At 38.2% G+C, this 57671-nt stretch carries 44 protein-coding genes (1 of these 44 running past the window's edge); 18 read left to right on the top strand and 26 right to left on the bottom strand.

The features are described 5' to 3' along the window. The 4 genes from ORQ98_RS20010 to polA all read right to left on the bottom strand — a co-directional run. Positions 1–78 carry the start of a hypothetical protein gene (locus ORQ98_RS20010; RefSeq protein ID WP_274690595.1) on the bottom strand. Its footprint begins 684 nt before the window's first position, so 78 of the gene's 762 nt are visible here — the first part of the coding sequence; it begins with the start codon at positions 76–78; the stop codon falls past the left edge of the window. 19 nt (positions 79–97) lie between these two features. Beyond that, on the bottom strand, positions 98–1801 hold the full coding sequence (locus ORQ98_RS20005; protein ID WP_274690594.1) for a hybrid sensor histidine kinase/response regulator: 1704 nt from the start codon (positions 1799–1801) through the stop codon (positions 98–100). 187 nt (positions 1802–1988) lie between these two features. Next, positions 1989–2900, bottom strand: a complete 912-nt coding sequence (locus ORQ98_RS20000) for a LysR substrate-binding domain-containing protein (RefSeq protein ID WP_274690593.1) — start codon at positions 2898–2900, stop codon at positions 1989–1991. An 863-nt stretch (positions 2901–3763) separates the two neighbouring features. Further along, the gene (gene polA, locus ORQ98_RS19995) at positions 3764–6496 is read right to left on the bottom strand and encodes a DNA polymerase I (protein ID WP_274690592.1); all 2733 of its coding nucleotides are present in this window, start codon (positions 6494–6496) and stop codon (positions 3764–3766) included. 310 nt (positions 6497–6806) lie between these two features. On the opposite strand from polA, the gene ORQ98_RS19990 reads away from it, so the two are divergent. The 3 genes from ORQ98_RS19990 (at position 6807) to ORQ98_RS19980 (ending at position 9028) form a co-directional block, all read left to right on the top strand. Continuing rightward, complete coding sequence (locus ORQ98_RS19990) at positions 6807–7106, top strand: DUF2782 domain-containing protein (RefSeq protein WP_274690591.1); 300 nt, start codon at positions 6807–6809, stop codon at positions 7104–7106. Between the two features lie 16 nt (positions 7107–7122). Beyond that, positions 7123–8103 (top strand): homoserine kinase, encoded by a 981-nt coding sequence (locus tag ORQ98_RS19985; protein ID WP_274690590.1) that lies wholly within the window; start codon positions 7123–7125, stop codon positions 8101–8103. A 148-nt stretch (positions 8104–8251) separates the two neighbouring features. Continuing rightward, entirely contained in the window at positions 8252–9028 is a 777-nt protein-coding gene (locus tag ORQ98_RS19980) for a cyclase family protein (RefSeq protein WP_274690589.1), read from the top strand. A gap of 4 nt (positions 9029–9032) precedes the next feature. On the opposite strand, the gene ORQ98_RS19975 is transcribed toward ORQ98_RS19980, so the two are convergent. Next, positions 9033–9344, bottom strand: coding sequence for a hypothetical protein (locus ORQ98_RS19975; RefSeq protein ID WP_274690588.1), 312 nt, complete (start codon positions 9342–9344; stop codon positions 9033–9035). Between the two features lie 266 nt (positions 9345–9610). After that, the gene (gene opgC, locus ORQ98_RS19970; protein WP_274690587.1) at positions 9611–10744 is read right to left on the bottom strand and encodes an OpgC domain-containing protein; all 1134 of its coding nucleotides are present in this window, start codon (positions 10742–10744) and stop codon (positions 9611–9613) included. Positions 10745–11005: 261 nt separating this feature from the next. On the opposite strand from opgC, the gene ORQ98_RS19965 reads away from it, so the two are divergent. Next, positions 11006–11761 carry a substrate-binding periplasmic protein gene (locus tag ORQ98_RS19965; RefSeq protein ID WP_274690586.1) on the top strand — a complete coding sequence of 252 codons (756 nt, stop codon included), beginning with the start codon at positions 11006–11008 and terminating at the stop codon, positions 11759–11761. 45 nt (positions 11762–11806) lie between these two features. Here ORQ98_RS19965 and ORQ98_RS19960 read toward each other — a convergent pair whose 3' ends face one another. The 5 genes from ORQ98_RS19960 to ORQ98_RS19940 form a co-directional block, all read right to left on the bottom strand. Next, positions 11807–12991, bottom strand: a complete 1185-nt coding sequence (locus tag ORQ98_RS19960; protein WP_274690585.1) for a retropepsin-like aspartic protease — start codon at positions 12989–12991, stop codon at positions 11807–11809. Positions 12992–13478: 487 nt separating this feature from the next. Next, positions 13479–14468: an isopenicillin N synthase family dioxygenase gene (locus ORQ98_RS19955; RefSeq protein WP_274690584.1), complete on the bottom strand. Its 990-nt coding sequence runs from the start codon at positions 14466–14468 to the stop codon at positions 13479–13481. A gap of 215 nt (positions 14469–14683) precedes the next feature. Beyond that, entirely contained in the window at positions 14684–16030 is a 1347-nt protein-coding gene (locus ORQ98_RS19950; RefSeq protein ID WP_274690583.1) for an NAD(P)/FAD-dependent oxidoreductase, read from the bottom strand. A 30-nt stretch (positions 16031–16060) separates the two neighbouring features. Further along, positions 16061–17578, bottom strand: coding sequence for an aldehyde dehydrogenase (locus tag ORQ98_RS19945; protein WP_274690582.1), 1518 nt, complete (start codon positions 17576–17578; stop codon positions 16061–16063). Continuing rightward, positions 17571–18566, bottom strand: a complete 996-nt coding sequence (locus ORQ98_RS19940; protein WP_274690581.1) for a dihydrodipicolinate synthase family protein — start codon at positions 18564–18566, stop codon at positions 17571–17573. Before ORQ98_RS19940 ends, ORQ98_RS19945 begins: the two co-directional genes overlap by 8 nt. 596 nt (positions 18567–19162) lie before the next feature. Between ORQ98_RS19940 and ORQ98_RS19935 the strand changes: the two genes are divergently transcribed. Next, positions 19163–19519, top strand: a complete 357-nt coding sequence (locus ORQ98_RS19935) for a hypothetical protein (protein WP_274690580.1) — start codon at positions 19163–19165, stop codon at positions 19517–19519. 87 nt (positions 19520–19606) lie between these two features. Here the strand turns inward: ORQ98_RS19935 and ORQ98_RS19930 are convergent, their stop codons facing one another. Then, entirely contained in the window at positions 19607–20560 is a 954-nt protein-coding gene (locus ORQ98_RS19930) for a LysR family transcriptional regulator (protein WP_274690579.1), read from the bottom strand. A 151-nt stretch (positions 20561–20711) separates the two neighbouring features. On the opposite strand from ORQ98_RS19930, the gene ORQ98_RS19925 reads away from it, so the two are divergent. The 5 genes from ORQ98_RS19925 (at position 20712) to ORQ98_RS19905 (ending at position 27284) form a co-directional block, all read left to right on the top strand. Next, the gene (locus ORQ98_RS19925; protein WP_274690578.1) at positions 20712–21923 is read left to right on the top strand and encodes an aromatic ring-hydroxylating oxygenase subunit alpha; all 1212 of its coding nucleotides are present in this window, start codon (positions 20712–20714) and stop codon (positions 21921–21923) included. Positions 21924–22116: 193 nt separating this feature from the next. Beyond that, positions 22117–23298 carry a glycine betaine/L-proline ABC transporter ATP-binding protein ProV gene (gene proV / locus ORQ98_RS19920; protein WP_274690577.1) on the top strand — a complete coding sequence of 394 codons (1182 nt, stop codon included), beginning with the start codon at positions 22117–22119 and terminating at the stop codon, positions 23296–23298. 99 nt (positions 23299–23397) lie between these two features. After that, on the top strand, positions 23398–24369 hold the full coding sequence (gene proW / locus ORQ98_RS19915) for a glycine betaine/L-proline ABC transporter permease ProW (RefSeq protein WP_274690576.1): 972 nt from the start codon (positions 23398–23400) through the stop codon (positions 24367–24369). 335 nt (positions 24370–24704) lie between these two features. Next, a complete protein-coding gene (proX, locus tag ORQ98_RS19910; RefSeq protein ID WP_274690575.1) occupies positions 24705–25760 on the top strand; it encodes a glycine betaine/L-proline ABC transporter substrate-binding protein ProX in 1056 nt (351 codons plus the stop codon). A 189-nt stretch (positions 25761–25949) separates the two neighbouring features. Beyond that, on the top strand, positions 25950–27284 hold the full coding sequence (locus tag ORQ98_RS19905) for an MmgE/PrpD family protein (RefSeq protein ID WP_274690574.1): 1335 nt from the start codon (positions 25950–25952) through the stop codon (positions 27282–27284). A 36-nt stretch (positions 27285–27320) separates the two neighbouring features. On the opposite strand, the gene ORQ98_RS19900 is transcribed toward ORQ98_RS19905, so the two are convergent. Further along, complete coding sequence (locus ORQ98_RS19900; protein WP_274690573.1) at positions 27321–28145, bottom strand: hypothetical protein; 825 nt, start codon at positions 28143–28145, stop codon at positions 27321–27323. 283 nt (positions 28146–28428) lie between these two features. On the opposite strand from ORQ98_RS19900, the gene ORQ98_RS19895 reads away from it, so the two are divergent. After that, entirely contained in the window at positions 28429–28590 is a 162-nt protein-coding gene (locus tag ORQ98_RS19895; protein ID WP_274690572.1) for a hypothetical protein, read from the top strand. Between the two features lie 56 nt (positions 28591–28646). Here the strand turns inward: ORQ98_RS19895 and ORQ98_RS19890 are convergent, their stop codons facing one another. The 4 genes from ORQ98_RS19890 to ORQ98_RS19875 are packed head-to-tail and all read right to left on the bottom strand — an operon-like array spanning position 28647 to position 35639. Next, the gene (locus ORQ98_RS19890; RefSeq protein ID WP_274690571.1) at positions 28647–32945 is read right to left on the bottom strand and encodes an AAA domain-containing protein; all 4299 of its coding nucleotides are present in this window, start codon (positions 32943–32945) and stop codon (positions 28647–28649) included. A gap of 15 nt (positions 32946–32960) precedes the next feature. Continuing rightward, entirely contained in the window at positions 32961–33623 is a 663-nt protein-coding gene (locus ORQ98_RS19885; protein ID WP_274690570.1) for an OmpA/MotB family protein, read from the bottom strand. Between the two features lie 2 nt (positions 33624–33625). Next, entirely contained in the window at positions 33626–34477 is an 852-nt protein-coding gene (locus tag ORQ98_RS19880) for a MotA/TolQ/ExbB proton channel family protein (RefSeq protein ID WP_274690569.1), read from the bottom strand. 31 nt (positions 34478–34508) lie between these two features. Continuing rightward, entirely contained in the window at positions 34509–35639 is a 1131-nt protein-coding gene (locus ORQ98_RS19875; protein WP_274690568.1) for a hypothetical protein, read from the bottom strand. A 274-nt stretch (positions 35640–35913) separates the two neighbouring features. Between ORQ98_RS19875 and ORQ98_RS19870 the strand changes: the two genes are divergently transcribed. Next, a complete protein-coding gene (locus ORQ98_RS19870; RefSeq protein WP_274690567.1) occupies positions 35914–36861 on the top strand; it encodes an OmpA family protein in 948 nt (315 codons plus the stop codon). A gap of 41 nt (positions 36862–36902) precedes the next feature. Here ORQ98_RS19870 and ORQ98_RS19865 read toward each other — a convergent pair whose 3' ends face one another. Further along, on the bottom strand, positions 36903–37589 hold the full coding sequence (locus tag ORQ98_RS19865; RefSeq protein WP_274690566.1) for a hypothetical protein: 687 nt from the start codon (positions 37587–37589) through the stop codon (positions 36903–36905). Between the two features lie 183 nt (positions 37590–37772). Here ORQ98_RS19865 and ORQ98_RS19860 point away from each other — a divergent pair, with 183 nt between their 5' ends. Further along, positions 37773–38255, top strand: a complete 483-nt coding sequence (locus ORQ98_RS19860) for a prolyl-tRNA synthetase associated domain-containing protein (RefSeq protein ID WP_274690565.1) — start codon at positions 37773–37775, stop codon at positions 38253–38255. A 5-nt stretch (positions 38256–38260) separates the two neighbouring features. Here ORQ98_RS19860 and ORQ98_RS19855 read toward each other — a convergent pair whose 3' ends face one another. Then, complete coding sequence (locus ORQ98_RS19855; RefSeq protein WP_274690564.1) at positions 38261–40726, bottom strand: cation:proton antiporter; 2466 nt, start codon at positions 40724–40726, stop codon at positions 38261–38263. Positions 40727–40906: 180 nt separating this feature from the next. Here ORQ98_RS19855 and ORQ98_RS19850 point away from each other — a divergent pair, with 180 nt between their 5' ends. Both ORQ98_RS19850 and murI read left to right on the top strand, forming a co-directional pair. Continuing rightward, positions 40907–41878 (top strand): hypothetical protein, encoded by a 972-nt coding sequence (locus ORQ98_RS19850; RefSeq protein WP_274690563.1) that lies wholly within the window; start codon positions 40907–40909, stop codon positions 41876–41878. A gap of 56 nt (positions 41879–41934) precedes the next feature. Continuing rightward, entirely contained in the window at positions 41935–42789 is an 855-nt protein-coding gene (gene murI / locus ORQ98_RS19845) for a glutamate racemase (RefSeq protein WP_274690562.1), read from the top strand. A gap of 26 nt (positions 42790–42815) precedes the next feature. On the opposite strand, the gene ORQ98_RS19840 is transcribed toward murI, so the two are convergent. Next, positions 42816–44699, bottom strand: coding sequence for a methyl-accepting chemotaxis protein (locus ORQ98_RS19840; protein ID WP_274690561.1), 1884 nt, complete (start codon positions 44697–44699; stop codon positions 42816–42818). 232 nt (positions 44700–44931) lie between these two features. Between ORQ98_RS19840 and ORQ98_RS19835 the strand changes: the two genes are divergently transcribed. Beyond that, a complete protein-coding gene (locus ORQ98_RS19835; RefSeq protein WP_274690560.1) occupies positions 44932–46425 on the top strand; it encodes an aldehyde dehydrogenase in 1494 nt (497 codons plus the stop codon). 141 nt (positions 46426–46566) lie between these two features. Here the strand turns inward: ORQ98_RS19835 and ORQ98_RS19830 are convergent, their stop codons facing one another. Both ORQ98_RS19830 and ORQ98_RS19825 read right to left on the bottom strand, forming a co-directional pair. Beyond that, on the bottom strand, positions 46567–49368 hold the full coding sequence (locus ORQ98_RS19830; RefSeq protein ID WP_274690559.1) for a methyl-accepting chemotaxis protein: 2802 nt from the start codon (positions 49366–49368) through the stop codon (positions 46567–46569). 266 nt (positions 49369–49634) lie between these two features. Then, positions 49635–50228: a hypothetical protein gene (locus ORQ98_RS19825; protein ID WP_274690558.1), complete on the bottom strand. Its 594-nt coding sequence runs from the start codon at positions 50226–50228 to the stop codon at positions 49635–49637. A 644-nt stretch (positions 50229–50872) separates the two neighbouring features. Between ORQ98_RS19825 and ORQ98_RS19820 the strand changes: the two genes are divergently transcribed. Continuing rightward, entirely contained in the window at positions 50873–52144 is a 1272-nt protein-coding gene (locus tag ORQ98_RS19820; protein ID WP_274690557.1) for a V-type ATP synthase subunit I domain-containing protein, read from the top strand. 81 nt (positions 52145–52225) lie between these two features. On the opposite strand, the gene ORQ98_RS19815 is transcribed toward ORQ98_RS19820, so the two are convergent. The 4 genes from ORQ98_RS19815 to ORQ98_RS19800 all read right to left on the bottom strand — a co-directional run bounded on the left by ORQ98_RS19815 (position 52226) and on the right by ORQ98_RS19800 (position 57066). Then, positions 52226–52777: an HNH endonuclease gene (locus ORQ98_RS19815; protein ID WP_274690556.1), complete on the bottom strand. Its 552-nt coding sequence runs from the start codon at positions 52775–52777 to the stop codon at positions 52226–52228. A 467-nt stretch (positions 52778–53244) separates the two neighbouring features. Beyond that, positions 53245–53928 (bottom strand): response regulator transcription factor, encoded by a 684-nt coding sequence (locus ORQ98_RS19810; RefSeq protein WP_274690555.1) that lies wholly within the window; start codon positions 53926–53928, stop codon positions 53245–53247. Positions 53929–53947: 19 nt separating this feature from the next. Then, positions 53948–55609 (bottom strand): sensor histidine kinase, encoded by a 1662-nt coding sequence (locus tag ORQ98_RS19805; RefSeq protein WP_274690554.1) that lies wholly within the window; start codon positions 55607–55609, stop codon positions 53948–53950. A gap of 116 nt (positions 55610–55725) precedes the next feature. Then, on the bottom strand, positions 55726–57066 hold the full coding sequence (locus tag ORQ98_RS19800; protein ID WP_274690553.1) for a vWA domain-containing protein: 1341 nt from the start codon (positions 57064–57066) through the stop codon (positions 55726–55728). Positions 57067–57343: 277 nt separating this feature from the next. Between ORQ98_RS19800 and ORQ98_RS19795 the strand changes: the two genes are divergently transcribed. Continuing rightward, on the top strand, positions 57344–57671 hold a 328-nt coding region (locus ORQ98_RS19795), incomplete at its 3' end, for a MerC domain-containing protein (protein WP_274690552.1).

Raw genomic sequence — 57671 nt, 5'->3', positions numbered from 1 at the left:
TAAATAAATTAACTCTTTATCAGCAAAAATTACTGATGAGTAAATAATAAATACACTTAATAGATACTTTATCATCATATACCTCATTTGACATTTATTATGTCAGCAATGAATGAAGCATTGAATAAAGCTTATTTTTATTAATTGGCTTGGTTAAATAGCCCGTACAACCTGCATCGGTACATTTTTTATCATCACCATCTAATGCATAAGCAGTCATTGCTATTATAGGCGTTTCTACTAAACTCTCGTTACATTCCCATGCTCGTATTCTACGGACAGCTTCATAACCATTTAGCAAAGGCATTTGCATATCCATAAAAACGATATTCCATTTATCCTCCTTAAATTTCTCCAATGCTTCTTCACCATTTACTGCAGTCTCTACACTATCAAATTTTTTTGATAAAATTGATTTAGCTATCATTCTGCTAGCAGGGTCATCTTCAACTAGCAGCACAGATTTCCATTTTCTCTCATTTTTAAAGTCAATTTTCTCGACTGTTTTATTAGGGTTTAATATCACACCGCTTCGATCACCTAAGAAATCTTTAATATTATTAGAATCCTCTTTAACAAGCTCACATGAAATAGTAAAATAAAATTGGCTACCTTTGTTTACCTCACTTTCAAGCCATATCTCTCCAGATAGCATTTCAACTAACTTTTTGGTAATTGTTAAACCTAAACCAGACCCTTGATAGTTTCGTGTGGTTGAGTCTTCTACCTGGGTAAAGCTATCAAATACCATACTTTGTTTGTTTTTTTCTATACCTATACCCGTATCACAAATATTAAATAGCAATAGTGCCTTGCCTCTTTCCGATTTTTCTGTTGTTACATGTAGATCAACACCACCTTCTTTTGTAAACTTAATTGCATTACCCATAAGGTTAATCAATATTTGGTTTAACTTATTAGAGTCACTTTTAATAATATCGGGTACTTGTCTGCCTATAGAATAGTTTAAGCAAATACCTTTTTCTTTAGCTTGTGATACTAATAGCTTGTAGGTTGAATCAATCAGTTGGTGTAAACTAAAAACACTGCTATTAACTTCAAGTTTATTTGCTTCTATTTTTGATAAATCTAAAACATTATTAATTAAATTCAGTAACCTCTCTCCACCACCTTTAAGAACATCTATCAATTCCTTTTGTTCCTGATTTATATTAGTTTCTTCAAGTATTTGAACCGTACCCAAAATAGCATTCATGGGTGTTCTAAGCTCATGACTCATATTGGCAAGAAACTCAGATTTAGCTTTATTGGCACTATCAGCCTGCACTTTGGCACTAATGAGGTCTTTTTCGTATGTTCTTCTTACTTTTATTTCATTAACTAGATGTTCGTTTAAAATTTCTAAGTCTCGTGTTCTTTCTAGTACACTACACTCTAGAGAATCTCTTGCTTGTTTGGCTGCAAGTGCATTATTTAAGCGTGCCTCTAGTATAAGTTTATTAACAGGCTTACTAATGTAGTTGACAACTCCCAACTTATAGCACTTTGCTATTACTTCATCATTATTGTCTTCTGCCGTCAACACAATTATAACTATTTTATTAAATTCTTCTTTCTTGCTTAGTTGCAGCAGCAAATCAACTCCATTTAATCCTGGCATGTTCAGATCTAACAAAATCAAGTCAAATTTTTCTTCTTCAAGCCTGGGGAATAAGTTTTTGGGGTTAATTATAAAGCCACACTGATAGCCAAACTCTTTTATGAGATGCTTTAGTTGTTGGCATGTTTTTATATCATCATCAACAACAAGAATATTAGGAGCAGTTATATCGAACACCATTTAGTTAGCTACTTGGTTATCCATGACCACTTTATGTGTATTAAAAAGTGTAGCAAGCTTGATGCTAGTTTACTTTGTTTTTTATAGCAGCTACTAACAAGGCACTCTATTTAACTTTTGTTTCTTCTAACTAATATCAAACCATAAATTTTTTGTAAAAAAATTATAGAAATTTATAATAAAAATATTACTTGAACTTAGAACCTGGCTTACCATTATCAGACTTTATTTCCTGTTTTAACCAGTTCGTAAACTTTTGTACACGCCTGTATCGAGGCGAACTCTCATCGTATAACAACCAGACTCCTGCATACTCTACAGTATCATTAAATAACTGAACAAGCGCTTGTTGTTTAATTAATTGCTTGGCTACTAAGTTGCTCATTAGTGCTATACCCCTCCCCTCAAGGACCGTATGTATTGCTAAACCTACGCCTTTGACTTGTATAATTTGCAATTTAGAGTAGTCAGCTGTTATATCGACTTTATCAAACCAGCTTTTCCAGCCCTCTGAAAATAAAGGTGTACTTTCAATTAATAAATAGTTAAATAAGTCTTCTGGTTTATTAATATTTTTTGCAACATTTGGAGAGGCAACTACAATTCCTTCACTAGCAGCTAAAAATTCATTGACCAACCCTGAGTAGTTGCCTTTACCATAACGGATAGCAACATCTGCTTCATCATGTTTTAAATCTAACAGATCCAAGGTAGGTATCATATGTATTCTTATTTCTGGATAAGCTTCCGCAAATAACCATAATTTAGGCATTAACCAATGTGAGGCAAATGCGGGGCTAAGGGTAACCTTAAGCTCACCAGCCAATTCTTCTTGCTGAACGCGGTTAATACCTTCCCGAATCAGGCCTAATCCTTGATCAACATATTGAAATAAGTTTTCACCAGCCTCTGTTAGTTGCATTGTGCGACCAACTCGAGTGAATAACCTCACCCCCAATGCTTGCTCAAGCGTTCGAACTTGCTGGCTTACAGCTGATTGGGTAATAGCCAGCTCATCAGCCGCTTTTGAATAGCTTGATAGCTGTGCCGCTTTTGCAAAAGCACGCATAGCACCAAGATGCTGTAGGGGATCGCTCATATCATCACTTTCAGTACATCATCAATTATTAGTTCAACTAATAGTAAATCAAAATTTATCATTCGTAGTTAGTCATTAAAATCGCTAGATTGCTGCTATGTAGAGGTATTTTAGCCTAACTGATGAAAGTAAAGAGTAGTAGCGATGGAGTATCTATTAATAATACTGATAGTTTTTGTCTGGTTTATATACAAGAGATATTGCAGTAAAGCAAAATCACCAAGAACACAAGCACTTCCTACCAGCCTCAATCAGCAGCTTATTTACGACCTGGGCTTAAACGATGTTAAACCGGTAGCCAAAGACAATAACAAGCTTGATAAACGCTAGCTGTTTGTGGAGCAGAGATAAATTTGAGGTCTTAGAAAAAAAATTACCCCAGCTACTTGGGGGGAGATTATGTAGCCGGGGCAGATTATTATCTCCGCTAACTTGGGGGCTTAACGGAGTAAATGCCAACACTAAAACACATAAGGAGTAGTTAAAGTGACCATCGCGGCCACTCGTAATATATGACAACCCCAAATTCAGGAAAGTTCCAGCTGCTCAAAATTTTTTTCAATAAAATCAGAAAAACTTAAGAAGACGATTAGGTACTTTGAGAAGGCTTCATGAAATCCCCCTCAATCCCCCTTTTTCAAAGGGGGAAGTAAGACTGTGTTATAGCTCTACTTACCAAGCCTCCCCATCCCATCTTTCTCTAGAATACCGAAACTATCACAACTATATCTATATATTGCTACCCACAGTGAAGAGCATTTAGGCGAGGCCATCGAGAGATGAAGCCCCAGGAGCTTATTGGAATAAGTGACTGGGGTGAAGAGCGAAGATAACAAAGCCTAAATGTTATTCACGAAGGGTAGTTAGTGGGCTTGGTCCCAGTTATCGCCTATTCCCGCATCCACAATCAGCGGCACCGATAAATCAGCCGCAGCCACCATCCGCAGCTTCAAACCAGCAACCACTTCATCAACCTGAGCTTCTGCTACTTCTAAGATCAATTCGTCATGCACTTGCATAATCATATTGGCATCAAGCTGACTTGCGGTTAACCATTGATCAACACTAATCATTGCCTGTTTAATGATATCGGCAGCTGTCCCTTGCATTGGAGCATTAATCGCGGTTCTCTCTGCTGCCTTTTTACGCATTTGGTTACGGGAACGGATTTCTGGTAGATACAAGCGTCGGCCAAATAGTGTTTCTACATAACCTTTTTCTGCAGCAGAGTGACGAATATCATCCATATAAGTGAGCACCCCTGGATAGCGCTCGAAATATAAGTCGATATACTCCTGAGCAGATTTGCGAGACACGCCAAGCTGCTTAGCTAAACCAAATGCAGACATACCATAGATCAAACCAAAGTTGATTGCTTTAGCACTACGTCGCTGGTTATCCGTTACTTCGTCAATCGGTACTCCAAACACCTCTGCAGCCGTGGCACGGTGAACATCTCTACCTTGGGAGAAGGCATTCAATAGCCCCTCATCATTAGACAGATGCGCCATAATCCGCAGCTCAATTTGTGAGTAGTCTGCGGCAATAAGTTTATAGCCAGGTGAAGCAACGAATGCTTGGCGAATACGCCGACCTTCTGCTGTGCGAATTGGAATATTTTGTAAATTTGGGTCAGAAGAAGACAACCTTCCCGTTGCAGTAACCGCTTGATGATATGATGTGTGTACCCGCCCAGTCTCTGGGTTGATCATTTCAGGTAGTTTATCGGTATAAGTTGACTTAAGTTTACTTAAACTGCGGTATTCCAAAATCAGTTTTGGCAGGGGGTAATCTAAAGCCAGCTCTTGTAGTACAGGTTCTGCAGTAGAAGGCTGACCTTTTGGGGTTTTTTTAATTACAGGCAATTCAAGCTTGTTGAATAATATTTCACCCAGTTGTTTGGCTGAGCCTAAGTTAAATTCTTCACCTGCTAAATCGAAGGCTGCTTTTTCAAGCTCATCAATCCGTTTAGCCAACTCAACACTTTGTTTTTGTAACAAACCAGGATTAATTAACGCGCCATTACGTTCCATTTTAGAAAGCACGCTGATTAAGGGTAATTCAATTTCCTTAAACACCTTCACCAGTGTTGGGTGCTCTGCGAGTTTAGGCTCTAAAGCTTGATGCAGCCGTAGGGTAATATCTGCATCTTCTGCCGCATACTCCGCCGCTTGCTCAATGGCAACCTGGTCAAAAGTAATTTGCTTTGCTCCTTTACCAGCAATATCCTCAAAATGAATCGTTTTATGGCCCAGGTATTTGAGTGCCAAACTATCCATATCATGTCTGGTTGCTGTGGAGTCCAGTACATAAGACTCCAACATGGTATCAAAGGCGATCCCTTTTAATTCAATATCGTAGCGAGCTAACACACTCTGATCATACTTCAGGTTTTGCCCAATTTTTTTCTGATCAGCGCTTTCCAATAAAGGCTTCAACAGAGCTAAGACCTTATCCCTGTCTAGCTGCTCAGGTGCTCCCACATAGTTATGTGCCAGTGGAACATAAGCTGCTTTGCCTGCTTCTATGGCAAAAGACACCCCCACTATTTCAGCTTGCATATAATCCAAACTAGTAGTTTCAGTATCAAAGGCAAACAGCTCTGCCTGCTCTAATTGTTTTATCCAGCTATCAAGTTGCTGCTGGGTTAAGACAGTTTCATAGGTAACGTCTAGCGCTTGCTCCACATCATCAATGGTTTCACCAGCCGACAGTAGCTCCTCAGTCCAACCTTTAAATTCTAACTTCTTAAACCAGTCCAACAACGCCGCTTTATCAGGCTCAACCAGTTTTATATCAGCAGGCCCCATTTTCAGCTCTACATCGGTTTTAATGGTGGCCAGCTGTTTTGAAAGCAGTGCTTGTGACTTATGTTCTTCAAGCTTTTTCGGCATGGTTTTCGCGCCACGAAAGCCAAGAGTCGGTACTTCTTCCAAGCGTTCATAGACAGATTCCAGACTACCTAAACCTTGCAATAAAGCTAATGCCGTCTTTTCACCCACTCCAGGTACACCTGGTATGTTGTCTACTTTGTCACCCATTAATGCAAGAAAGTCGATGATAAGCTCTGGTGGGATTCCAAACTTTGCCTTTACCCCTTCTACGTTCATAAAAGCATCATCATCTTTCATAGTATTAACCAGCGTAATATGCTGATTAACTAACTGGGCCATATCTTTATCACCAGTTGAAATAATTGTATCAATGCCAGCTTCTGTTGCCTGTCTGGCCAAAGTGCCAATTACATCATCTGCTTCAACGCCTTCAATAACAAACATAGGTAAACCCATGGCTTTAATAATGGCGTGTATCGGCTCAATCTGTTCCCTTAATTCATCAGGCATTGGCGGCCGGTGGGCTTTGTATTCACTGTAAATGGTGTTGCGAAACGTTGGGCCTTTAGCATCAAAGATGACCCCAATTGGGCTTTCAGGGAAGTCTTTAATTAAACGCCGCATCATGCTTATCACCCCACGAATAGCACCGGTTGGCTGACCATCCGAGGCGCTTAAGGCTGGCATTGCATGATAGGCTCTAAACAAGTAAGAAGAACCATCCACAAGAATTAACGGGGGCTGCTTTTGTTGTTTCGTCATAGGCCAGTACATTTACAGTTAAAATAAAACAAGGCATTGAAAACCTGTTGATACTTACCAAAAGGCTTACCATCCAAATGGCGCTTATTGTATCAGTTATGGTGTAGCCCTGATCTACCAATTATCAATAGCTAACAAAAAATGACTGAAAACTGCTGTGCTAACAATGAAATTTAAGGTACCGTTTAGCGGCTTTTATTGTCACTATTAATATATACCCAAAGGATCTTACTTTGGCTTGTGACAAATTATAGCGATTGCGGGCAGCATAAAATTTAGGATTGGAGACTAGGCAAACCAGGAGACTTTTATGAAACAGCTCATATGTTCAACGGCTCTAATCACTGTATTGTTTGGTGGCTGGCAGGCAGCTTATGCAGAAGATGTCATCACTGAAGACCCTGCAGTGGTAATTAAAGAGAGCAAAAAAGGTAAAGGTGTCACTGTTGAAACATATCGCCTAAAAAATGGTTTTGTATACGCCTATAAGGTTACTCCAAAAGGTGGCAAACCTTATTTTCTGGTAGCAGCAGATAATGAGGGCAACTTCATTCGAACTGACAAGCATCACCAAATGCTGGTTCCATCCTGGAAGATTTTTGAGTGGTAATTTTTGAGTCGTATTTATGTCGGTTTATACCCATTTAACCTTTGATGAGATAGCACAACTATTAACCAAGTATGATATCGGCACCCTCAAGCACTTTGAGGGTATAGCTGCTGGGGTAGAAAACACCAACTACTTTATTGATGTAGTGGCAGCTGATGGCCAAACCACTCGATACGTACTCACTTTGTTTGAGTTTTTACCCGTTGAGATCATTCCCTTCTTCACCGCCCTTACCGACCACTTGGCAACCCACCAGTTGCCGGTACCCTTGGCGATCAGAGACCTGCAAGGGGAGTCACTACACTGGTTAAAAAGCAAACCTTGTTTAATCCAACGTTGCCTGACAGGTAAACAAGTTGATACACCCACTAGTAGCCATTGCGCTGCTGTGGGTGAAATGCTGGGCAAAATGCATCAAGCAGGATTACAAACAAGTATCAGCCAAACCAATCAGCGCGGATTGAACTGGTTGGTAGAGCAAGCCGATAGACTGCAAAGCTTAGTGTCTGCCGAAAATGCAGCTCTACTAAAGCAGCAAGCAGACTTTTATACGGTTTTTTTTCAGCAACATAGCCACTTGCCTCAAGGGATCATTCACGGTGACCTATTCCATGATAATGTACTATTCACAGGTACTAATATTAGTGGCGTCATCGACTTTTATAATGCCTGCACCGACTATTTACTATACGATTTAGCTGTTACAGCAAACGACTGGTGTCGACTGCCAGGGCAAACTCTTGATCCTCAAAAGGTAAAGGCATTAGTTGATGGGTATAACCAAATAAGACCTTTTAATGAAGATGCTAAAAACGCCTGGCCAATAATGTTACAGTTTGCAGCCTTTCGTTTTTGGGTTTCTCGTATCATTACTTTTGAACATCCAGAGGAGCATTTACCTCAAAACGAAGATGCTGTAGTTAAACCCAAAGACCCGAATGAGTTTAAACAACTAATGCTACATCATAAAAATAATTCCAGTCTGTATTCACTGTAACCTCTACTTTCCCCAGCCCTATACCCTCACCTTATCAAGGAAGTGGCATGATTCGTAACATATCAATGTAAATATTATATATTTATTGGGGCCTTTCATGGCCCTAATTTATTTTAGAAATAATATCGCCTGATAAGAGATACTTAAAATGCCAAAACGATTTATCGATCTTTCAATTTGTATTGAAAATGAGGTGAAGTCGGACCCGATTCCTTTTAACCCAAAAGTGACCTATATGGATCACCAGTCCACTTTTAGCCAAATGGCACCATTTTTTCCAGGTTTAAAACAGCAAGACTTACCTGATGGAGAGGCATGGGCAATTGAAAAAGTAGAACTCATTACCCACAATGGCACTCATCTTGATGCCCCCTATCACTTTCACTCCACTATGAATAAAGGAGAAAGAGCTATTACTATTGATGAAGTACCATTAGAGTGGTGCTTCCAAAAAGGCGTTAAGCTAGATTTTCGATATTTCGATGATGGCTATGTCGTGACTGCCGATGACGTCAAAAAAGAATTAACAAGAATCAATTATACCATCGAGCCACTGGATATTGTTGTAGTCAACACTCGCGCAGGCAGTCGCTATGGTCATGATGATTATATTCACTCAGGTTGTGGCATGGGGCTAGAAGCCACCCTGTTTTTACTTGAACAAGGTGTACGGCTAACTGGCACTGATGCCTGGAGCTGGGACGCACCTTTTTCACATACAGCAAAAAAATATGCAGAAACAAAGGATCCAGCTATTATTTGGGAAGGCCATAAAGCAGGCAAAGATATTGGTTATTGTCACCTAGAAAAGCTACACAGCTTAGAGTCACTACCTAGCCATGGCTTTACTATTTCATGCTTCCCAGTAAAAATTAAAGGGGCTTCTGCTGGATGGACCAGAGCAGTAGCCATATTTGATGAATAAACCCTTATTTTTGCTCTCGTAACTGTTTTTGAGCTATTTCCATTATTAGCAATACCTCACAAGGTGAATACTGGCCCAATAGTGAAATTGAACGGTAGTTAGTCCATTCAGCAATAGGATCAAACTGCCGTTTTCTTTTAAAATTGAGTCTCTTTAGACCAACTAAACATTCTCCTTGCATTTTTGCGGCCTTAACCTTTTTATCAGTTAAGGCTGTATCACTATAGCGTTTAGCAATTTTTTGATAGGAATAATCGCTTGCCAGGGTGTAGTTCGACAAGATAAGTGAGAATAATAAAACTGCTTTTTTCACCATATACCCTTCTTAGAAATATTAGACCTATAATTTCAGCAAAAATACAGAGTTTATACTTTTATTTCAACCCACGGTCTAAGGTTATACCTAGCATGAGTCATTGTTAGGTATAACAAGTAGCACCAGCTTGATAACCCAAAGTGTTTCTTACCCAAACACCTATTATTTATAAGCTCATTTAGGCAATCCTACTGCAGTGACACTTACAATAACGACTTTGACTGATATTGAAAGTGCTACTGTAACCTATCACTCAATAAACATACTTAAATATTTGTATTAGGTATATAGACTACTGCTTTTTTTCTTGCTATCCATCGAGAGTGTACATATGCAGGAGCCCATAAACTGGCTAAACAGCATCCAAATATTATCATTTGTACAACGAAGTTTAACTCACTAATCTGCATTCTAAATAAAGTTAATGTATAAAGAAAGATTATATGATAAGTAAAGACATACAGTGAGTGCTGTCCCAAATATATAAAAGCCTTTTGATTAAAATAGTTTGGAAATTGGGAAGCAGCTCTAAATAAGACATAGCCCAATGCCACTGTATTTAATAACCGCAATGGGCCTAGAGAAGAAACACTTATCCAACTTTCTTGTAATGGTAAAACTAATTGAAAATATGATGAATGTCGATGACAAAGCATAAAGATAGTAAAAACTAGAGAAATCAAGAGCAAGCTTGTAGATTTAGGTATACTCAAAGTACCTTTTACTAAATAATAACCAAGCACAATTCCTAATATAAAAATCAATTGCCAAGCAAAAATCTCAAAATAACCAAAGTTCCAAGGAAGAATTGGAAGCCAGCTTTTTATCCCACTTAATAAAAATTGTTGAGGTCTAAGCTGAGCCAAAATCCAGAAAATGACACTACAGAACAGTATCACCCTGAATTTACCAAGTACTAGTCTGTTCAATATAAATGGTGTTACGATTAAAAACAAAACATACACTGGTATAATATCAAGAAAATTTGGTAACGATGTAAAAAAAGCTCCCATAATCATACTTATTAGAGGATTTTCAACAAACTCTGTCATATATGGATTTTTCGCCCAATCCGATGTTATAGCTGGAAAACAAAAAATAATTAAAGCAGCTGATATAAAGCATAGTAGGTGCCAAAAGTATAACTCCCTTGCTCTATACCATAATTTACGCTGAGCATATTTAAATGACTTGTTTTCAATTACTTTCGTAAATACCACGCCAGAAACTAGTCCAGACAGAAGAAAAAATCCTTCAGCAGCAGTTACATATCCAGCAAAACCATAAGTAATTTCAGACCAACCATCTAAATATGCAAATGGTAAAAATAAAAGATGATCTACTGTCATGATTAGAAGCATCCAGCCTCGAAAACAGTCTATTTGAACAATTCGACTCATATTGGTACGTACCTAAGGTAATTCTAATAACATTGGTTTAAAGGGCAAATATATAGATTAGTAAAGACATGGGCTATAAATAATTACGTTGTAAATACTTACTTTTGATAATGATTTGTTTGATATACTGCATACCTACTAATAAAAGTCTCAACCTATCCTACCATCTGCTAAACTTAACCTATGGGTAGAGTATCTATTATCAGTACTATGAATGTGTTGAACTCGTTTAAGCTTTGTATTCTCTTTAGCTATTGTTCAGTGACCTATGGAGCCAAAACAGCAAATGAGTTAGCCCTTATCAAAGTAGCTACTGGTGAGTATCCGCCATTTACTTCAAAGGAAGTTGTTCATGGTGGCTTTGTTCAGCATATGGTAAGAGAAGCGTTTAAACGCAAAGGGTTTCGAGTTGAATATAATTATTTCCCTTGGGCTAGGACATTAAAAGAAACTCAAAAAGGAAATTACCATGCCACCGCTTTTTGGTATTATTCAAAAGAGCGAGAAAAATCCTTTATTCATAGTGAATCATTACATTCTGCAGACATCGTATTTTTCCACTTAAAAACCACTCCCTTTAAAAGTTGGGATAACCTGAGTGACTTAAAAAAATACAGGATAGGTGCTAGCCGTAGCTACACATATACTCCAGAATTTTGGGAAGCTCATAAGAATAAAATCCTCAATATCAGGGTAAGCAATTCAGACGAAATAAATTTCAAAATGCTTTTTAAAAAACGAATTGATCTTTTCCCTATGGCAACTGTTGCAGGCTATAGTTTACTTTATAAAACATTCTCACGAGAGCTAATAGCTACTATAACCTATAATTACAAACCGCTCTTTTCCAGCACAAACCATTTACTATTTCCAAAAAGCAGGAAAGATGCTAAACAATTAACTAATATATTTAACCAAGGTCTAGCAGAAATAAAACAAGATGGTTTCTATGAAAAATACTATGACTTATTGCTAGAAGGTTATTACGAGCAACAAGAAAACATTACCCTGCCATAAACATCCCTTAGCCTAAATACCTATCTTCTCTCACTCTACACAAGACTACTTTAAGTCCAAAAACAATAGGTTATTTTCCTGGTCCATGTTAAAGCGAAAATTTCGCAAAAAATTCATTCCTAACAAGCCCTGTGAGGCCTCCATTGACGGTAAATCCATCACTGCAAACTCAATATCATTGATGGCTCTACCCGCAATTTCGAACCGTTTAAACCGGTATACAGGTACTATCAACTGACCATTAGCAGTATTCATCATGGTATTATGTAAAAACTCTGCTTCGGTAGCACCTTCCAGTTGCTTAAAAAACCGAGTTGATATCACTGACAGAGTGGCGCCCGTATCAATTAACAACTCCACCTGATGGCTACTCTCAATAACACCAGAAACAATATAATGTCCATTATCTTGCCTAAGCGCAATTCCTTCCTTAGCTCTCATTTTAGTAGCTATTTTATGCTTTAACTGCCGCGCCACATTCCCCCACTCTATATCTGCAAGCAAATAATCAAGCAGTGCCAAAGAACGAGGATAATCATTTAACTGGTAATGTATTTCAGCTTGCTTAAATAGATAGCTATAATTACTTTGATCTAATAGAGCAAGCTCTTCATAAAATTTTAGCAGAAGCGGCCAACGCTCTTCACCATTACTCTCACCAACTACTTTTTTATGGTAAGCCTGTACCAAAACATTGATTTTTGCCTTGATATTATCTATTTGGTCAAAGTCATATACATACTGCTCTAGTTGATAATATGCCTTGATGGCAGCAGGTAAATTACCTAGTGCCCGGTAGCTTTCGGCCAGAATATAAATAATTTGATAGTCACCAGCATTTAATTTCAAGTAATGACTAACTAATTTAATTAATTGGTGGTATTTACCTTGCTCAAATCCTTGCTGTAGCTTTTGAATAAAAGCAGCACGAGCAAACTTTTTATGCTCATCATCCAGTTGGGTAAGTTGTCGATAGTGGTCTACGATTTTTGTTGTGTTCCAATCAACCAGCAGTTCTTTAAATCCTTGCATTGGCGCAGTTAATTCAGAATCAACTAATTGTTGGCTATTGATGGAGGTAACAGGCTCAATTGTTGTAGCAGTCAGTGTCTGTTCCGACATACTGTCATTGAGTAAGACAAGCCTGATGTCAGGCCAGTATTGATGGCCATACCAACCACTTGCCAAGCCAACAGAAAACACACTCAAGACAAAAATCGTTTTTTTCACAACAGTTTGTTACTCAGTCTTCACTTATCGATTCGATCTCACTCCTGGTTAATATAACAAATCTGTCAGGTATACTGTATCAATAGTTTTGTATGTTTAAGAGACTATCGCGAAAGCTGATAAATATGAAGCGATAGGGTGTTCTGAAACTACTGTCAAAAACAAGGATTTAGTACTATGGCACAATCAAACTTCCCCCTTTGAAAAAGGGGGATTGAGGGGGATTTTTACATAAAAGTAAGATGAAGATAGCTCAATAACTCTGGCCCTTTTAAATCCCCCCTAACCCCCCTTTATCAAAGGGGGGTATAGTAGATTTATGACACCCTACAGGAAAGAAAGGACTTGGTTTAAAGAAGAATACGAAAGCCTATAGATATACTCACAGCGAAGGATTATTTAGGCAAGGCCACCGAACGCTGAAGCCCCAGGAGTTTAGGTATACTAAATGACTGGGGTGAAGTGTGAAGGTAACAAAGCATAAAAATCATTCGCGAAGAGTAGTTTGTAAGTGGGTATAACTATCGACAAACCGCTTATACTTATGCTGCCCACATGTATAAGATTGATTTTTCACGGATGTGGCCGTATCCCGACAAGTCGGCACTACCTCTACTTTGGCGTCATAATCAAGGTCAATAAAGAAAGGTAATGAATAGCGCTCTTTGCCACTGATGTTAATTACCCGATGCAACGTTGAAATATAACGGTCATTAGTAAATGTTTGCACTAAATCGCCAATATTTACAATCAGGGTACCATCAACAGGTGGGGCACTTACCCAATCGCCATTTCTATTCTGCACTTGTAGCCCACCATTGGCATCCTGAGATAAAATCGTTAAAAAACCGTAATCGGTATGCGCACCTATGCCAAACTCTTTCATGGTAATTTCCCCTTGTTGGGGAGGATAATGCAACAAGCGTTGGATAGTGATCGGTTTGGTTTGTAGTTTGGCAAAATAATCGGCGGGTAAACCCAGGCTTAATGCAATCGCTCGAATCAATTGTCGAGCCAAATCCAACATAGCATTACGATATTGCTCAAAAACAGCTTTAAAGCGCTCAGGCTGTTGTGGCATTAAATTAGGGCCAAAAAAAGGACTTACTTCAGAAGTTTCTTGTCCAAAATCAAAGCACTCTTTAAAATCTCTAGTATTTTCCGGGTCGACATTTTCTGCATACATAGGAATATAACCCCGTAATGTTTGACCGGAATGGGTAATATTCAGCTTATTTTTTTCTTCGAACGGCAGTGCAAAAAACACCTCAGCCAGCTTATAGGCTTCTTTAATTAATTGCTCATCAACACCATGATTTTTAATATATAGAAACCCAATATGCTCACAAATGTAGCCTATTTCCTGCACCACCTTCATAGGGTTACTTTGATCAAGTAATGGGGCAATATCAACTATTGGAATTTCATTAAAAGAAGTTGTTTTACTTTGTAAACTATCTTCAACTGTGACACTCATAAATTTAGCATCCTTATTTTAGGCTATCATAATGCAGATATATGGAGTAATAGGGTATTCTTTCACTAAGATATGGATATCTTTTTAGCTCTTGATGGGCAAGTTTACTACTGTGAAACTTGCGGTAGCGTCTTTAATTTATACAAAAGCGCTACTGGAACCATGGATGGCACTTCAAGAGCGGTGAAGAATAGTCTATTACTCCATATCAGATACTAAACTTCACATCCAGCCCGCCATTCTTTCCAACGTAAAGCAGCATTTGTCCCTAAAGACATAAAAGGCTCTGGTGGTAAACGACTTGGTGCATCATAAGCCATAAATTCTTTTAAAATGGGGGAATCCATTTTGGTAGCCAACTCCACAGCCATCATTCCCGATAAAGTTCCTTTCACTGTGCCTAAACCATTTTGACATGCCGCCGCATATACTCGCTCTTCCAACTCACCAAATGCTGGTACAGAATTCAACGACAGGCACAACCGACCACCCCAACAATATTCCATTGTTACATCAGTCAACATGGGAAAACGTGCTTTAAACGCCTGATCATGATTTTTTGCTACATTTCTTAGCTCAGTTTCAGAAACTTCCATCGACTGATTTAAAGTAAAGTGATTACGTATCGTCAGTCGTTCGCCGCTACCACCCCAATTAGAGGTACGCCGTACTGTGGTACCCATCGGGTCAGCAGGTAATAATCCCCAATTAGCCTCACCACCAAGCCGTTTAACCTCATCTTGATTTAATGCTCGGGTCATGGAGGCATAGGTAAAAATATGCATTAACTGTTGTTTAAAATAACCAAACGACTGAATATGTCCATTAACCGCTAGAATTACTCGCTTGGTTTTAACCCTACCTTTAGGGGTTTTTAGGGTATGTTCAGGCCCCAACTGCATTTCAGTTACAGGGCTATTTTCGTAAATAGCAACATCCTTACTCAGCCCTTGTGCAGTTAAACGAATAAATGCCGCTGGTTGTATCATTGCGGTACCTGGCGTAAACAAGCCTTTACTGTAATAATCAGAGCCGGTTAACGCCTTCATTTCTGCTTGATCTAACAGCTGATATTGCTCACCCAACGCCTTAATATGTTTCAAATAACTATCAATATGTTTTTCTCCACGAGCAGAAGCAGCGCCTGTCACTTTGCCAGATAAATCAAACACTTCCTGTGGTATTGTAAAGTCGTGAGCCATTTGCCTGGCAAAGTTAATAGCAGCGCGATTTAAACGAATTTGTTTTTTATCTTCATCTCGCCCCCCTGCGTAACTTTTTGAATTCAGCTCGTGGGGCAAATCAATCATAAAACCACTGTTACGTCCCGCTGGGCCTTCAGCAAGATGGCTGGCCTCTAACATGACAACCTTATCATTCGGTACTAATTGACTTAAACGACGTGCCGCAGCCATTCCGGTAAAACCACCTCCAACAATTACCCAGTCTGCTGAAACAGTGCCTGTTAGCGGTGGATAGGATTGCGCTGGACTAAGAATGCGATTCCAAGCAGCAGGTCCTGTGTCCTTTGGCATCCGGTTAACATATACGACATTTGTCATAATCCAGGTCCAGCCATCACTGCGTATCGATTAATCCACACAAGCCTCATCAACAGGATCGCTGAGATCCAGCCAAATGGTTTTTAGCTCGGTATATTGATCATGGGCATGGATGGAATTATCTCGTCCACCAAAACCTGATTGTTTATAACCGCCAAAGGGTGTGGTGATATCCCCTTCGCCAAAACAATTAACCGTTACCGTACCTGCCCGCACAGCTTGTGCTGCACGTAAGGCACGCTTAGCATTAGCAGTAAAAACAGAGGCAGCTAAACCATAATCGGTGTTATTAGCTACTTGAATCGCTTCGTCATAACTGCCTACGGTAATAACCGATAAAACCGGGCCAAATATTTCCTCCTGAGCCAAACGGTCTTGTGAATCCACCCCATCAAAAATAGTGGGCTGAACATAAATACCATCCATCGTTTCACCGCCCAGAATCACTTGTTTGCCAGAGTCTTTTCCGTAATTTAAATAGCTGGCCACTTTTTTAAAATGGTTTTGGTCAACTAATGCACCCAAGTGATTAGCAGGGTCTAATGGATCACCGGTACGCCATTCACGGGCATGAGCTTTAACTCTTTCCAGTAATTCCTCTTTAATTTTTTTATGCACTATCAGTCGTGAACCTGCGGAGCAGTTTTCACCCATATTCCAAAATGCTGCATTTACCACCTGAACTGCGACTCGATCTAAATCTTCAGCATCTTCCAGAACAATACAGGGGTTTTTCCCGCCACATTCCAATACAACTTTTTTCAGGTTAGAGTCAGCGGCATAACGCAAGAAACATCGGCCAGTTGCCGTAGAACCGGTAAAACTCACCATATCCACATCCGGATGCATACCTATTGGTTCACCAACGTCTTTGCCAGTGCCAGTCACTATATTTAACACGCCACGAGGTAATCCTGCTTCCATGGCTAATTCAGCAATGCGTAATGCCGTGAGTGATGTCTGCTCCGCTGGTTTTACTACCATTGAGCAACCTGCCGCTAACGCCGGCCCCATTTTCCAAGCCAGCATTAATAAGGGGAAATTCCATGGCAATACCGCCCCAACCACACCGATGGGTTCCCGAACAATCATCGAAATAGCATCACTGCCAACAGGTGCCGTTTGATCATAAATCTTATCAATGGCTTCCGCATGCCACTTAATGGTGTGAATTAACTCTGGAATATCAATGGTTTCACAATCTTTAATTGGCTTGCCAGAGTCAAGGGCTTCCAGCACGGCTAATTCACGTCGATTACGAGCAATTAATTTACATAAACGAATTAGTACGTCTTTACGCTCACTGGGATGAAGGCAACGCCAGCGCCCATCATCAAACGACTCACGGGCTTTTTCAACGGCAAAATCAACATCTTCCTTGTCACAGGCAGCAATATCTGCCAGTTTTTTTCCAGTAGCGGGATTAATAGTGGCTAAGGTTTTACCGGATTTTGCGGGCCTAAACCGACCGTCAATAAAACTCATCGAAGGTGGGTTTAAATCAGCTGCAATAGCAAGATATTCGTCATGAGTGAGCAAATCAGACATAGCTTATGTTTTCCTTTTCCGTGGTATTCGCTGTTTTTTGGGCTTGTTTATTGGCGGTAACTTCAACCACTCGACCGGGGTCCTGCGGCCCTTCTATGATGCTAGCAATAGTGGTTCTAACCGTGCGAATCACTTGCTCTAAAGCACGTTTTTCCTCTTTATTCAAACCATAAAGTGGTTTTCTAGTAATGCCTGCATTAAGGCCTTCAAGTGTTACTCCATATTTAACACTTTGAATAAACTTGCCACCCTGCTCTAATATTCGCATTAACGGCATCATGGCTGACATAATGCGACGGCCTTTCTTGAAGTCTCCTTCTACGACACAAGCCTGATACAATGCAGAATGCTCACCAGGTAAAAAATTAGAGCCAGCACAAACCCAGCTACTAGCTCCCCAGGCAAAAAATTCTAATGCCTGATCATCCATACCACAGGAAAGTTGAATATGTGAATAATCACGAGCTAATAAATGCAATCGATTTGGGTCACCAGAGCTTTCTTTAATAGCACAAAAATTTGGTGATCGACCTACTCGATCTAAAAATTCCTCCCCCATCATCACCCCCATTCGACTAGGGTAGTTGTACAACATAATGGGTAGATTCGCGGCCCGGTCAACAGCCAACGCATGTCTGGCCAATTCACGTTCAGTGGGCAAAGAATACGGTGGTGTTGCTACCAATAAACCATCAGCTCCCTGTTTAACTGCAGCCTCTGCCAATAAAATGGAATCGTTTGGGTTAAGTGACCCAGTACCAAATACGACAGGTATGCGTCCCTCAACACATTCCATTGCTATTTCTAACAAGCGTACCCGCTCTGCATTACTTTCAACGTAATACTCACCGGTAGTGCCGCCTACAATAATGCCATTAACATTAGCATTGACTAAGTGCTCAACCATCGCCGAAAAGGCTTCATAATCGATTGAATAGTCATCACTAAATGGTGTGATAACTGGCGTATAAATCCCTTCAAATTGCATTTAACCCCCTTATATTTAAATGTAATTCTTCTCCAGGGCATCATTGTAGCTGACAACCTTTATAACTGAGTTACAGACTAGCGAAGAAGCAGAAAAAACCACAGCAACATTTATTTCGGAATAAACATAACGTTGGGTTATCAAAAGTGGTTGCTATCAATTAGGGGAAGCTAATAAGTATGGAGCAATGGGGGGGTTGTGAAGGCTAGCAGATATTGGGTAATTGGGTATTTTGTAACTACTATCGGAAACAGAGGGATTCAAACTATAGCACAATCCAGCTTCCCCCTTTGCAAAAGGGGGATTGAGGGGGATTTTTTTACATACAAATAAGACGGAGATGGCTCAAAAACCACGATCACTTTAAATCCCCCCTAGCCCCCCTTTATTAAAGGGAGGAACAACTTTTTCGACGCTCTCATTAAAGGGGGCAGTAGGAAATAATAAACAGGCTATATGCCGGTTATAAAAATTGGTCTCAATCTGGAGACTAGTGTCGTATTTATGCTTCATATAGTCGTACCCAAGTATTACTCATTAAAATTATTATCTAAAGATAGCGACTCCAGGGATACTTTTTATAGGACAAAAAGTAAATGAAAATATTAGCTAAAGCAGCTGTTTTCGCTGCAGTAATAACCAGCACAAGCGCCTTTTCTTCTACCTATGTTCAGTTAGGCAAGGAAGCAAGTGATGCCATTTACCATTTATCAAAATATTGTGCTGTAGAATTAGGGGAACTAAAGCAAGCGCACCCTAGTTCTTGGATTGGCTCAGGCGGTAAGTGGTATAACCAAAATAACAATTATGGATTTAGTTTTGACGTACTTTATGCCCCTAATTATTTTTCAACTGAACAACTGGCAACGCTATCACTAAGCGCCAAATACATACCAAACCCACCGGCTGATGCACCAAACTATGAATATACTTGTACGGTAAACTACAATTAAGAATTAGTGTTTCTAATCATCAGGGGGAGACAGTTCTGCCCCTGATAACCCAAATCAGTTAATATTAAGAATACCAAAAATGCTCTTTTAACTTAATGATGACAATAGCCAATCCCTAAACCAGCTAAATTCGTCATTATCTTCTTTGTCTTCCGTATAAGTTAAATAATGGAGTTTTTCTTTAAATATTACTTCTTGCTCAACAGGCTTAACTAATAGCCCTTGATCAATTAGTGGGCTAACTAAATGATGCCACCCCAATGACACACCTTGGTGGCTTAATACCATTTGAATCAGCATATTATAATCGTTGGCATTAAATAAATGCTTACCTGAGCGAGGGCGTTTATTTAACTGTATGTCATGAAATGCAAACCATACCGACCAATCCACATGCTCGGCTATCTGGGCTCGACCATAAGGGCTGAGGTTTAACAACACCGTATCACGCAGCCCGGCTAATGTATTAACATCTGGGTTTTGTGCTAAAAATTGTGGTGTACACACTGGGTAAATTATATCGTGGAATAGTGGAATTGATCGATAACCTTCACGGGGATCAGTTACTTTGTTAATAAAAACATCAGGGTAAACTCCCGGTTCCATTTTTAAAAAATTTTCTGTGGTTACCACATTAATATCAATTTCTGGATTAGCGGCAAAAAAATCAGGTAATCGACGGGATAACCATAAAGCAGAAAATGCAGGGGAACAACAAATAGTAAGGACTTTTTTACTTGAATGGGAAGACTTAATTCTATCTGCCGCCTGAGCAATATTTACAAACGACAAATAAGCCGCATCATAAAAAATGGTACCTGCTTCAGTGAGTTCCACTGCACGACCCGCTCGTTTGAATAAGTCTACTCCCAGAGCAGCCTCTAACTCACGAATCTGGCGGCTAATCGCTGCCTGAGTAACACATAAAGCTTCTGCTGCACGGGTAAAGTTTTGGTACTTGGCAGCAGCAACAAAAGATTTTACCGCTCTCAGTGAGGGCATTTTGACCAGGATTTTGTCGGGTTCTACATGTTTAACCATAACTTCTTGTTGTTAATATCTTTAATAAAAAATCGTTTTGCTTCAACTACTAGCATCTCTAGACTGCAAGGATAACTAGATGCAAGCATAAATAATTAGCCAAGGGCGCCCATCAACGCATGCAACACACGCTGCATTAGGAGTATCAAGCATGACTAGTAAATCAACAACGCTGTCTCTGATCAACCAAAGAAAGCCTCGTCATGGGCTTAGCCGTGAGTTGTATCTTAGTTCTGCGGTGTATCAAGATGACTTGGAGCAGATTTGGCATCAAGAGTGGATTTTTGCTGGTCATACCTTTGAAATTGAAAAGCCTGGCGAATATATCACTTTACAGATAGGCAATTACCCAATTGTTATTGTTAGAGACAGCAGTGGTGATATACGTGCCTTTCATAATGCTTGTCGACACAGAGGATCACGGGTTTGCTCAAAGGCTAAAGGAAAAGTGGCTAAGCTCGTCTGCCCCTACCACAGCTGGACCTTCGACCTGGATGGAAAATTATTGTTTGCAGGCAATATGGGGGAGCAATTTAACAAAAGTGACTATGGATTACGGCCTGCACACTGTGAAATAGTTAACACTTATATTTATGTATGTGTTGCTGAGCACGCCCCAGATTTCAGCCAATTTCGAGATGCGGTTTCCCCCTTTCTGTCACCCCATCAGCTGGAAAATTGCAAAGTTGCCTATGAATCTAATCTGGTTGAAAAAGGCAATTGGAAGCTGGTATTTGAAAATAACCGCGAGTGTTACCACTGTGACGCCAACCACCCTGAATTATTAAATTCATTTGTTGAAAATCTCAGTGTTGCCGGTGTTGGTGGCGACGAAGATCCAGAGTTGAAAGCCCATTGGGAGCGCTGTGAAGCGGCTGGATTCCCTAGTCGTATGGTAATGGATCAACAGGGCCAATACCGCATGACTCGTATACCACTGTTTAATAACGCCTCCAGCTACACGATGAATGGTAAGCCTGCTGTTAACAAACGTTTAGATCATTCGAGTGAGCCTAATATTGGTGCACTGCTTTACTTTAACTACCCATCCACCTGGAACCACTTTCTTGGCGACCATGCTTTAAGCTTTCGGATTTTACCCTTAAGTCCAGGTGAAACGCTGGTAACCACCAAATGGTTAGTCCATCAAGATGCACAAGAAGGGATAGATTATGACCTGGATAATTTAACCAAAGTTTGGCTTGCCACCAATGATCAGGACCGCCAATTAGTCGAAGAAACTTTTCGTGGGGTAAATTCACCAGCCTATATTCCTGGGCCTTTTTCAGATATTGCAGAAAATGGTGTGTGCCAATTTGTTGATTGGTACTGCGATACCATGAAAAGCAAGCTGACAGACTAACTATACCCATAACAATATATTATGGTTTTCACCCACCAAATATCATTGGACGCTTTGGGCGTAAATGAATACTTTATTACAAAAGCGACCAGCCTGATTGTAAGGCAGCACATGGAACAAGTCGTTAAGTAATTAAGTGCAATAAGCAAATATAGGGTATAGCTACAGAATAATCATAACAATAGAGGGCAGCATGGCGGATTCCAGCGAAATACTCTCGATTAATAATATCTTCAAGGTATACGGCAATAAGCCTGCTGTTGCCATGGAAATGCTGAAGAATGGCGCAGATAAAGACGACGTTTTTTTATCAACTGGGCAAACTGTCGGTGTTTTTGATGCCAGCTTCACTGTTAATAAAGGCGAAATATTTGTCATTATGGGGTTGTCTGGCTCCGGCAAATCTACGTTAGTACGCTTACTTAACCGACTGATAGAACCTACCTCTGGCACCATTAACCTCAATGGACGAGATATCACCCAACTGTCAGCTAAAGAATTACTGGAGGTGCGCCGCAAAGAAATGAGTATGGTTTTTCAATCATTTGCGCTGATGCCCCACATGACGGTGTTAGAAAATGCGGCTTTTGGTCTTGATATATCCGGTATTCCAACAAAAGAAAAAAATGCCCGTGCGGCGGCAGCACTAGAACAAGTCAGCTTGGCGGAATATCAAACCAGCTATCCCCATCAACTGTCGGGAGGTATGCAGCAACGAGTTGGTCTAGCCCGTGCTTTAGCCAATGACCCCACCATCCTACTGATGGATGAGGCCTTCTCTGCCCTGGACCCACTCATTCGCACCGAAATGCAGGATGAGTTAATTCGCTTGCAGCGGGAACAGGAAAGAACAGTTGTATTTATCTCCCATGATCTCGACGAAGCCATTCGCATTGGTGATCGTATTGCCATTATGGAAGGGGGCCAGGTTGTCCAGACAGGTACACCGGAAGCCATGCTGCGCAACCCGGCTAATGAATATGTTGCCAGCTTTTTTAATGGCGTGGATGTATCCAAAGTATTAAAAGCAGGCGATATCGCTGAAACAGACCCAAGAAGTATTATTAAACTAAACGGTCAAATTCACCCCCATCATGCCTGTGACAGTATTCGCTTTGGCTACCTGATTAATGAGCGGAACAAACTTCAAGGCGTGATTCCTACCAGTGCATTAAAACCAACTCCTACTGATTTTGAAAAGCTATATCAGCATCGAATGGATAACCACTTGACGGTTTATACCGATACTCCGCTAAAAGACATGTTTAATACCGTGGCTGACGCGCCTTATCCTGTTCCAGTCATTGATCAACATGGCACTTTTTACGGGACAATATCAAAACAGCAACTGTTACAGACTTTAAGCAAACAATAAAAAATTAAAATACAACATTCATAGTCAAAGCGAATGGTTTTTAGCGACGACAACAAACCCTAAAAATCATTCGCGAAGAGTATAAAAAAGGGAGACCCCATGTCAGACTGTAATTTATTAGATCCCTTTCAGTGCCTCAGTATTCCCTTGGGAGAATGGGTTGAAGCAGCCCTTAACTATCTGGTCGATAATTTTCGTGGTTTTTTTCGCGGTATTCGTTGGCCTATTGATCAAGTATTAAATGGCATTGAATCAATGCTATTATCCATTCCACCCTTAATTAGCATTATTATTGCCTCGCTGGTTGGCTGGCAGTTAGCAGGCAAAAAAATGGGGGCTTTTTGTGGTATTACCCTGTTTTTATTAGGCCTGATTGGTGTCTGGTCTGAGTCTATGACCACCTTATCCCTGGTATTAACTGCCGTATTTTTCTGTACATTATTTGGCGTACCCTTGGGAATACTCTGTGCCCGTAATGATCGAGTGGAACGTATTATTCGTCCAATACTTGATGCAATGCAAACCTTGCCCGCTTTTGTCTATCTGGTACCTGTTGTAATGCTGTTTGGCATTGGCAACGTACCTGGAGTATTAGTCACTATTATTTTCGCTTTACCACCGCTGGTACGCCTAACCAATTTAGGTATACGCCAAGTGCCGGCAGATAAAGTGGAAGCCGCTCAGGCGTTTGGCTGCACACCTCGTCAAATGCTATTTAAAGTGCAATTACCATTAGCCACGCCCACCATTATGGCTGGCATGAACCAAACCTTAATGCTGTCGTTATCCATGGTCGTGATAGCTTCAATGATATCTGTAGGTGGTTTGGGCCAAATGGTGCTGAGAGGTATCGGTCGGCTGGACATGGGTTTAGCCACTGTAGGAGGAGCTGGCTTAGTGTTACTGGCAATTTTTCTTGATCGGTTAACCCAGGCTATTGGAGAGCGGTCCGAAGCCAATAACACCCTGCACTGGTATGAAACTGGCCCCATTGGCTGCCTGGTTTACTTTTATCGTAACAAACTCAGGAACAGCTATGGCAACAAGTTCAGTAACAGTCCTAACCAATAAAAATAATAAAGCAACCACATATAGCCAAAGCGAATGGTTTTTAGGGGGCTAACCTGCTACTGCAAGGTTAGCGATAGCAACACTAATTGAAGTAAAAGTGCTAGCTGGGCCGTCGAGCGATGAGTTCCTGTAGCACTTTTATATAAATTAAGGCAGCTACCGCAAGTCTTGCCGTATCAGACTTGCACCCATGAGTTTATGTTTTTATAAATGATTGGGGGGAAGACAGTTTATTGCTCCTGCATAAACTGCATTCACACCATCCTTGGTGCTTAGCGACGACAACAAACCCTAAAAATCATTCGAGAAGGGTATAATAAATTAGGAGTTATCTAATGCAGTTTCCAATTACCAAGCTATCTTTTAACACTCTATCATTTTTAAAACAATTCACTAAAGCAACCATAAAAATTACGGCAATCACCGTATTATTTACCCTGCCATTAACTACCTCTCATGCAGCTGAGCAACCAGGTGAAGGTAAATCAGTTACTCCCATCTTTCCCAATATTGCTGAAGAGCGTTTTCGTGGTGAAATTGTTATAGCAGGGTTAGAAGAGCTAGGTTATGAAGTGGAAAAACCCAAAGAAACAGAATATGCAGCACTAATGCTGGCTCTTGCTTACGGTGATGCGGATTTTAGTGTACACCTGTGGGATATTTTACACGACAATTTCTACCAAAAAGCAGGCGGCGACAGAAGGCTGGTAAAAGCCGGTACTACTATCCCTAGCGTATTGCAGGGCTATTTAATTGATAAAAAAACTGCGAATAAATACAATATACACTCATTGGCTGACTTTAAAAAACCTGAAGTAGCCAAACTGTTTGATACCAATGGTGATGGCAAAGCTGACCTGACTGGTTGTAATCCTGGCTGGGGTTGTGAGCAGGTGATTGACCATCATATCAAGGCTTATCAATTAAACAAAACGGTCAGCCATAACCGGGGATCTTATTTCGCCTTAATGGCCGATACTATCGCTCGCTATAAACAGGGTAAACCGGTTTTGTATTACAGCTGGATGCCACAGTGGATTTCAGGGGTATTAGTCCCTGGAAAAGATGTGGAGTGGCTAGATGTACCTTTTACCAGTCTGCCAGGTAAAAATAATGACGTTAATACCCAATTTCAGGGCAAAAACCTAGGCTTTGCTGTGGATAAAGTCATGGCTGTTATGGGCAAAGATTTCGCTGCTGAAAACCCAGCCGCAAAAACGTTTATATCCCTAGTACAAATTTCTGCTAACGATGAAAGTGCTCAAAACTTAAAAATGCAAAATGGCGAAAAATCAGTTGCTGATATTAAACGCCATGCGAAAGAATGGATCACCCTCAACCAAACAACGTTTGATAGTTGGTTAAAGCAAGCACGCTCGGCAGCAAAATAATCACTTATTCACTGTTTCAGCCATACATTATTAACTTATGGTATAAAGTAGTGGGGTATTCTGCAGCTAAGGCATGGATGCCTTTTTAGCTCTTGATGAGCCAGGGATGGCACTTCAAGAGCGGAGGAAGAATATCCTACTACTTGATACAGTTAAAAACTCAAAATAAGATTTTTACCTAAAAAAATAATGTATCTATATCAATTTATACGTCAATTGCAATTTAGCGATATTCCTGATCATACACGGCAAATTGTCAGTCATTCATTGTTGGATATTATTGGCATCGCTGCTGGTGCTAGTCACAACCAAACCGCTCAACAAATAAAAAACTATGCGATAAAACACTATACCCCTACTCACCTTTACTCTCGCTTATTATTTGATGGCCGCCCCGTTCACCCATTAGGGGCTGCCTGGGCAGGTGGTTTTATCGTTGATAGTTTGGATGCCCATGAAGGTCATTTCACCTCGAAAGGCCATGCCGGGGCAACAATAGTACCTGCTCTAATAGCCTTAGCAGATGCCTACTGTAATCAAGGGCAGCAAATCAGCGGAAGTGAATTACTCGCAGCAATTACCATTGGATATGAAACAGCACTACGGGCAGGCATTGCACTAATGAATAGCACAGCGGAATACCATGCTTCCGGTGCTTTTTCAGGTATAGGGGTTGTCTGCGGTGGTGCCCGCTTACTGAATTTAAATGAACAACAGTTTCGGCATGCCCTGGGTATTGCTGAATATTTCGGCCCCCGTTGCCCAATGATGCGACTAGTTGATTTCCCCTCAATGTTACGCGATGCCCACGGTGCCGGTGCTTATGCAGGAATCAATGCATTACTGCTAGCACAAGAAGGTATAACTGGTGCCCCAGCAGAAACGGTAGCCATGAAAAATGTACAACACTACTGGGATGATTTAGGCAAACGCTGGGAAATAGATGCCCAGTATTTTAAACCCTGGCCTGTCTGTCGCTGGGCACAACCTGCTTTAACTGCCATCACTACCTTGATGAATCAGCATCCTGAAATAAATGCCAATAATATTGAAACTATCCGTATCGAAACGTTTCATGAATCTATGCGTTTACAAGGGCATTTTCCAGCCAATGCAGATGAAGCCCAATATAGCCTGGCGTTTCCTGTCGCCGCATTAATCAGTCGAGGTCAGCTGGGCCCAACTGAAGTAACTGGCGATGCTATTTATGCTGAAGATATTTTAGCTATCAGTCGTCGTATTGAAATTATCGAAGCAGATGATCTATCCGCATGTTTTCCAGAAGCAATGCTGTCACGCGTGCATATTTTGCTAAAAAACGGCCATCAATACAGCAGCCCAAATACACCCGCCAAAGGCGATCCAGCCACAGCAATGACCACCGCAGAGTTTCATGACAAATTCCAGTTGCTAGCAGCAAGCCAACTCCCACAATCTCGCATTAATGCCATTAAAGAAACTGTTACCAACCTGGAACAGGCCAAAGATTGCAGAAGTTTATTGCGGCAAATTCTAACTCCTTAGTGTCTCCTCAGAAAGTGTGCAGAGCTAGGTATCTGTCTATAACGGCTCACATGCCTTTATGTATGTAGCTTCTTCTTCACTGAGATGTTCTTTGCTTAACTTTACATTTTTATCAAAAGCAGCATGCTGTTCCTCTATAAAAAACCAAGTAGGGCTTTCTATAAGTTCTGGAAGGATCTTAATAAAAAACTGGTGTACACTCTTTAGATTTGGAGTGATCAACAATCGACGAGAGTATGCTTGCAGTGGCTTTGGTGAAATATATAACTTTTCTTCGAGCTTTAAACTTTTGATATAGAATTGAATTGTTGATCTTGGCAAGGTTATAAAATCAACCCGATTATTCAATAAAACATTTAAAACTATTTCTTCATTACGAAAGTTTTTTCTAAACATTAATTTATTTTCAACAAGGTCATCAATCACAATATAACGATGTCCAATAATAGCCCCTACTAACAACCCAGTAAGTGCATGTTTGTTTGAATAAGTAACTTTATTTGTTGCTAATGAAATAATATCCTGCTGATCATCAATGATTGATTGACTCCATAGATAATGGTCCATATTTTTATCATTAAAAAATAATGGACTAACCCAAGGAACAACACCTGCTTCCCCTTTGGAGAGATAGTAATTTATTCTTCTTTTGGGTATAAAATGTACATTAAATTCCATTTTATCTTTATACTTAATATTAAGATAACAAAAAAACTTGTAAGTTAGCCCATGATTGTTTTCTGAACTAACAACAAACGGAGGGTTTTGGTAGTAAGTCCAAACATCAACTGACTGCAAACTGTTTGCAAGCATCGATAAAGAAAAAACTGTAATAAAAACAATTATTTTTAGATAAATCACTCAACCCTCATGTTTGCATTCTTTTCAAAGCAAAGTATGTTTTCAATATTCACAAAACTTTTAAACAAGGTACCTACATGTATTAAAAGTGAATACTTTACTTGTAAGTTTATCAGACAGATTGAGATAACATACAACTATTTAAATCAATATACCCTTAGTTAAATATAAAGTCATCGCAAGCAATTTGATTAGTATAGCCAAACTCCTAAGCTAGTTTGCTTTTCTAACTAATTATTGATTTTTATAATAATCTGGGTAATCAAGTTATAGAGTTTGTCCTGTGCATAAAGAACAAGTGACCTCATCCCAAACACAGTCAGTGGCTGCTGATCAAAACTATTTGCTTTATATTATTTTTATCAATAAATATCGAGAAGTAGCTATTCATCACTTTAGAAAGCAATTATCTAAAGTGATATTTTTATTACAAAAAACAATATAAAAAATTTAAACATAGCCTTTATAGTTTGCTAGCCTAATACATTATTACCAATCTTTTTAGGGCCATTTTCGGCTAGGCACCTCAGCCAGTATCTTCTTTTCAATTTGTTGGTAAGCGCCAGATCGTTCATCAGCTATTTCATGAATAAAAGTAAATACTGGATCTACGCGTGGAACCGCTCGCTGTAGCTGAAAGTAATAATCAACGACATCATCTACAGAGTTGTCACTCATCTTAAAAGCGCTTAAATCAACTACAGCAATTGATTTATCAGTTGAACTAGATTTTGTATCATTTTTGGGAACTAGCATAAGATCAACTTTTTGTTTTGGATTACCAATAACAATATTAAAATAAGGTTCATAGGCATCAACTGCTGGAATAGAACGACAGCTCCATAAATGTGAAAGAATAGCAATGATTGAATGTCCACTCGTACTATCTGTCCAAATATAGTTATTATTAGAGCGAACTTTAGTGCTCCTTTTATTTTGTGAACGATAAGTGTTCCACAAATAATTGGTTATGGTTGTTGAGCCATGATTTAGTGTTTCAAAGTTCCGATGTAAATAATGATAAGCTCTGACCTTAGGCCTACTCATCAATACATTGAGTTCTCCTTTGCGTTTGTCGGGGTCATCCCCTTGCCGGAAAGAAGCCAGGTTGGAACTGCTAATATCCCAATAATAAAATATATAATCTCTTTCTTTACCCTGCAGCGCTGCACCTGCTCCATCCAGCACATCACGCCCCCTGTCTAGTTTTACCAGTAGCTTGGATTTATTATCTTTAATATATGGTTCATTTTTCAAAAGAAAATAGCAAATTGCTACATCGGTTTCTACATTTATTGTCCGTTTAGTTTCCTTTTCGATTTTCTTTATTGTTTTAACAATATAGCTAAAAAATCGATCAACCATTTCGACTTCGATCCCTTTATATTTCCAGTTAGTTGTCTTTTTATTACTGGTGGCAATTTTCTCACCATAGTCGACAACAACTGAAGGAGTTGAGCTGGGAAGTTGCCACTGCATTATTTTCAAATCATTGTTATAAACATACTCGTTTGAATAAGCAATTATTGCAGGTGGACATCGATAGTGCTCATCTAACAATACCCCCCCTTGTTTAATGGATTTAACTAATTCAAAAAGGTTTGATCCCCCTCCCTTAACACCTCTAGCTTGAATACTTCGCAAGTGCTCTTCTAACTCAGCTTCACGAAATAAATAGTCATCTATAATGGAGTTTTTATTAAATACAGTTTGCTTATCATCGCCAACCACCATTAGTTTTTTAGCACGATATAACAAAGGTAAAGCATCATCAACTCGACATTGCCCTGCTTCATCTACTACCACTAAATCAATCATATTTTCTTTAGATGGAAATAAAAATGGAACAGCTTGTTTTCGACAAATCCAAATTGGGAAACACTCCCAAAGTTCTTCTTGAAGCTCCTTAAGAATTGAAGCGCCACTCCCTGTATCGATTGTATTACATGACTTCAGAGATTCAACCAAATTAATAATTTTAGTTGCTCTATTAGTACTATTTTGCCTATTCGCAATAGCTTTTTTTGATATACTAGTCAGCTTAAGTAGACACATTTCCTTTATCAGCATATCTCTTTTTTGCTGAATTTTTGTCAACTGTTCAAGTTGATAATTTATTGAAACTTCCCTATATCCACTTAAAAAGTACTGACATATATCAAATGCTAAGCAGTGTTCAACCTCTACTTGGTTTGGATCAAGAAAATGATGTATCTGATTAAATTGTCGTAATACCTGATCAGGGTTTTCACAACTTTTAACTATAGTGATGAAATCTTGATGAAACAATAGCTGTTTTAAAAGGCTTTTCCAAACACTGATACAGGGATGCTTCAAAACAGCTTGTATTTTTAAGGTAACTGAGCCGGTTGATATGGCACCAAAACACTTTGTCCAGTAGTCAACTAAAAAAGAGTTAATATATGACTCTACTTCAGTTTGAAATAAATTGAAAAACTCATCTTCGGTTTTAGGTTTTTCTTTAATAAGTAGCTGCAAAATATTGATATGGCCTGAAACTACAGATTCCAGCTCATTAATACTCTCCATCCTAAACTCAAAGTCTGGATAGCATGATGCATAATTGCTGTTCAGCATTTCCCGCCGTAGTTCTATAAACTTACTAGCTAATGCCAAATGTTTTCGATAGCTTACCGACTTATTGGCTTTAGAAAGATCACCTGATCCAATAAATGTTAAAAATGCTGTTAAATCAGATATATCATCATGATTACTTGGATGGAGATTTTTAGGTATAATTTGGCTTTTACGATTTACCAGCTCGAAGCTTTTATTCAATACTCTCCCTATATTTTCCTTTACCTCCTGGTATTCTGCATCCAACTTTCGAATATCTTCTAATATTTTAGGGTTATCATGTGGCCAATCCTGCTCACGGGACAGATCCATTGCCAACATTTTTGAAAGTTTATTTATCCACAGTCCAAGATCATCAGTGCTTGAAGGAACTTCATCAATAACCTTAATTGCACTTTTCCATAAGTTCATCGTTTTTACTGCTGTTACAGATGCAACGTCCTTACCCACCAAATACTCTTGTATTTTTTCATTAAGTGCATGAATTGCTGCTTGCTGATCGCTTACAATTAATAGTTTTTTATTAGAATTTAAGCAGTGTATCAACAGATTTCTAATGGTAAACGTTTTACCTGTTCCAGGTGGACCTTCAAGTAAGACAAAGTTATGGTCATTCAAATTTTGAATTAATGCCTTCGAGGACTTAGTCAAAGTTCCTGGACTAAGAGGAGTAGAGCAAAATTCTTCTACATTTATATTATTAGTTTTCAGTTCAGGATTAAGAAATTTACCTAATAAGGAAGCATAAAACCTATGAGGATATTCATGAGCAGTACGTTGAATCTTCTTCAAATCTAGGTCTAGCGCCCTTGTTAAAGGTGATGGATTACGTTCAGCCCTATATAACACCACTGAGCCTAAATCACACTCAATACCAATAATATTGAGATTTTCAATAATCCCTCCCTTACCATTTTCTCCTCTTTTACCTATTAATATTTCACGAGTTTGTCGAAAGACATCTTCACTATAGGGCAGTTGGCGACGAATAGATATATTATGAAGTTTTTTATCAATCTCTATTTTCTGAGAAAGCAGTGTATTAAAAAATGAATCAAGCGGCTCACTCTTTTTGGAGTCTGAAAAATTTTCAATAAATACTGATAAACTAAGATGGTTAAGATACACATCACCATTTTCAGGAGGGTAGACATGTAAAAATCGTCCAGACTCTTCAACCTTTACATTCATATAATAAAGAGGAAAGCTAAAACTTTTTAGTTTTCCATTTTTCTTAAAAATAGCAGTAAATATTTCAAAACCCAGTAGATGCTCTGCATCTCGATCAGCCAGCACACCTTTTCTTAGGGATGATGCATCCTCTGATGTTAACTCACACTTATAGACTTTCGCTGTATGCGATTTAATATCACCAGCCAATAATGGTAATGGACAGCTTGTCTTGGTTATCTTAACAGAAGGTAGTCTTGCCTTATTTTTTACTGGACGCTTGGCCTTCTTGGCAGAGGATGCCCCAAATAGTGTATCATAATCTACAGTGTGGTTTTCCTCGGTATTACGTTCACCTAGCTTTCTTTTAAATTCTAAGTTTTTAGTATCTGCCGTTTTTTTAATCCCACTATTTTTTTGAGTTAAACCATTTTCAAATGAAGTAGGATCTGTTGTAACAGAAATCACATGATTTTGTGCATCCTTTTCAAGAGGAATATAATCCCCCATTTCAATCAGTGTATTACGCCGAACGGATAAACCACTGGTTATACTTTCACTTCCTTCATTAAAAGTGAATTGAAACAGTTTATGATAATCAATAATCCTATCAAAGACACCATTTGGGTGATCCAACCCAGCATCGTATAACAGCTCAACCACTGTATTAACAGCTTCTCTATAAATATTAAAACGACCTGCACTATTCAGATCAACAATAGTTAAGTGTTCTAATGTATTGGCTGTATATTCAAAACGATAGTACTCTGTATCCTTAAAATATAATTTTTCATCGATTTCGATGTCTTGAGCAGCTACACTCTCCATTTTTTTATGTAGCTTTACTAAAAGGGCTCTAAACCTATCCATGAGATAATGTGGAATAGCTAAGCGATCATTATTACTGCTATTGGTGAGTAAATAGACAAAAGAGCCTGCTTTTGTTTTATAGCGCTTTACAACAAATCTATTTTTACGATCATATTTTGCAGAAACACCCTGCTCTATATTTTTATTTGTTAAAAATCGCATTGATTAACACACATATTATTTAACAAGTAGTGATACTCGACGATTATTCGCTCTAGCAGCTTCCAGGGCTGCTCCTTTTTTACCATTAAAACTATTTATTGGGCGGGTACTCGCATACCCTACTAGTCTTAAGCGTTTTTCAGTAAAGCCAAATTGAAGCAAGAAGTGAATAACACTACTGGCTCTGCGACCACTCAAAGACCAGTTTGTCTCAAGCAAATACTCATTATTCATTCTATAGTAACGATGCAAAGGCGCATCATCAGTATGGCCTTCTACATCAATCGTATATTTTGTGGCTAATATACTTAATAGGATTGGCTCTAAAGAATCCAATGCCTGAGGCTTTAAATTTGCACTTCCAGTTTGAAATAATGCTTTAGTATCCAAAACCAAGCGTATACCATCTTTAGCCATTCTTACAGATACACCAGATACATCAGGATCATCTTCAACAATTTTGGCTAAGTTATTGCTTAGCTCCACTAAGGTTCCTGCAGTATTACCAGTGACACTTGTTTTAACTTTTTCAAATGATCCAACATCCACTTGGCTTATTGAAAGCAGCATAACGAAAAATACACCCAACATAACCATCAGGTCACTGAAACTAATATAGAAAGCTGTTTTACTTTCACTATCATCTTGTGAGTCAAGGCTAAGATCTAACTCAGACATTCTCATTTAGGATCACTCTCTTCAGAGTAAACTTCATCATGTGATTCAAACTCTGATTGATATTCTGCGTCTTCGTTTGGCCCTGTATTCGCTAAAAATTGAGCGTCAATACTATTTTCTTCGCGCTTAATTAAAATACCAATTTTATTTAAAAGCTGTTCATGTGCAGCTAAATAAATACTATTATGATGCTCTAGTCGTCCAGATAGTGGGGTAAATACAATAGAACCTAAGCCAGCCCCATAAGCTGTCGTCATTAATGCTAATGACATTGATGGGCCTATCTCGCTTGGATCATTAAGAGACCTTAACACACCTATCAAACCAATAACGGTTCCAAAAAGGCCTAGTGCAGGAGCAATAATGGCTGCCCTGCGAAGAATATCAACAGAAACTTTGCGTTTTAAAATTTGATCTCGAATTCTTGAAGTAACAAACTCATCGATCTCTTCAAAAAAGAGCCCTTGTTTATGCATATATATAATGTCATTTAAAAGCTCTCCATTGATGCTTTCACCCTCACGCAGCTCAGTTAATTTACCATTTGCTATAATTGTTCGATCAAGTTCAATAAGTGTATTGGTAATTTTTCTTCCCGGTGTACCAAAAAAAGAACTAAGCACCAACTTTAGACTAGATGCACAAGACCTGAAGTCAAATTGAAATAAAATACTAGCAAAAGTACCGCAAATTACAATCAGTAAAGACCTTAGGTCTAAAAAAGTATTAATATCTTCTTTCAGGCCTAGGGCATAGCCCACAGCAGCAAATCCACCCAAACCAATAATTAAAGCAAAAGGGTCAAATTTTTTACTTGTGGTGTGTAAATACTTTTTTAAGTTAAGTCCTTCCATCTAGCCTTCACCGTCTATTAACTGTCACTACTCATTTACGTTCACCATCCACTTGATTGCTTTGCTCATTCATTGGTTTTACCTTTTCCAGTTTTGCTATTTGAAACTTTTGTATGGTTTCCTGAACGCTATCAGTATGCGGCTTAATTTCAGGGCGCAATAGAGATTCAAACCTTAGTGGTTTACCCTTCAATAGATAGATCAATAGGTGGTCATTATTTTTTAACGTTCTAAAAAAATTATACTCAACTGAGTTTTTTGCTTTAATTAACCATGTATTTCTATTTTCATCGCGAATCTTACATATACTGTTTTTCACTAGGATTACCTTAGCCAACTGTGGCTGCAAGTGTTTTCTCTCCTTATTAAAAAAGAAACAACCTAGTGTATTACCTTGTTCTACATGCACCAAACAATGATCGCCAGCTTCAGGCAAAATATCACACATAAACAATGGTATATTTATTGTGGTTTTTCCTGACTTGACAATAACCATTCGGTCTTCAATATTAATTTCACGTACTGTTGCCCGAAATACATTTGAAGGCAGATAGTTTTGACTTTCTAACGTCTCATTGGCTTTTTCTACAGATTTTACAGCACTTTCTAGCTGACTTTGCATCAAACGTAGCTGCATCTTCAACGATCTGTTTTCAGCCTCAAGTTCCTGAATTCTTTTTTTACTTTCTGCTTCTCTTTTTCCAACAGAATCTTTATTTGCCTGACTACCTTTTAAGTCGGCAATAATTGATTCATAAGACTCAATTTCTTCATAAAATTTACTAAGAGTAGGCCCTACTGATGTTTTCTGAGGCAACCTAAATTGAATACAGTGAATGAAACTTAATGGTTCATCAGGATCAGCAAACTCATCGTCCAGCTGTACCGAAGTGCCAATTTTAAAATCATCCATGCATGCCAGTATATTTTCCAGGTTTAAGGAAAATCCATTAGCACGCAATACTTTTTCGATGACTTCTACAGGGTGTTGATATAGAACTTTGTCAATAGTGATATAAAACAACTGCGTTTCATCATCTATGGACGCTGACGATAAACTTGTGGAGTAAATAGCTCTTGATAGATCTACTTCATGCTTTTGTGAAACAAGAAGATTAGATTTTTTTGAAGAGATTTCTGTCAATGGATCATTTACCGTCATACCGCTTATTTGGTGGTGTATAATGCTATACTGCAACACTATTTGCTGTGAAGTAGAACACAGAAGCAGTCTCCAAATATTAAGACCACCAGTTGCGTATTTAGTAATAAAAGTTAAATGATATAAAAACGACAGATAGAGTAACAAGAAGAAAAAATAAAACAGTATATACTCAAAATTAAGGCTATTTTTTTAGACCCAACCATCGAACAATTTAACTTCATTAGCTTATTGCTATAAATAGTTTAATAACTATTAAGTATAGGGAAATCAGATGTCATATTCTATATCATCTTGTAAGTACTTTAGCTTATTATATTGGTTCATAATAAGTACTAACGTTTTTGGCAATGATATTCCTAACAGCAAAGATCACCCGTTAGTTACTCGATATCAAGGTTCAACAATTAGTGCTTACAAGCAAATTGCCTACGACAACTACATTCTACCTATTAGTAAATTAACGAAACAGAAATATAAAGTTCAAGAGAGTCTTTCATTAGAAGGTAAAATTACTAGAATTACATACACGTTACCTCATAACCGCTCAAGTTTAGAAGTGTTTAAAAACTACCAAAATGAGTTATTGTCTAACAACTTTAAAGTTATTTTTGAATGTAATAGCACGACATGCGGCTCAAGTTATGACTGGTCTAATCAAGTATTAAGTCGAGGTTCTCGACTAGCAGGTAAAAATACTTCTCAACGTTTTTTAGCGGCAAAATTATCTCAATCTGATGGAGATATTTATTTAGCATTATATATCGTAAGACGTTCAACTAAACAGCTGGTAGCCCAAGTGGATGTACTAGAACAAGCACCTTTACAAACTGGCATGGTAGAAGTAAACCTTGATTACTTAAAAGAAGAGTTAGAACGCAATGGTAAAGTGACGTTATATAGCTTATATTTCGACCTCAATAAGGCAACACTAAAGCCAGAATCAACTCCAACTCTGCAAAATATTGCTTTATTATTGAAGCAAACTCCCAATCAAAAATTTTATGTAGTTGGTCATACTGATACAACTGGCTCACTTGATTACAATATATCGCTTTCCCAACGACGCGCTGAAACTGTTGTAAACACTTTAGTTAACCAGTTTTCAAGCAGTAACCATCAACTACAAGCTCACGGTGTTGGACCATTAGCACCTTTGGCTAGTAATTTTCATGAAAAAAGCCGAAAAATAAATCGTCGAGTAGAGTTAGTTTTACAGTAATAAAATATACGTTTTGAACACCCTCTACTATGAGGCTCACTCTACTGACTATTATTTTTCTGTTTCTTCAAATTGACCAAGTCTACTTCCATGGGTTGAAATTTTGGACGTTTTTTTACTGGCACCGAAGGAGTAGTGCCAGTTTGAGGCACTTTTTCCACTTCTCGAGATTGCTTGTTTTTGATCTCACCTGTTTGAATATCTATCGAAAATGTTTCTAACTGCCCATTGTTATAATAACGACTTCGCTTAATTTGGTTATTATGGATGATATCCTGTTGAATGAAAGCATTGTCAGTTATTGGTTGATTCAACTCATGTGGCCTGTTTTCAGCATAAGCTGAAGAGAACAACAATGGTAACGAGTTAAATGCAATAGCCTGCTTATTAACTGGCATAGGAAACCATTGGGAATGAAACCCATATTCTGCATATATGTCGCCATTCTCGTATATAGACATTTGCATAACAACAGTGCCAGAATCAGTCTTAATAGAGACAGGAACAACTGTCAAAGGCAATTCTTGAAAATGGGCTTTAAACAATTGGGTATTAATCGCTTCTGCTTCAGTGCTAGGGACATTCAAAATAGCTTTATAGATATCAACAGCAGAGTTAATAAGTGCAGGAAATACCAGCAAAACCCCTGTTAGCCCAATTACCCAAGCTTTAGCTTGCTCCCATCTCGTAGGCCCCGCACTTTCTGTGCTTACAATATCATCACTCATATCCAATTCCTTTTGGTACTGTACAATAGTCATTCATCGACAGTACAATAATACTTCGCCGACCAGCTGTCTGCATTATGTCGTATACACTACTAATAATAAGATGATAGCCTGAGGCATCACAAGTTTGTTTAAGCCATAAGCTCAATAAACGATCAGATTTCTTATATTTTAGAAACGTTAATGAAACTTTACGATTTTTTATCAACTCACAACATCAGCTTTGAGCAGTATCAACACCCACCATTATATACATGTGAAGATGCTAATATTTTAGCTTCACATATTCCAGGAGATAAAACTAAAAATTTATTTTTACGTGATCGCAAAGGCAAGCGGCATTTTCTGATAATCGTAAATGATCATAAAACCGTCGCTTTAGATAAGCTGGCTGCTCAATTAAATGTTACTAAGTTAAGTTTTGCTTCTGCCGAAAGATTAAATCAATATTTAGGTATTGAGCCTGGCGCGGTTTCGTTGTTGAGCTTAATAAATGATCAAAACCAATCTGTAGAGCTGCTAATAGACAAAGACGTTTGGGCTTGCTCTACCATGCAATGCCACCCACTGATTAACACTTCAACGTTGGTAATATCTATGCATGCCATAGAGAAATTTATCCGAGCAACTGGTCATGAGCTCCAACTAATATCAATACCTGAATAACACCATTAGCTTAATAGTTTACTTATTGCCTCTGCTAACTCTTCATCGTGAGCCATCAATGGTTTTAATCGCTCTGCTCGTAACCATAAAATATCAACTAAAGTCATTGCTCTATAATCGCCAGGACTCACACCAGTTAACAGTGATAATGCTGTAACATGCTCTCCCGGACCTAATACTTTTTTATATTTCTTACCTTTATGCTCTTCTTGTACTTGTACTGAACCACGGGCAATAATGCCTAACGCAGCAAAAGGCTTTCCTTGCTTTAAAATCCACTCTCCGCTGCTATAAAGACCATGCTCCATTGCATTATTTAGACTATTGCGAGTGCCTTCCGATAAATTTTTACACCAAGATAACTGTCCTAGCAATTGGTCTGGCGTAAATGGAGCAGAAAAGCTTGACATTTTTTGCAGGGTTTTCATCCTTGTTTCTACATGCTTTATCATCCGTTTTGCTTCTGGAGAATCTAAAACTGCCTTTTTAAGTTGTTCACGAATAACTGCTCGTTCACGATTTAATAATAAACGAATAGCAGAGTGGGTTTCCAAAGTATGAACAATTTCTGGAAAAGTTTCTCTTAGCTGCTGAATATACTCAAGTGTTTTCTTTTTATTTTCTTGTACAAGTGCATTAACTTTTGCAGCCTCTGCCTCATCAGGAGCCAAGCTGCTAATATGAGTCTCCAGGGTATCTTGCGCTTGAATAAATCCTCTGGCTATTTCATAACCTAATGCCAGCCGAGAAAAACTAACTCTAAGGGCTAGTTTCTTTAACCCCTTAACATTGCGCAACATATGCAATAGAGGAGGTGTGTCCCATACTTTATATAGCGACTCCCTAGGAGCAATAACCGGCTCACCATCTAAGGCGTGTTCTACTGCTTCGACTAATTTATTGGTTGACTGCTTGCCTAATGTACCCTGCTCAAACTGATGCCAATAATGGCGACGTTCAGTTTCAAGTAACCGTCTTCTGAAGGCTACGGATAAGTCTGCATCACTAATGCCTTCTGACTCTTTTTCTGGTTCTTTTATTTCAGTTGGCTTTAATAAACCTGTAGTATGTTTCACTCCATCCCAATCAGCCCCTTTTAAAAATTCATTTTCCACTAATGCAGGCAACATGGTAGTCAATTCTTCATTAATTTTAGCCTGAGCTTTGTCAACAGTAGCTTGTTTAGCAGGCGGCAACCGGTCTAGTTTCAGTTTTTTTAATACCCAGCTCATACTGGCACCATTAATTAAAATAGTGAACACTACAATGCCTGCACAAAGAAATAATATTTGGTCTCTTATATCTCTTGGTATTATGTCATCCTGAGCAATAATTAACGCTAATGCCAGTGATACAGCTCCTCTTAATCCCCCCCACACTAATACAATGGCTTTTTCTCGGGTGATTCCTATACCTATTCGTTTCAGCAATGGCATAAATATAGTAACGGCAAGTGCACGAATTAGCTGAATACCCACATATAAAATGACTAATGCTACCCAGGCATTAATGTCATCTAAATGAACTCTCGCTGCAATTAATACCCCGACTAATAAAAAGATTAATGTATTAGCAATATGAGCCATCATCTCCCAAAAGTTGTGAAGAAACTCTGCTACCTCTGGAGATATTCTGGTTCGGCCAATGCCCGCAAACATAAGTGCTAACGTAACAACAGCAACAATACCCGAGACATGCATTTGTTCTGCTGCAAAATAGACTAAATATGCTGTAGCAATAGACAGGGTGATTTCTATCATTGGGTCATTAAACACTCGACCAATCCAAGCCATAACTAAAAAGCCGGCTAAAATTCCCAAAATTAACCCTATACTAACCACCCAGATAAAATCACCAGCTACACCCAGTATGTTATCGCTCTCTTGTCCACCAGCAGATATCACCCAGCCATAAAATAATGAGAAAAAAACAATGGCTGTACCATCATTCAATAATGATTCACCTTCAATTAAGGTTTCCAAGCGTTTTCGCGAACTAACATCTTTTAACATGGCTACTACTGCGACTGGATCAGTAGCACTGATCATTGCGCCAAACATTAAACACAATGCCCAGCTCCATTCCCATGGAAAAGTCCATTTAGCAAGAGCTGCAGTAAGGGTTGTAGCTACAATTAAACCGGGTACAGCTAATAATGCAATTTGTGCAAAAATTCTTCTAAATAGATGAACCTCAAGAGAAAAAGCACTCTCAAAAATTAAAGTAGGTAAAAATAAAAATAGAATTAAATGAGGGTCAACTTCTGCTACTAACTTAAGTGTTCCGTCCAATAACGGGCTATACTCGGCAAAAAAGCCAGTCCGCTGAATAAGGCCAAGTCCCAAACCAATAACAAGCAAACAAACAGAGTAAGGCATCTGCGTGCCTTTAATAATATTCCGTAGAGCTGCGCCTATTAGCAAAGCAATAATAATAAAAACTAATACAGAGATACCTGTGTCATACTGCATGGGCACATCTTAAAAGTAGTAAGCACTAGAATTCAGTACTATTGTTATATCTATAGCTATATTAGCTAAGGTATCTTCTTAATTTAGCTATGATTAGGCTTAAGCAATTAACTACTTGCTAGATTAAAAAGTAATTAGCATATTAAGTGAAATATCTTAAGTATTTTATTAAGTTAACTTATGATGAATTATTCAGCACCCGCAGATAAATTTACTATAGAAGACAAATATCAATTAATTAGTACGATTAATGATATTTGTTTACTTTTTTTAAACAGTAAACTGACCAAAGCTGATTTTCGCATAACGACTGAAGGTGCCTGGCCAGCCAATGAAGGAATGGACCTACCTTATCTTCATTTTGAAAATATACATAACCCACAAGTTAAAACAACAAGATACATAATTGAATCAAAAGCTGTTTTTAATTTTTTTCACCAATACCCAGAAATAGCAGATGAGATATTTAATTATGAGCTAAGAGCACTTGCCCGTAGCTTTTGTGTTCCAGGCTCTGTTTGGCATTGCCTGGGTTTTAGCTACTTTTCATTTGATTTTTTATTTTCATCTCGAATTAATGAATATTCTCGACAAGTTAGTTTTCCCCCAGACTATCAACTACTTACTGATAAACAATTTCCCTATTATGCTTGTTTGCAATTAGTAGACGAACAGCATACTGGTGTAGTACTCGGTAATCAGCATAATCAACTGGTATTCAAACTCTTTGAAGATTACAAAGGTGCAGCTCCTGAATGGTTACCAGCCACAGGAGCTGAACTGTATGTTGATGACACCAGCCAGAATACCATCGTACTTTTCAAACATGATCTACTGCTAACACCAGAACATGCTGTCACAATTCCCGATGCCATTAATGAGCTGGTTGCAGATATCTCTGAAGAAGCGATTAACGCACACTTCTCTCACCTGCTTTTGAACTGTACGCCACATAAACTCAATATCACCGCAAAAGCCAATAATGTGGTTCCATTATCATCAGCCAAAGTGATGGAGCCTCAAGTAGTTAAAAGCGAAAATGAGACCACTACTGAAAAAGACGAACCAACAACGGAAGGCCTGTTAACAGTTTTTATTCTTGCTATCTGTCTGGCAATATCAGCCTTCCTTTTTGAAACTTACGCTCTGTAATTTAATAACAAAGCTCAGTAAAATAGCCCCCTTTCATTTGAATATAGCGTTAAGTAATGGCAACAGCACTAATTTTTGATTCCGGGGTAGGTGGCTTAAGCATCTTGCAAGCAGTATCACAGCGGTTACCACAACTTTCTGTGGTCTATGCCAGTGATAATGCAGCTTTTCCCTATGGCACTAAGGATGCTGACTGGTTGCAACAACGGGTGGTTGAGTGTGTAAGTACCATTAGCCAGCGTTGCATCCTGGATATTATTATCATTGCTTGTAACACTGCCAGTACTATTGTCCTACCTAGTTTACGTGACTGCTTTGAGATCCCTATTGTTGGTGTGGTACCAGCCATTAAAACAGCAGCCCAGGAAACAAAAACCGGCTGTATAGGATTACTTGCCACTCCTGGCACAGTTACTCGCCACTATACGAACCAGTTGATTCAAGATTTCGCCAGTCATTGTCAGATAGTCAAAATAGGCTCCACTGAGCTGGTTGAGCTGGCGGAACAAAAATTACGTGGTGAGCAGATTTGTCTCACCCAGCTAAAAGCTGTTATCCAGCCGCTAATATTGCAAACTGAGACTCATCAAACACAAAGCCTTTCATCACATCGACCTGACCAGGTAGTACTTGGTTGCACTCACTTTCCTTTACTAAAACAGGAGTTAGAGCAGCTTGCACCCGGTATAAGTTGGGTAGATTCAGGTATAGCGATTGCCAACCGTGTTGCCTCGTTATTGCTAACAGGCAATGATGCTATTAATTATTCTCTTAACTCTGAAAATCACCAAAGCCAAGCTACTGGCCACACAGCTTTATTTACAGAAGCTAATCAGCAAATAAGTCGGTTAATCCCAGCATTAAAGCAGTTTGGGATTGAAGAAATTGACTATTTAAACCTGCCTGTTTAATAAGCTCTCGAAAACAACCTGAGCTGCTAAATTTTAAAACTACCTACTAGTTGCTGCAGCTCTGTTGATTGCCTACCTACCTCTTTACAAGCTTGTAAAGTTTGCTGCAAACACTCTACCGAATCCTGGTTTAAGTGGTTAATATGGGTTATTTCCTGATCTAATGTACCCACAACTGAGGTTTGCTCTTCTGTTGCAGTGGCAACAGATTGGTTCATACCATCTATTTCACCAATCACTGCACTGACTTCATTCAACATATTGCCAGCTTCATTCACCACATCCACACTTTGTTTACTATACTCCTGGCTTTTATTCATGGTTTCTACAGCGGTATGGGCACCACTTTGCAACCCTTCAATCATGCTATGGATTTCTTGGGCAGATTCTTGCGTACGGTGAGCTAACCCTCTTACTTCATCAGCCACTACTGCAAAACCACGCCCAGCCTCGCCTGCCCTGGCCGCTTCAATTGCCGCATTTAAAGCAAGTAAATTAGTTTGTTCGCTAATACCTTTTATAACTTCTAATATCTTGCCAATGTTTTCAGTATTAGCACTTAGATTTTGAATGTGGTCACTTGAACTGGTTATATTACTCGACAACTGATTAATAATTTCAATAGACTGGCTCATCACCGTTTTGCCTTCTATTGTTGTATTCTTGGCCTCAGAGGCTCTGTCAGATGCAGATGCAGCATTTTGTGCGATTTCATGTGCAGCAGCACCCAGTTGATTAATTGCAGTTGCAATACTAGTGGTTCGGTGTGCCTGTTCATCAGACTTATTCATGCTGGTTTCAGTCCATGATAATACCTGCTGAAACAACTCACCCAATGCTCCACTGGCTTGAGCAACATTTTTTATTGACTCGTGAATTCTGCCAATAAATAAATTAAAGTTTTCAGCAAGTTGACCTAGCTCGTCTTTTGAACTGACTTTCAGTCGTTTGGTTAAATCCCCTTCTCCTGCTGCAACATCACCCATTGCAATAGAAATATCGTCCAATGGCTTTAATACCACTTTCATCATAAAGTTCAGCAGCAGCACAATTAACACGATACCAAAAATTATAAAAAAAACAGCTGACTGCATAAATTGATTAATGGTTTCAAATGCTTTATCTCGATCTACTACTAAACCAATATACCAATCCACCGTTTTAATACCTGAGATTGGAACAAGCATGGTTAGGGCATCCATGCCTTCTACGGTTACCTGCTGTAAATCTTTATTTTTAATATCAATGGTATCCCCACCATATAAGTCCACTATATTTTTTTCTACCCACTCAGCTTTTGGGTGTATAATAATTTTTCCTTCTCTAGTGGCCAGAAAGGCATAGCCCAAACCACCAAAGTCTTCCTTATTAATCATGTCTGAAATACTTTTTAAGGGAATATCGCCTGCTGAAACACCAATAAAACTACCTTGTTGTGTTACATTGCTCACCGCTGTAATGAATAATTCTTGTGAGTTAGCATCTACATAAGGCTCAGTAAATGTATTAACCTTTTTTTCTTTGGCCAGTTGATACCATGGCCGTTTACGTGGATCGTAATCTGCAGCACTAGGCTTATCATTGTTATCAACAAACTTACCATCTTGCTCCATACCTACATAAACTGAATCAAACTCACTCGACCAACCTGCCTGGTCTACTATGGCCCTAAGTGTCTGATCATCAGCAGGTTTATCTAACCTTTTCGCCACTGAGTCGACTATTTGCAGTTTGTTATTCATCCAGTCTGAAATACTATTGGCGGTTAACCCAACCAATTGGCCCAAGTCATTCACCAAGTCTGACTTGGTTTGGTTTTTTATCAATACATATTGAGAGCCGCTAAATCCAGCAAATGCGACTACCATTACGGCTGAAGCAGCAACGAGTATTTTGTGGGTAAATTTCATAGGTGGCCTGTTTACTCACTGTTCAAACATCACCAAACTAGAACCTGTAGTACTTTTTAAGCCATATCGCTATAACTCAAACAGTATCCACAGCCTATCTAGACAACTTGTGCAGAAATCATTTTTAAGAGTAGCTTAATAAAACAGAAATGCTGTAAGGAAACTGTATGAAATAACTGCCTGCTTTTTTGTTATAATGCGGCCACCTTAGGAGATGGTATAGAAGATCGCTATGAAAAAAATAACCCAACAGGACTGGGAAGCTCGTGTTAAACAACTCACTTTTCCTTCCCAAGCTTTTATTAATGGACAATGGCAAACAGCACAAGAAGGAGGTCATTTTAACTGCATAAGCCCAATTGATGGCCAAGTGCTCACCGAGGTAACCAATTGCACCCAGGCCGATGTAGATATAGCCGTTACTGCAGCAAGAGATGCCTTTAACCAACAAGTATGGTCTGGATTACCCCCCACCAAACGTAAAAAAATACTACTCAAACTGGCTAAGTTAATTAATCAGCACCAGGAAGAGCTTGCTTTATTAGAAACCCTAGATATGGGAAAACCCATTAACGACAGCCTAACAATTGATATACCTGCAGCGGTTCAGTGTTTTCAGTGGCATGCAGAAGCCATTGATAAAGTATATGGAGAAATTGCACCCACTCCTGCAAATACAATAGGCTTAATCACTAGAGAGCCTGTTGGGGTAGTAGGCGCTATTGTCCCTTGGAACTTTCCGTTGGTAATGGCTTGTTGGAAGGTCGCGCCTGCATTAGCAACCGGCAATAGTGTTATTTTAAAACCATCGGAAAAATCGCCACTAACCGCATTAAAATTGGCAGAATTAGCCCACCAAGCTGGCATTCCTGCTGGTGTATTTAGTGTACTACCTGGGCTGGGTGAAGATACAGGAAAGCCCATAGCTCTTCATCCTGATATTGATACCTTAGCGTTTACGGGCTCTAGTCGTACAGGTAAACAACTATTGGTGTATGCAGGCCAGTCTAATATGAAGCGAGTATGGATAGAAGCAGGTGGTAAAAGCCCCAATATTGTTTTTGCTGATGCTCCTGATTTATCCATTGCAGCCAAGGCTGCGGCTGCGGCCATTTGCTTTAACCAGGGTGAAGTTTGCACAGCCGGTTCTCGGCTGTTAGTAGAAAGCAGCATTCAAAGCAAGTTTCTTGAATTAGTGCAACAAGAATTATCAAATTGGCAGCCAGGCCACCCACTAAACCCAGAAACACAAATAGGAGCTATTGTTGATCAAACCCAACTACAAACTATTTTAAACTACATCCAACTAGGCAAGAAAGAAGGGGCTCAATTAGTCGTCGGTGGTAGTCAGTGTTTACAAGACAGTGGTGGTTTATTTGTAGAGCCCACTATTTTTGGCAACGTATCAAATAGCATGCGTATCGCTCAAGAAGAAATTTTTGGCCCAGTATTATCTAGTATTGGTTTTAGCTCTGCTGAAGAAGCAATCTGCATTGCTAATGATAGCCAATATGGACTAGCAGCAGCAGTATGGACCAAAGATATCAGTAAAGCCCATCGGGTAGCTAAAGCATTACGGGCAGGATCAGTTTGGATTAATCAGTACGACGGTGGAGATATGACTGCTCCTTTTGGTGGTTTTAAGCAGTCAGGCAACGGCCGCGATAAATCTCTCCATGCTTTCGATAAGTATACAGAAATTAAAGCTACTTGGATCAAATTATAGTTTTATCCCCTCATCCTAAGCTTCTCCCACAAAGAAGCCATGGCAAAAGAGGAATTAGATGGACACCTCCCCCTTTTTTAAGGGGGAGTCAGAATTGAGCCGCTATTACCTTTTATAGCCTTTTACAAAAAGTAGCTTGATTTAAAATTCATCCCATTCGCCATCATCTTCACTATGGGATCGAGTTATTGGTGGGTACTTTTTAGACATTACATGCTGCTTAGTGGATTTTTTATAATGATTAGCTGGTATATTTTCTGCTCCAGTTGAATGCACATAACTGATATCACTCTGTTCAAGCATATGTGAATTAACATCTAAATTAAAAAATCTCATTAACCTATTCATTTTTTCTGCATGATCTTTCATGCTCATACTCGCTGCAGAAGACTGTTCCACCAAAGCGGCATTTTGTTGAGTCATTTCATCCATTTGTGCAATAGCAGAATTGACTTCATTAATGCCAGACTCTTGCTCCTGAGCACTGCAAGTGATTTGATCAACCATTTTACTGACTTTATCAATCGCCTCAATTATCTCAGTTAAAGTATCACCGGACTTCTTCACCAGCGCTGTACCATCGTTAACCTTAAGCACACTATCACGAATAAGGCTTTTGATTTCCTGCGCAGATGTTGCAGAACGCTGAGCCAGGTTACGTACTTCTGCAGCTACGACCGCAAAGCCTCTGCCATATTCACCTGCCCTAGCAGCTTCAACTGCACTATTAAGTGCCAACAGATTAGTTTGAAAAGCAATTTCATCAATTACTCCAACAATATCTTCAATTTTTTTGCTAGCGGTATTAATATCTTCCATCGCAAACACTGCCTGATTAACCACTTCACCGCCACTTTGGGCTTTATTTTTAGCCACTATAGACATTTGGTTGGCTTCACGCGCATTTTCAGTATTACTTTTTACAGTGCCGGTCATTTCCTCCATACTAGCGGCAGTTTCCTCTAAAGAAGAAGCCTGTTCTTCGGTACGTGAACTTAAATCCTCGCTACCTTGTGCTATCTGTTGGGCACCTGAAGCAACTGCCTCACTGGCAACCACAATCTCACCAATTATTTCAGTAAGACGTTCAACAGTAGCATTAGCATCTCTTTTTAATTTGGCAAATGCACCTTGATACTCCTGATCAATTTTCTCAGTTAAATTCCCATTAGCCAAGGCATCTAATATTCTAGCGGTATCATTAACCACTTGTTCCGCAATACTAACTAGTTTATTGAGCCCTACACTCAATACTTTAAAGAAGCCTTGTTTATCTGTTTCTTCAATACGCTTAGTCAAATCCCCATTAACTGCAGCCATGACAACACTATCTATTTCTTGCTCAATGGCCACCTCCTGAGTGCGATCTTTCATCTCCACTATAGTACCCAGCCGCTCACCAGCTTCATTAAATACAGGGTTAGCATAAATGCGAATTGTACGTCCACTAACTACAAACTCATTTTTAAAAGTAGTTTTTAGCTCTTTAATTAGTTTGCGTTGATAAGCAGGATTTTTATGAAATATGTCAATACAGCTACCTAATATTTTATTAGCATCAAAGCCACTGATTTCCTTTTTGAAATAAACCTCTAGGTTTTTCATCAACCTTTCTAAGGAATTATTTACATAAACTATTTCGAAATCATTATTTGCAATCATCACATTAGAATTAACACAGTCAAGCGCTTGTTTTACTCGAGTTGTTTCGTTCATTTGAATATGTAACGTTTCAATGTTTTCTCTCAATTTTTTCTGCAAATCTACTAATTTAGTTATTACTGTACCCACTTCATCTTTAGACTGTATGGACTCAATATCTCTCTCATCATAATTACCCACTCTAATATCATCAAAAATAGTCAGTACAAGATTAAGGCCATGATTAATAACGCTATTTAACCACCATGCAAACACTAATGCTACAGCCACTAATGCAAAAATAATTAATAACTTTTCTACTCTTTCTGCTTTAAGCTCTTCTAGTCTTAATGAAAGTAATCTAGAGGTATTTGAATTTATTTCTTCTAAGAGTTGCTTCGCTACCGCAATTACTGATGAGCCTTTAGCAAAAATTTCTTCACCAGTTACATCACTGCGAGTCTTAATGGCTTCTGAATTTAGTATATTCCCATCAATTTTTTGCAGAAAATCATTTACTGCAAAAACCATTTCTTTTTCAGGATTATTTAAATTTCTCTTAAGAAGCTCATCGTTAGTATTGTTGTATACTATTGCGAACATCAGTTTACTTCTATTAACTCTCGATTTAATATTCCCTATAAGCATTTTTAATCTAATTTTTTGTTCTAGCGTTAAGGCATTATTAGTTACTATACCTGCTGCCATCCCCCTAAGCTGACCCAGTTCATCTATTAAAACAGGCAAGCTATTCACAGCAATATTAAGCAAATAGTTATTATCAATTGAAGGATCTAATAACAACTTAGATTGAGTACTTACATCAAGTATCAGGCTTTGAATTTGCTTTATTAATCGACTATGCTCATTAAAAGCCAAAGCAGCTTCTAGATCAAAAGCAGTAAGTTTTAAGCTTTCCCACTCACTTTTTAATGTTGATAACTTCTGATTAATTGATATTATCGAACCATATTTAGTATCAAGTTGAACTAATGTATCAAAAGCGTTAGCTATATCATTTCGTGTAACGTGGATTTGTGATCTTAAGTTTTTATTACCACTAAAATATGCATTTGTCAATCCACGATGTCTAGCCAAGTGCATTTTTAAAGGATAAATATTAATTAAGTAGTCTTTACCAATAAGTTCTCTTTCAGTGAAATCAATTCTAGCATTCTCTGCATCAATGAAAAACTTCAATAATATTAAAGTTGGAATAAGTAAAATTATAGAATATATAACCAACTTAAAAGCTATCTTTAAGTCTCTCACCCACTGAAATATTTTTACCTTACCTAGCATAGCAGCTATCCTCCTTGACTATTAACAAGGTTAGCTAACCATTACCTAGTGGTCCATGCACAAAGTAAGGTATAATTTAAAGATATTTATATATTATAAAAAGGTAAGAAACGCTGTATTAATTTGCGCCTAATAAGACAAAAGACCAACTTAAATAGTTGATTAAAAATAAATTATTATTTCTGAAAAAGTATACTAAAAAATAGATTAGTGGTGATAGCACCACTAGTAATTAATTATAAATTTAAGCAAAAACTATTGATAATTTATACAGCTTCTTGCACTACACTATCTTCTTCTTGAGTATCATTACTAAACTCAATACCAATTTTAGATTCGAATATTTTAAATTGATCTAAACAGTATAGCCCTGACTCACTTCTTATTAACATTCCTTTGATATGCTTAGCTATTTTTCTAATTTCAAAATCCTGTGTCTCTGCTTTAATCAGGTTCACTATTTCACTACTTAGTAAAATTCTTGAGTTGAACTTTTGCTTCGCGATTAGCTTAACACTACTTTCAATGGCAGCGCCTGACATTGAATTGTTAGCAATCCTAAATTCCCCGTAAGCAGTACTACTATGGAGCATATCACCAAAACTAAACAAAAGCCCCTGTATATGCTCTAATGCAAGCAACTCGTGTAATACTAATAGCTTAATGTCATCTTCATTATATTCATGATGAAGAGGTCTAACTCTAACAATAGCACCTTTTAAATTATAACAATAAATATTTAACTCTTTAGAAACATTATGTTGAAAAACTTGCTTTACAGCTTTCAAAACGGCAGCATTCTGATATTTTTTTATAATTGAGCTGAGGTCTATATACGTTACTACCGCATCATTCATCATAAATGAACTCCATTTAACACTTTTGTTATGTTAGTTATATTAATTTCCTTTAACCTACTTACTTAACCTAACTTATTTACTTGCGTTAAGTATGTATTAACCTCTATAGACCTTCCTTAGTATTCAGACATTGATTGCTTCCATACAATTTTATACTGAAAAAAACCACATAATATAAACATGTTTTGATGTATTTGAATTGCTTAGCCTTAGTGCTCGACTATTTTCTATAAAAGTATACTACGCTTGAGCTTTTTACTACTAATCTTCCTGACACTACTTCTAGTATACTACAACATTATCAAGGAGCTTTATATTAAGTCTCCTCAAGATCAATTATTCTACTTCAACAAGGCAATATCAACTTTTACTTTATTATTTATAAATTACAATATTTTATATAACAGCACACTCAACCTTTAATTAACTAAAATTTTAAAATAGACAATAATTATTGAAACACACTAACTATCCTGTAATATATATAAAAGCAGTCCTATAATTATAGTATTGCCATGTACTACTTCAGCGATAGTATATTAATGTCATTTTTTATTAACAATACAGACAGTTATAGACTAATTCTATAATAAACTCATATAGTTATACATGTATAATTTAGTTTAATATTGGTACTATATTGCATGCAAGATAAACTTTTATTTATTTTACTAGCAAATTATTCACTTGTTATAACAATATTTATAGCACTCGCATTAAAACAACTTAATAAAATCAACAAAAATAACAAAGACTTTCTTTCACATAAATTTCATACAATTGAGAAATATCTAAAACAGATTTTAGATGAAACTTCTGATGAAATTAGTCTTAATGGTGAATTAAATACTAAAGACTTTTTAAGCCAAAAAATATCAAAACGACATATTTTGTTTCTTAGAAGATCACTCATCCATGCTGAGTTGGAACTTGTTCAGCATTCTATAAGTAATGAGAAAATTTACTCTATACAAACCGAGTATCACTCTTTGATACAAAGATTACATAGAGAGGTAATCAGTATAATAGAAAGTAAGCAAGTCGATTATATTACTTATTTAAGTAATCAATTACAGCTATTAAATGAACAACAGACCTATCATGGGAAAGTCAGCCTAACCAACTGTTCTATTACAGATCTTACATTACAAAACTTTTTAACTTTCAGAAAAGAGTTAATTAAAATAGAAAGCGCCGGATTAAAAAGAAAACTAGAAAAAAATAATTTTCATCACTTTTTGCATGAAAGATATAAAATACTGATTGACAAACTACTATCAGCAAATAGCAATTTCGACATAAAAAAAATTAATGAAAGTTATGCTGTAAAGTTAGAGAAAAAATACAGTAAAGACATCAAGTCATATCAAGACAAGATAAAACACCTTGAAGACTTAAAGAGTTCTTATGAAGCAATCATTAACGAGCTCAATGCTAAAGAAAACATAAAAATTGATGACAGCGATATTAATAATGAAATATTACAAAATTTCTCCGCAATAATAAAAGCATCAAATGAGAAGATATTAGCTTTAGAAGAAGACATTAAAAAATATGAAATATCAATATCAGAAATAAATGCAAAAAATGATCGGCTTAAGAAAAAAGAGCACGAAGGAATAGATATTGAGGATATCGAAGAAAAGAAAATGCTGCATGAATTTTTTGAAGATATAACAAAGCTAACCAAAAAGATTAATGCCTTAGAAAATGAGAAAGTAACTCTTCAGCAACAAATAAAGGAAAAGAATAAAACAATTCATTCTCTTAAATCATCGGACTATAAACAAGCATATGAATCAGCTATTAGCAAGCTTAAAATGTTAAATCATTCGTATGAAGAGCTTGAAGAGATGTATATTAAACTACTTAAGCAGCATCAAAATCAAAGCTCTGATATCAAGAAAGTTAGTTAACGAGCACTAATAATAAAGTTTATTTTTGCTCGCGAACAATAATTCCAAAGAACTTTCAAAATATCAAAGCCCTTGACTAGATTACGCAGCAATCCAACTTCGTTGCCCTGTAAACCTTGCACTTAAATAGTCCATTTGGTCGCCTAAGATATTACGGTTTGCCAAATACATAAACTCAAATATATTTGGTTCAAATGGAATAGCCAACAACTGCATACCTGCTTCTTCTGGTGTACGCCCTCCTTTGTATCCATTGCAACGCTGACAAGCAGCGACTACATTTGTCCAAACATCAGCACCGCCTTGTACACGAGGGATAATATGATCGCGAGTTAACTCACGATCTGAGAAGATTTCTCCACAGTACATGCAATGAAATTCATCACGTCTAAATAAAAATGAATTACTTAGTGCAGGTGTAAAGCTTTTCTTTTTATAGTTACCATCACAAGCAATTATAGGTGCTAAAGTTAATTCTGAGCGAGACCCATTTTGGTTGAGACCACCTTTCAGATTAAAGCTTTTTTCACCTAAAGACCATAACACTTGTTGTTTCACATATAAGGTAGCTGCTTCATTTTTTGATAACCAGGATATTGGCAAGCCTGATTTATTTAAACGTAATATCTTCATTGTCACTACTCACAAGTACTTCAATTATCTTCACCAATAGAATGGAATGGATTTATAGTGGATAATTAATTTCATTTTATTCCGCAATATATTTAAGGGTACAGACACATCTACCTTATTGAAAGCTTAGCTTTTGCTTTCATTCAGGCATAAAAAAACCCGGAGTTTGTTAGCCTTCCGGGTTTTATTCTAAAAGTGCTCTAAGACTGGCTTGTTACTTTTAGGTATGACCTTAGAAGGCTTGGGCGCCTCCTAAAGTTAGAGACGCAATTACTGGTTTAGTTCCAGTGATAGCTCATAGCTACCCTTGCTGTCGCCTATTGTTAGGCAGCGCGTGCTGGGTAAATATGAGTTGTTTAATGTTATCTGTTGCATTTCGCTTTGCATCTCAGTTTGAAATAAGTCAATCAATGTTTTAGGTATCTTAATACTGTCAATAATAATGTCAAGCCTTTATGACACGCTTTTTACTCTACTCGATATCCAACCCCATGAACGGTTTTGACCACTACAGGGTTTCTAGGATCCACTTCTATCGCCTTGCGCAACTTTGATATATGCTGGTCAAGGGTACGGCTTGATGCAATATAACCACGCCCCCAACAATGATTAAACAGGGTATCTCGATCAACCACCTTACCTTTTTCTGTATACAATAAGCTTAGGATTTTGATATCCCGTAAACTCAGGTCAATTACTTGTTCTCCCCTTTGTGCTCTCAATTCATCTGGGAAAACTTCTAAATCAGCGATAGTAAATGATTTCTCCTGTTGTGTTTTTATATGTGCTCGCAAATATCGTCGGGTTACTGCTCTAATCCTTGCTACAACCTCTCGGGTACCAAATGGCTTCATAATATAATCATCAGCCCCTAACTCCAGGCCCAACACCTGATCAATTTCTTCCGATTTTGCTGTAATAAATATCACGGGGACGTCTTGATTAATCTGTCTAATTTCTCTGCATAGACTATAACCATCTTTTTCTGGCATCATGATATCTAATAGAATTAAATCCGGCTGTTCCAACTGAAAATACTGCCAGGCTTGTTGACCGTTTTCTGCAAGGATACAATGATAGCCTTCATTGCTAAGCAAGTCATTTAATCCTTCCCGAATAAAGGTATCGTCTTCTGCTATTAATACTTTCATTTGGTTACTCCACCGAATTTTAGACCGGGGATATATCGATACTTAACACAAAGCAAGCACCAACTTTAGATTCTATAAGTTTAAGCTCTCCTCCATGAAGCTTGGCTAACTGCTGAGCAATAGTCAATCCAATGCCTGTGCCACTAATACCATCGGTTAGTTTTGAGCTTACTCTATAGAATGGTTCAAAAATTTTATTATATGCAAAATCAGGAATTCCAGGGCCGTAATCTTGTACAGTAATTTTACACTGATCACTCTCTAGCTGTGTAGCCACACTGATTTTTTTCCCTTCATGAGCATACTTTTCGGCATTGCTAAATAAATTATTTAGTATTTGCTCTATTATTCCCTTATCAAAGTATACAGTTTTATCTGCAGTATAACTAACTTCAAATTGCATTCCTTTATTATGTAAGGTGGCCTCAAAAGCTAATATGGTATTTTTAACACACTCATCAACCACTCCAGGGGCTTTATTTATCTTAATGGCATTTCGTTGTGCTCGTGAGAAATTAAGTACATTTTCAATTAAGCGCGAAAGTCGCAAGCTTTCCCCTGTAATCACTTTTAAATACTTATTATGTTGTTGATCTTCTTCATACAGCTGGTCAGTTAATAGCTCTGCATACATTCGTATATTAGTAAGAGGTGTTTTTAATTCGTGAGAGACTTGATTAACAAAACTCACTCGCTGTTGGGCTTGAAACATTTCACGTTGCTGTTCACGGTAAAAGTAAATACCCAAACCAATAAGAGCGATAGCAAAAGCCAACAAACCTGCTAAGCTACCAACCCAACTTAGTTTAGCTAGTGTGGATTTATTAGAGAAATAAGCTATTTTCCAATTCGCCAGTGGTGGTGACAAATAACGGGTTCGTAATGCTTGCTTACCTTCATCAATACTATAACTGCCCCATTGATACAAAGTATTTGATTTATCATTTAATAATCTAATAGAAGACTGGTGTAACCCATTATTCTCGTAGGTTGCATCGGGTAACCGGTTAATCAAGTCAGACAACATGCGCATACGGTTCAGGTCAAAACCAATCACACGGTTAGTTGAGTCCTTTACCCAGTACAATAAACGATTATGACTACCAGAATACCAACTAACCCAACCACTGGATAATATATCAGGAGCAAAACTGGCTACTACTTTCTTCTGACTAACAGGGCTGACAAATGCTTCCAATTTAGCATCACTTTCGCTGGCAACTTGTACTTTTGTCATTTCATCCTGACTTACTAAATTTTGGAATAATTCAGAGTTACTCCATATTGGTTTCGTCTGATTAATAAAACTTTGTTCTTTACTTGATGCCATCCCATCAGGAGGAAAAGTTATATTATCTGAATCTGCTAAGATAAAAATATTTTGCACTAATGGCGAATCGTATAAATAATTTCTTACTTGATGAGTTAGTTTTGACTGCTGAATATTAGCCAGTGTTTGATAGTCTGATCGTAGTTGAATTTCCAGTTGTTCAAAGTATACAGTCAGTTCCCTTTCAACGGCTTTAAGTCTTGAGTCTATTAGATTTTGTGCTTGGTGAGCTTGGACAATCCGTTCGTTTTTCTGTAATTGAAAACTGAGCCAGGCAAGAATACAGATAGGAAGTAAAATAAGTAGTGCCAATACAAATTTTATTTTCTGTTGTGCGGTGAGTTTTTTCATTTCACTCCTTTGAGAGTAATGCAACACTACTTCAAATTTAGTTCCCTCTCCCAATGGGAGAGGGAACTAAAAATACCTTTTGTAACATCCTCCTTTGGATGAGGGACTTAATTAAACTAATAACTCTGCTGTTTTGCCCGCTTATACTGCTTTTCTTTCAACAGTTTACGGTTCTTATTCCAGTCAGCTTCTGACTCCAGAGCAGCTGCATCTTCTAGCACTTCTTCCTGTTGTTTTTTCAGCTTTTCTGATTTCACTACTTTTGACTCTTTTGCTAGATAATCTGCACTTTGTTTAAGCGCGGCTTTTGCTGCAGGGATATTACCCTCATCACGAAGTCTAATGGCTTCCTGAGCGGCTTCATTCGCTACTTGCTCAACAGAGTCTTCATAGACATCTTTATTAATTGATTTTGTGACTTCTTGTTTAGACTTTGAAAAGTTTGCAACAACCAATCCTGATAATGCTTCCTGTTTTTTATTCAGCATATTGTTATAGCTGACTTGTACTGAAGCAATGTCTTTTTGTTGACCAGATTTTCCTGGTGGCACTTCTACTTCTAAGATCAGGTATTTTTCCTGAGTACTATACAACTGATTAAGCCGAGTTCTTACTTTATTACCAACTACCTCACCTTCTCGACCAAGAATACGAATAGGACGCACGCCATTTGCACAATGAATTTCAATATTTACCCCTTGGGCAATCACTGACAGCACATCACCAAATTCACTCTGAAAAATTTTGGCCAAATCTTGTGCATTTTCTACAAATGCATGGTTACCATCACTGAAGCCAGCTAATTGCGTCATTAAGTCTTCGTTGTAACCTAAACCTAACCCTATTGTAGTAACACTGATACCTTCCTTAGCTAAGGATGCCCCTAACTGACCTAACTCAGAAGGAGACTGAGGGCCCACATTTGCCAACCCATCAGACAATAAAATGACCCTGTTGACTCGATTAGCACTAATAAATTTACGTATTTCATCCGCACCTTTACTCACCCCGGCAAACAAAGCTGTTGATCCATTTGCCTGAATCTGTCGTATCATATCGGCAATATTCGCTTTGTTGGTTACTTTAGTTGCAGGAACTACTACACTCACCGTCGTGTCATAAGTCACCACCGAAACAATATCATCTGGTCCTAGTTGATTAATTGCCATAATTGCTGCTTCTCTGGCATGGCGAATTTTATTACCCTGCATAGAGCCTGATTTATCCAAGACAATTGCAATATTCGTTGGGGTTCTTTTAATTAGCTCTTGATTTTGTTTAATACCTGTTAATGAAATCTTAACAAATGCTTTTTGCGCTTTATCTGCCTCTAATACAGGTGTAGCTAAATCTACAGAAAGGTTTACTGGATTTACTTTTGCATTTGTTACAGTTGCTATCAACATTAAACTACTGACCACACCAATGGCTAGCTGTTTAAAACGACTTACTTTCATGGCTACTCTCCTGATTGCTTGGCTGTTACCTTCCACTGTAATTGCTAAGGCCTTTGCTGTGGTCAGACAAAAGTAAGTGATATGTAAAAAGTTTGTAAAAGCTGTCGTAAGCCTTTACCGACAGCTTTTTAGAAGAGTAGCAGAGTCAAGTACCTAACCAGAGCACCTCATCAGGCCATCCCTTTACACACAAATTGTTATATTATAACATAACAATAAATCACTACTTCCCGTAGCCACTATAACCTCACCAAAAATCAGCTTACCGAGACTTAACATGGAGAAAGTAATAAACGTCCAAGCAATTGCAGACAAAACAGCGGTGGGCCTTTCAATAGTTTGCATGGTGCATTGCCTGCTATTACCCATTGCAATGGTGACATTACCAGCACTGTCTGTGGTTTCACTGGAAGATGAACTATTTCACCAACTGCTACTCATCGGTGTTTTGCCAATTAGCATAATTGCTTTAACCATAGGGTGCCGAAAGCACAAACGCTGGAGTAATGTTTTTTTAGGGGCTTTAGGCCAGCCCTTTCAAGGTGATTTTTTAGCCGCTTTTAAAAGCCTTGCTGTTGAAATATGGGGCTGGATTTTTATTTGTT

It is taken from the genome of Spartinivicinus poritis, from assembly GCF_028858535.1.
Classification (GTDB): domain Bacteria; phylum Pseudomonadota; class Gammaproteobacteria; order Pseudomonadales; family Zooshikellaceae; genus Spartinivicinus; species Spartinivicinus poritis.
Note: the sequence above shows the minus strand (reverse complement) of the source record. Positions and strands in the feature narration are given on the sequence as shown.

Bases quoted from the DNA above. Each gene is read 5' to 3' on its own strand.
- ORQ98_RS20005 (WP_274690594.1), bottom strand. From the start codon at position 1,801: ATGGTGTTCGATATAACTGCTCCTAATATTCTTGTTGTTGATGATGAT.
- ORQ98_RS20000 (WP_274690593.1), bottom strand. From the start codon at position 2,900: ATGAGCGATCCCCTACAGCATCTTGGTGCTATGCGTGCTTTTGCAAAA.
- polA (WP_274690592.1), bottom strand. From the start codon at position 6,496: ATGACGAAACAACAAAAGCAGCCCCCGTTAATTCTTGTGGATGGTTCT.
- ORQ98_RS19990 (WP_274690591.1), top strand. From the start codon at position 6,807: ATGAAACAGCTCATATGTTCAACGGCTCTAATCACTGTATTGTTTGGT.
- ORQ98_RS19985 (WP_274690590.1), top strand. From the start codon at position 7,123: ATGTCGGTTTATACCCATTTAACCTTTGATGAGATAGCACAACTATTA.
- ORQ98_RS19980 (WP_274690589.1), top strand. From the start codon at position 8,252: ATGCCAAAACGATTTATCGATCTTTCAATTTGTATTGAAAATGAGGTG.
- ORQ98_RS19975 (WP_274690588.1), bottom strand. From the start codon at position 9,344: ATGGTGAAAAAAGCAGTTTTATTATTCTCACTTATCTTGTCGAACTAC.
- opgC (WP_274690587.1), bottom strand. From the start codon at position 10,744: ATGAGTCGAATTGTTCAAATAGACTGTTTTCGAGGCTGGATGCTTCTA.
- ORQ98_RS19955 (WP_274690584.1), bottom strand. From the start codon at position 14,468: ATGAGTGTCACAGTTGAAGATAGTTTACAAAGTAAAACAACTTCTTTT.
- ORQ98_RS19950 (WP_274690583.1), bottom strand. From the start codon at position 16,030: ATGACAAATGTCGTATATGTTAACCGGATGCCAAAGGACACAGGACCT.
- ORQ98_RS19945 (WP_274690582.1), bottom strand. From the start codon at position 17,578: ATGTCTGATTTGCTCACTCATGACGAATATCTTGCTATTGCAGCTGAT.
- ORQ98_RS19940 (WP_274690581.1), bottom strand. From the start codon at position 18,566: ATGCAATTTGAAGGGATTTATACGCCAGTTATCACACCATTTAGTGAT.
- ORQ98_RS19935 (WP_274690580.1), top strand. From the start codon at position 19,163: ATGAAAATATTAGCTAAAGCAGCTGTTTTCGCTGCAGTAATAACCAGC.
- ORQ98_RS19930 (WP_274690579.1), bottom strand. From the start codon at position 20,560: ATGGTTAAACATGTAGAACCCGACAAAATCCTGGTCAAAATGCCCTCA.
- ORQ98_RS19925 (WP_274690578.1), top strand. From the start codon at position 20,712: ATGACTAGTAAATCAACAACGCTGTCTCTGATCAACCAAAGAAAGCCT.
- proV (WP_274690577.1), top strand. From the start codon at position 22,117: ATGGCGGATTCCAGCGAAATACTCTCGATTAATAATATCTTCAAGGTA.
- proW (WP_274690576.1), top strand. From the start codon at position 23,398: ATGTCAGACTGTAATTTATTAGATCCCTTTCAGTGCCTCAGTATTCCC.
- proX (WP_274690575.1), top strand. From the start codon at position 24,705: ATGCAGTTTCCAATTACCAAGCTATCTTTTAACACTCTATCATTTTTA.
- ORQ98_RS19905 (WP_274690574.1), top strand. From the start codon at position 25,950: ATGTATCTATATCAATTTATACGTCAATTGCAATTTAGCGATATTCCT.
- ORQ98_RS19890 (WP_274690571.1), bottom strand. From the start codon at position 32,945: ATGCGATTTTTAACAAATAAAAATATAGAGCAGGGTGTTTCTGCAAAA.
- ORQ98_RS19885 (WP_274690570.1), bottom strand. From the start codon at position 33,623: ATGTCTGAGTTAGATCTTAGCCTTGACTCACAAGATGATAGTGAAAGT.
- ORQ98_RS19880 (WP_274690569.1), bottom strand. From the start codon at position 34,477: ATGGAAGGACTTAACTTAAAAAAGTATTTACACACCACAAGTAAAAAA.
- ORQ98_RS19875 (WP_274690568.1), bottom strand. From the start codon at position 35,639: ATGACGGTAAATGATCCATTGACAGAAATCTCTTCAAAAAAATCTAAT.
- ORQ98_RS19870 (WP_274690567.1), top strand. From the start codon at position 35,914: ATGTCATATTCTATATCATCTTGTAAGTACTTTAGCTTATTATATTGG.
- ORQ98_RS19865 (WP_274690566.1), bottom strand. From the start codon at position 37,589: ATGAGTGATGATATTGTAAGCACAGAAAGTGCGGGGCCTACGAGATGG.
- ORQ98_RS19860 (WP_274690565.1), top strand. From the start codon at position 37,773: ATGAAACTTTACGATTTTTTATCAACTCACAACATCAGCTTTGAGCAG.
- ORQ98_RS19855 (WP_274690564.1), bottom strand. From the start codon at position 40,726: ATGCAGTATGACACAGGTATCTCTGTATTAGTTTTTATTATTATTGCT.
- ORQ98_RS19850 (WP_274690563.1), top strand. From the start codon at position 40,907: ATGATGAATTATTCAGCACCCGCAGATAAATTTACTATAGAAGACAAA.
- murI (WP_274690562.1), top strand. From the start codon at position 41,935: ATGGCAACAGCACTAATTTTTGATTCCGGGGTAGGTGGCTTAAGCATC.
- ORQ98_RS19840 (WP_274690561.1), bottom strand. From the start codon at position 44,699: ATGAAATTTACCCACAAAATACTCGTTGCTGCTTCAGCCGTAATGGTA.
- ORQ98_RS19835 (WP_274690560.1), top strand. From the start codon at position 44,932: ATGAAAAAAATAACCCAACAGGACTGGGAAGCTCGTGTTAAACAACTC.
- ORQ98_RS19830 (WP_274690559.1), bottom strand. From the start codon at position 49,368: ATGCTAGGTAAGGTAAAAATATTTCAGTGGGTGAGAGACTTAAAGATA.
- ORQ98_RS19825 (WP_274690558.1), bottom strand. From the start codon at position 50,228: ATGATGAATGATGCGGTAGTAACGTATATAGACCTCAGCTCAATTATA.
- ORQ98_RS19820 (WP_274690557.1), top strand. From the start codon at position 50,873: ATGCAAGATAAACTTTTATTTATTTTACTAGCAAATTATTCACTTGTT.
- ORQ98_RS19815 (WP_274690556.1), bottom strand. From the start codon at position 52,777: ATGAAGATATTACGTTTAAATAAATCAGGCTTGCCAATATCCTGGTTA.
- ORQ98_RS19810 (WP_274690555.1), bottom strand. From the start codon at position 53,928: ATGAAAGTATTAATAGCAGAAGACGATACCTTTATTCGGGAAGGATTA.
- ORQ98_RS19805 (WP_274690554.1), bottom strand. From the start codon at position 55,609: ATGAAAAAACTCACCGCACAACAGAAAATAAAATTTGTATTGGCACTA.
- ORQ98_RS19800 (WP_274690553.1), bottom strand. From the start codon at position 57,066: ATGAAAGTAAGTCGTTTTAAACAGCTAGCCATTGGTGTGGTCAGTAGT.